This is a genomic window from Streptomyces sp. NPDC058051 (assembly GCF_042885475.1).
Classification (GTDB): Bacteria; Actinomycetota; Actinomycetes; order Streptomycetales; family Streptomycetaceae; genus Streptomyces.
The window spans coordinates 1-57,413 of record NZ_JBHVRW010000012.1 but is presented as its reverse complement, the minus strand read 5'-3'; the positions used below and the strand labels follow the sequence as shown (position 1 = coordinate 57,413).

Genomic DNA, 57,413 nt, shown 5'->3' with positions numbered 1-57,413 from the left:
ATCCCGTCCCGGGCGGCCTTGCCGTCGAAGGGACCATCCCCGCGGGCGCGGGGAGCAGCCTCTGACAATTCCCTTGGGGTTTTCTCGCGCGGGACCATCCCCGCGGGCGCGGGGAGCAGGCTCTGCGGCCTGCGGGTTTAGCGCGGGCGTGGGTCGTTCTGGAGTACTTTCATCGATTCCGGCAAATCGAATGAACAGTGCATTACCGGCATTCACGCCCTCTCGAAGCGGCGCCGCTTGGAGACCTTGCTCCAGCCCGGCTTCGGGCTCACGCTACCGCTTCGCGGTGCCGCCGCAGTGTTCGGTGGCGGATCAGCGCGGGGATGGTCCCAGCAGGTGGTACGCCGCGGCGACCGCGAACGCCTGCTCCCCGCACACGCGGGGATGGTCCCGTGATGTCCTTGCCGTCCTCGATGTTCGCGTTCCGTTCCTCGCGCCGCCCGGCTCAGCCCAGGCAGGCGTGCACCCCGCACCGCGCCCGTTCAGTCCGGCAGCAAGTGGTCCCGGCGTGAGAGCAGGAAGCGTTTGAAGGCGGCCACGGGTGGGGTGTCGGGGTGGCCGTCCAGCCAGGCGACGCCGATTTCGCGGGCCGCTCTCGGGGCCGTGACCGTCAGTTCGACGACGCCGGGCCGGGCCACCGCGGGCGGGGGCAGCAGGGCCACGCCCAGGCCGGCCGCGACCAGGCCGCGCAGGGTCTCCGCCTCCTCGCCCTCGAAGGCGACGCGTGGTTGGAAGCCCGCCTCCGCGCACAGGTCGTCCGTGATCCGGCGCAGGCCGTAGCCGGGTTCGAGGGTGACGAACTTTTCGTCGGCGGCCTCCGCCAGGCGGATGCGGCGGCGCGAGGCGAGGCGGTGGTCCTCGGGGACGACGAGGCGCAGCCGCTGTTCGTCGAGGCGGCGGGCGACCAGATCGGGTGCGTCGGGGACGGGTGAGGTGAGGCAGAGGTCGAGGCCGCCGGACCGGAGGCGTTCGATCATCGCTTCGCCGTAGTTCTGCACGAGCTGGAAGCGGACGCCTGGATGGTCGGCGCGGAAGGCCCGGATCAGGGCGGGTACGGTCTCGGAGCCCATCGTGTGCAGGAAGCCGAAGGCGACCTTGCCGGTGGCCGGGTCGGCGTCGGCCCGTACCGAGTCGGCGGCCTTCTCGACCTCGGCCAGGGCGCGCTCGGCGGAAGTGAGGAAGGTGCGGCCGGCGGGGGTCAGGGAGACGGTGCGGCCCTTGCGGGCGAACAGGGCTACTCCCAGGTCCTGTTCGAGCCTGACCATCGACCGCGAGAGCGTCGACTGCGGGACACCGAGCTCGTGCGCGGCGCGGGTGACGTGCTCGTGGCGGGCCACTGCCTCGAACTGCGCCAGCCGCGGTGCGAGGACGGCGCGAATGTCTTCTTCGTAACTACTCGGTGACAGCCGGGGCTGTGATCTGCGTTCATGCACCACGGGAACGATTATGACGGTTTCATGCATTGGACGCATGAAACCGCTCGTCCTACTTTTGAACCATGCCTCCTGCCAGTACCGGGGCGTCCACGCTCACCGTGGCCGCCTCGCCCCAGCCGTCCCCCGCCGCCGCTGTCGCTGTCGCCGCTGTCGCCACTACCGACCCCGCCGCGCCGGACCGCCTCGAACCCGGCCGCCCCGGCCGCCCCGGCTACCGCCGGATGAGCTTCGCGCTCTTCGCCGCCGGTGTCGCGACCTTCGCGCTCCTCTACTCCACCCAGGCCCTGCTGCCCGCCATCTCCGCCTCCCTCGGCGCCACGGCCGGACAGACCAGCTGGACGGTCTCCGCCGCGACGGGTGCGCTGGCCCTGTGCGTGCTGCCGATGAGCGCGCTCTCCGAGCGGTTCGGGCGGCGGCAGATGATGACCGCCTCACTGACGGTGGCCGTACTGATCGGGTTGCTGGTGCCGTTCGCGCCCTCGCTGAGCTGGCTGATCGCGCTGCGCGCCGTACAGGGCGCGGCACTGGCCGGACTGCCCGCGTCCGCGATGGCGTACCTGGCGGAGGAGGTACGGCCGAAGGCGCTCGTCGCCGCGATCGGACTGTTCGTGGCGGGCAACAGCATCGGCGGGATGAGCGGCCGTATCCTCACCGGCTGGATCGCCCAGCTGTGGGGCTGGCGTGCGGCGCTCGGCGCGGTCGGACTGCTGGCCGTGGGCTGCGCGGTCGTCTTCCACTTCATGGTCCCCAGGGCTCGGCACTTCACCCCGGGCTCGCTGAACCCGAAGGCCCTCGCCAGGACGGTGGGCGGGCACCTCGCGGATCCGCTGCTGCGCCGGCTGTACGCGATCGGCGCGCTGTTCATGACGGTGTTCGGCGCCGTGTACACGGTGATCGGTTACCGCCTGGTGGAGGCGCCGTTCAACCTTCCGCAGGGCGTCGTCGGCTCGATCTTCCTCGTCTATCTCGTCGGTACGGTCTCCTCCGCGGCGGCCGGCAAGCTGGTCGCCCGGCTCGGCCGGCGGGGCGCGCTGTACCTGGCCGTCTCCACCACGGCCGCCGGTCTGCTGCTCTCGCTCGCCGACCAGCTGGCCGCCGTGCTGCTCGGCCTGGTCCTGATCACGGCGGGTTTCTTCGCCGGGCACGCGGTCGCCTCCTCGTCCGTGAGCCGTACGGCGACGAAGGGCCGTGCCCAGGCGTCGGCGCTCTACCAGTCCGCGTACTACCTGGGCTCCAGTGTGGGCGGCACGCTCGGCGCGATCGCCTTCCACTCCGGAGGCTGGGCCGGAACGGTGTACCTGGGGCTGCTCGCGGTCCTCGGCGTCGTCTCGATCACGCTGTACGGCTCGCGGGCCGCACGAGCCGAGCAGCGCCGGCTGATGCCGGCGGTGTCCGTACAGAACTGAGGCGGCAGCCCGCATCGGTACGGGCTCCTGTACCGAACCGAGACACACGACGCACAACCATCCACTCCCCGACGCGCGTCTAGCAGGCGGAAGCACCTCACTGCGCGCGAAGGGGAGTTGGCGTACATGAGAGTCGCAGGGAACAAACGGGGCGCCCGGGCACGGCGTGCGCTCGTGCTGTCCGCCGCCGGTCTGACGGCGGTGCCCGCCCTCGTCCTGGGCACCGGTGGATCCGCGCAGGCGGCGTCCTGCACGACGTCCACGGGGCCGTACCAGAAGCAGGTCGAGAAGTATCTGCACCGGCCGGTGGACGGCAGGCAGTCGGCCGCCGACTGCAAGGCGATCCGGTCCTTCCAGCGGACCTACGGGGTGACACCGGACATCGGTTACGCGGGGCCGATCACCTGGCGCACGATGAAGACGCTCACGGCCCAGAAGGCGGCCGGAAAGACGCCGAACAAGGCGAAGAAGTGCCCCACCAACAAGGGGCGCATCGCGTGTGTGGACCTGACCCGGCAGCTGAGCTGGATCCAGGACGGCAGCAAGCTGAAGTTCGGTCCGGTGCCGGTACGGACCGGGCGGAACGGGTACGAGACCCGCACCGGGTCGAGCAAGGTCTACATGCGGCACATCAACCACTGGTCGACGCTCTACCACGTGCAGATGCCGTACTCCCAGTTCTTCGACGGCGGGCAGGCGTTCCACTCGGTGGGGGTGAAGATGTGGAACCCGCCGGGGTCGCACGGCTGCGTCAACATGCGGCCCGCCGACGCGAAGGCGTACTGGAATCTGCTGAAGAACGGCGACGACGTCTACGTGTACGGGCGCAAGCCGGGGACCTGACCAGCACCGCCGGGGTCCGGCCGGGCCCGCCGGGATCCGGTCGGCACCACCCCGGACCTGACCGTGATCCGGCCGGAACAGGGCCTGGATACGCACCCCTTCGGTACTTCCCGCCCCCGTTGTCAGTGGCCTGCTGTAGCTTCCGAAGTGCTGAAGTGAGTGGCGTCACAGCGCAACAGGGGTGGAGCGATGAGTGATCTGACAGCTGCGGCGGACATCGACAGCCGTCTGGAGGGACACCGGGTCGAGCTGACCGGTTACTGCTACCGGATGCTCGGCTCGGCCTTCGAGGCGGAGGACGCGGTCCAGGACACGCTGGTGCGCGCGTGGCGCAACTTCGAGAAGTTCGAGGGGCGTTCCTCGCTGCGGTCCTGGCTGTACCGGATCGCCACCAATGTCTGTCTGGACATGCTGAACGCGGGCAACAAGCGGGCCCGTCCGGTCGATCTGACGGGGCCGACGCCGCTCGCCCAGGCGGCGCTCAACCCGCTGTCGGAGAACACCTGGCTGGAACCGATGCCGGACGGGCGGATCCTGCCGTCGGTGTCCGATCCCGCGGAGGCCGCGGTGGCCCGGGAGTCGGTGCGGCTCGCGTTCATGGCCGCGCTGCAGCACCTGCCGCCCAAACAACGCGCCGTACTGATCCTGCGCGAGGTGCTGGCCTGGAAGGCGAGCGAGGTCGCCGAGCTCCTCGACACCTCGGTCGCCTCGGTCAACAGCGCCCTCCAGCGGGCTCGTGCGACCCTCGCGGAACACGAGGGGCTGACCGCCGACACGGCCGATCCGCTCGACGAGGAGCAGCGGCGGCTCCTCGACCGGTACGTCGCGGCCTTCGAGGGGTACGACATGACGGCGTTGACCGCGCTGCTCCATGAGGACGCCGTGATGACGATGCCGCCGTTCGACCTCTGGCTCCAGGGGCACGACGACATCACCGGCTTCATGCTGTCCATCGGCGCGGGCTGTGCGGGCTCGCGCCTGGTGGCGACGACGGCGAACGGCACCCCGGCGTTCGCCCACTACAAGCCGAATCCGGACGGGCCGGGGTTCGTGCCGTGGGCGGTGCAGATCATCGACATCTCCAACGGTTCCATCACCGGGATGCACTGCTTCCTGGACACACCCCGCTGGTTCCCGTTGTTCGGTCTCCCGGATCATCTCGACGCCGAGGCGGCGTGAGGCCCGGGGGACGCAAATGAGGCCCGGGGTACGGAGATGAGGTCCGGGGTACGGAGATGACGCCCGGCATACGCGCCGCCCGTCACCCCGCGTTCCCCACGGTCCCGCCTTCGGCCCCGTCCTCGGCCCCGGTTCCTCCGCCGCCCACGTCCACGTCCATGTCCGCGCACACGTCCACGTCCACGTCCACCGCATCGTCCAGCCCCACCAGGTCGAGCAGGTTCTTCAGCTCGGGTGGCACATGGCGCAGCCGCAGTCGTCTGCCGCCCGCACGGCGTGCGACGAGCCCCAGTCGCGCCACCGCCTCGACCAGGGCCAGATCCGCGCGCTCGACCCCGCCCACATCACAGTCCACCCCGGCGGCCGGATCCCGAAGAGCCCCGTCGGGGGCGTACAGCAGCGACTCCAGCTCGGCGCAGAGTCCCGGCACCGCGGCCTGCGTGACGCGGCCGGTGACGGCGAGAACGATCGGGGTCGTGGCTTCCACGTCAGGATGACCGGAGCCGCGGCCGAAACTCATCGCTGTGCGCCTCCGCGCCTCCGCACCCTCCCGCCCGCGACACGGTGCCCTGGCCCGGTGTACGGCGCCCCGCGCACATCCCGCACCCGCCCCGCCCCTCGCGGCGCACCGGCGAACTTCCGTCAACTCCGGTCAACTGTGCGGCTTCTGTAAACCTCTGCGGTCAATTCCCCCTCTAGGCAGGTGAACCGGCCGGCACCGGCACCCCATCGTCGGTACCGGCTGACCAGTGGCCCTCTCGAAGGGCCGCCTGATTCTCCAGGGGGAGAGTTGCGCAAACACGTGAGGAACGCGTGTGTATCGACCATCGCCGCGGCAGCCGCCGTGGCACTCGCGGCCGGGCTGACCACCCCGGCCCTGGCCCAGCCCGGCGCCGTCGCAGCGGCGGGCACCGAGCCGACGGCCCAGCACCGGCTGACGCTCATCACCGGCGACCGCGTCTCGGTGGACGCCAAGGGCAGGATCCTGGCCTTCCAGCCCGCCAAGGGGCGCGAGCACATACCCGTGCAGCGGCAGATACGTGACGGGCACACGCTGCTCGTCCCGGCCGACGCACACCGGCTGATCAGCTCCGGCAAGCTGGACCGCCGGCTGTTCGACGTCACCGAGCTGAACCGTGCGGAGAACCGCAGGGCCCGGGCGGCGGGCCTGAAGCTGATCGTCGCCTACCGGGGCGAGGGGGCCGCGTCCGCGAAGGCACAGGTCCGTGACGCGGGGGCCACCCGGGTCGACCGGACCCTGAAGTCGCTGAACGCCGAATCGGTGACCACGCCGGAGCGCGATGTCCAGGACGTCTGGCAGGCGCTCACCAGCAAGCCCTCACAGGGTGCGCAGCGCACGACGGCCGCCGGGATCGACCGGGTGTGGCTGAACGGCGTCCGCAGGGTGAGCCTCGACAAGAGCGTGCCGCAGATCGGCGCGCCGGCCGCCTGGAAGGCCGGGTACACCGGAAAGGGCGTCAAGATCGCCGTTCTGGACACCGGTGTGGACGCCACCCACCCCGATCTGCAGGGCCAGGTCATCGACGCGAAGAACTTCACCGCGTCGCCCGACACGAAGGACCGGTACGGGCACGGCACCCACGTGTCGTCGATCGCGGCCGGTACGGGCGCGAAGTCGGGCGGGAAGTTCAAGGGCGTGGCGCCGGACGCCAAGCTGATCGAGGGCAAGGTGCTCGACGACGACGGCTTCGGCGACGACGCCGGCATCCTGGCCGGCATGGAGTGGGCGGTCGCGCAGGGCGCCGACATCATCAACCTGAGCCTCGGCGGTGGCGACACCCCCGAGATCGACCCGCTCGAAGCGGCCGTCAACAAGCTGTCGGCCGACAAGGGCGTCCTGTTCGCCATCGCGGCGGGCAACGAGGGGGACGCCCCCGGTACGGTCGGCTCCCCGGGCAGCGCGGAGGCCGCGCTGACCGTCGGCGCGGTCGACGACAACGACGGGCTGGCCGACTTCTCCAGCCGCGGTCCGCGCATCGGCGACGGCGGCATCAAGCCCGATGTCACCGCCCCCGGTGTGGACATCACGGCGGCGGCCGCACCCGGCTCCGTCATCGACCAGGAGGTCGGCCAGAACCCGCCGGGCTATCTGACGATCTCCGGTACGTCGATGGCGACTCCGCATGTCGCGGGCGCCGCGGCGCTCCTCAAGCAGGAGCACCCGGAGTGGACGTACACCGAGCTCAAGGGGGCGCTCACGGGGTCCGCGAAGCCGGGCGCGTACACGCCGTTCGAGCAGGGCTCCGGCCGGATCGCCGTCGACCGGGCGATCGCCCAGACCGTCGTCGCGGACCCGGTCTCGGTGAGCTTCGGAGTGCAGCAGTGGCCGCACACCGATGACACCCCGGTCAGCAAGAAGCTGACGTACCGCAACCTCGGTGCGGCGGACGTCACCCTCGACCTCGCGGTCACGGCCACGGGTCCGAAGGGCAAGCCCGCCCCGGCCGGATTCTTCACGCTCGGCGCCGACCAGGTGACCGTTCCCGCGGGCGGCACGGCCGACGTGCCGCTGACCGTGGACACCAGGCTCGGTGGCACGGTCGACGGCTCCTACTCCGCGTACGTCGTCGGAACCGGCGGTGGCCAGACCGTCCGCACGGCCGCCGCGGTCGAGCGCGAGATCGAGTCGTACGACCTCACGGTCAAGGTCATCGGCCGGGACGGCAAGCCCGCCGAGTTCTACGAGTCCGACCTCTTCGGCATCTCCGGCGCGGCGAGCGACGTGTGGTTGTCACCGACGGGCCCCGGCGGCACGGCGAAGGTCCGTGTTCCCAAGGGCGGTTACGTGCTGAACTCCGCCGTCCACGTGGACCCGGAGGACAGCACCAAGGGCACCGACTGGATGACCCAGCCGAATCTGAACGTCACCAAGAACCTCACCGTGACGTTCGACGCGCGCAAGGCGAAGCCGGTGGCCCTCACCCTGCCCACTACGGGCGCGAAGGCCCAACTGGCGGCGCCCGACCTCCAGTTCGAGTTCAAGGACGGCGGTTACAGCTACGGCTGGTACCTCGATTCGTACCAGGGCTTCCGCACCCTGAACGTCGGCCCGAAGGTGACCGACGGCTCGCTCTCCCAGCACTGGATCGGCAGCTGGACCAAGGGGGCCTCGACCCGGTACGACATCGCGGTCGGCGGTCCGGTGACCCAGGCGGCGACCGGGTACAACAGGAAGTTCACCACCGGTCAGATGGCCAAGGTCCAGACCACCCTCGGCTCGTCCGTCAAGGGCAAGTCCGGCGGATTCGCGGCCTGGGGCTCGCTGCCCGGTTCGTTCGGCGGCTGGACGTCCTGGTCCAGCCAGAAGATCCCCGGCACCAACACCGCCTACGTCTCGACCGCCGACAAGGTGAAGTGGAACTTCGACTTCAGCCAGGAGGGGGCACTCGACGAGGACGGCTACCCGGCCTCCGACGCGCAGTACTCCCTCGGTGACCCGCAGACCCTCAAGGCGGGCAAGACCTACACGAAGAAGGTCAACACCGCGGTGTTCGGCCCCGCGGTCGGTCGCGACTACGGAATCTTCCGGGACGGCAACGACATCATCGGGTCGCTGCCGCTGGTGGCCGACGGCCGCGGCAACATCGGCTACTCCGCGTACAGTTCGGTCAAGACCGTCCTGTACCGCAACGGCGTCAAGCTCGCGCAGAACGCGGACCCGCTGGAGGGCGGCACCCCCATCGCCGTACCGTCCGCCGCAGCCGACTACCGGCTGACCACCTCGGTGCGGCGCAGCTCCAAGGTCTCCGCCGTCTCCACCCGGATCGATGCGAGCTGGACGTTCCGGTCCAAGAAGAGCGCGGCCCCGACCCTGCTGCCGGTCTCCACGGTCCGCTTCACGCCCAACGTGACGCCCGACGGCCGGGTGACGGCGGGCAGGACCGCCTCGGTGCCGGTGACGGTGCAGGGCGCAGCCGCCGGCAAGAACCTGAAGTCGCTGACGGTGTACGTCAGTTACGACGCCGGCAAGACCTGGAAGAAGTCCGCGGTCAAGGCGGGCAAGCTCTCCGTGAAGAACCCGGCCAAGGGCAAGTCCCTCTCCTACCGGGCCAATGTCACCGACAAGCAGGGCAACAAGTCGTCGGTGTCGATCTACAACGCCTACTTCGGCAAGTAGGCGGGCACCCCGAGGACGACCGCACGACGGCGGCCCGCCCGGACGGATCTCTCCGTCCGGGCGGGCCGCTCGCACACCGTCGGGACCGGCGCGGTGTTGCCTCTCAGCTGACCGGGAAGTCCCCGGTGTCCAGTTTCAGCGCGAACGGCTCGGGAAGCGTCAGCATCTCTCCGTACTCGACCGCTTCCAGAACCCGGTAGGTGCCGTCGGCGGGTTCCCCGTACAGGGTGGCGGTGGGGCGGCCGGAGTGCCAGGGATCGAGGAGCAGGAAGAGCTCGACACCGACCTTGGCGCATCCGTGTGCCTTGCCGATGCGGTCGTGGTTGGCGTTGTCCCTGGAGGTGATCTCGACGACGAGCCGGGCCTCCTCCGCCGGTACGCGGTTGCCCGGCCCGGTCGCCACGGCACGCGGCACGACGACGAGATCGGGGATGTAGAGCCCGGCCCGGCCCGGCACGGCGACGCCGAGGGTCTGGAAGATCTCCCAGTCCTCCGGGATCACGGTGTAGAGCCTGCGCTGCAGCAGAGCCGCAGTGAGATTGTGGTCCTTGGACGGCGGTGGCGACACGGTGACGATCCCCTCGATGATCTCCACCTTGCAGCCCTCGGGGGCGTCCGTCTCCTCCCAGATCCGGACGAGGTCGTCCCAGTCCTGGCCGTGGCCCGGCGCGGGATCGACGGTGAGTGCGCTCATGGCGGTCTCCTCTATCGGTACGTCACCGAGTCCAGCATGCCGAACGGGACCGGTGGCATTCCACCGATCCCGTTCACCCGGACGAGTAAACCGCAGGTCAGGCGATACGTTCCCGCACCACGGGGGTGGCCGTGAAGTCCGTACCGGCCGGGGCGATGTCGTACGCGGAGGGCAGGGCCTTCAGCGCGTAGTCGAACTTCTCCGGGGTGTCGGTGTGCAGCGTCAGCAGCGGCTGTCCGGCCGTGACCGTGTCACCCGGCTTGGCGTGCAGCTCGACGCCCGCGCCCGCCTGCACCGGGTCCTCCTTGCGGGCCCGGCCCGCGCCGAGGCGCCAGGCGGCGATGCCGATGTCGTACGCGTCCAGGCGGGTCAGTACACCGCTGGACGGGGCCGTGACCACGTGCTGCTCGCGGGCGACCGGAAGCGTGGCGTCCGGGTCGCCGCCCTGGGCGGAGATCATCCGGCGCCACACGTCCATGGCGGAACCGTCGGCGAGGGCCTTCTCCGGGTCGGCGTCCTTGAGCCCGGCGGCGTCCAGCATCTCGCGGGCGAGGGCCAGGGTGAGATCGATGACGTCCTTCGGCCCGGCGCCGGCCAGGACCTCGACCGACTCGCGCACCTCCAGGGCGTTGCCCGCGGTCAGGCCGAGCGGGGTGGACATGTCGGTGAGCAGCGCGACCGTACGCACGCCGCTGTCGGTGCCCAGGGCGACCATGGTGGAGGCCAGTTCGCGGGCGTCCTCGATGGTCTTCATGAAGGCGCCCGAGCCGACCTTGACGTCCAGGACGAGCGCCCCGGTGCCCTCGGCGATCTTCTTGGACATGATCGAGCTGGCGATCAGCGGGATGGCCTCGACGGTGCCGGTGACATCGCGGAGCGCGTACAGCTTCTTGTCGGCGGGGGCGAGACCGTCACCGGCGGCGCAGATGACCGCGCCGGTGGTGTCCAGGACGCCGAGCATCTCCTCGTTGGAGAGGTGCGCGCGCCAGCCGGGGATGGACTCCAGCTTGTCGAGCGTGCCGCCGGTGTGGCCGAGACCGCGTCCGCTGAGCTGCGGCACGGCCGCGCCGCAGGCGGCGACCAGCGGGGCGAGCGGCAGGGTGATCTTGTCGCCGACACCGCCGGTGGAGTGCTTGTCGGTGGTGGGCCGGGAGAGCGCCGCGAAGTCCATGCGCTCACCGGACGCGATCATCGCGGCGGTCCAGCGGGCGATCTCGGTGCGGTTCATGCCGTTCAGCAGGATCGCCATGGCCAGCGCGGACATCTGCTCGTCGGCGACCTCACCGTGGGTGTACGCGTCGATGACCCAGTCGATCTGCTCGGGGGTCAGCTCGCCTCGGTCCCGCTTGGTGCGGATGACGGAGATGGCGTCCATGTCCTGGGAGTCCTTCCGGCCGGTACGTTGCGTACGCAAGAGTCCCACATGACTCTACGCGCATAGAGGGTGGAGACGGGTGTGGCCCTCCCGGCGCACGGGAGGGCCACGGGGGTGCTACCTGAGGTGATCCGGTCCGAACGCCTGCGGCAGCATCTCGGCGAGCGTGCGCAGCCCGTCCGGCGTCTCCATGATCAGCTCCGGGCCGCCGAACTCGTACAGCAGCTGCCTGCACCTGCCGCACGGCACCAGGATCTCGCCCGCCCCGTCCACACAGGTGAAGTGGGTCAGCCGCCCGCCACCGGTGGCGTGGAGCTGGGAGACCAGGCCGCACTCGGCACACAGCCCGATGCCGTACGAGGCGTTCTCGACGTTGCAGCCGGACACCGTACGGCCGTCGTCGACCCGTGCCGCCGCGCCGACCGGGTAATGCGAGTAAGGGACGTACGCCCGGGCCATGACGGACCGTGCGGCGCTCCGCAGCTCCGCCCAGTCGAGCTCCGCGGCGGCCGTCACTTGCCCTGCCCCTTCCGGTAGCGCATGCCGTCCGCCTTCGGCATCCGCAGCCGTTGGGCGGAGAGCGAGAGGACGAGCAGCGTGACGATGTACGGGGTGGCGCTCACGAACTCGGTGGGCACCGTGTCCGTGGCGAGGTACCAGACCAGTACCGCCGCGGCGACGACCGCGCTGACCACGCCCTGGACGAAGCTCTTGCGGTAGAGCTTCCATGCCGCCAGCACGGCCAGCACGACCACGAGCAGCAGGAGCAGCGCGTGGACGGACTCGCCGCCGTTGCGCAGCTGGAGCGCGTCGGCGAAGCCGAACAGGCCGGCACCCATGGCGAGGCCGCCGGGCCGCCAGTTACCGAAGATCATCGCGGCGAGGCCGATGTACCCGCGGCCGCCGGTCTGGCCCTCGTTGTAGATGTGCGACGTGACGAGCGAGAGGAACGCGCCGCCGAGACCGGCCATGCCGCCGGAGACGATCACCGCGATGTACTTGTACCGGTAGACGTTCACACCCAGCGACTCTGCCGCAACCGGGTTCTCGCCGCACGAGCGCAGCCGCAGTCCGAACGAGGTCTTCCACAGCACGAAGAACGTGAGGGCGAAGAGGGCCACGGCCACGATCGTCAGCAGCGACACGTGGGTGATCAGGCCGCCGATGACACCGGCGACGTCGGAGACGAAGAACCAGTGGTGCTTCTCGATCGAGTGCAGCCAGTCGGAGACGCCCGGGACGGTCACCGAGGTGATCTCGTCGGCCGGCGGGGACTGCTTCGGGCTGCCGCCCTTGGCCGCCGCCTCGCCCTCGTTGAACCAGAGCTTGGCGAGGTAGGTGGTGAAGCCGAGCGCCAGGATGTTGATGGCGATACCGGAGATGATGTGGTCGACGCCGAAGGTGACGGTCGCGACGGCGTGCAGCAGCCCGCCGAGCATGCCGCCGACGATCCCGGCCAGGACGCCGAGCCACGGGTTGGTCTGCCAGCCGGCCCAGGCACCGAAGAACGTGCCCAGGATCATCATGCCTTCGAGGCCGATGTTGACCACGCCGGACCGTTCGGCCCAGAGGCCGCCGAGACCGGCGAGCCCGATCGGCACGGCCATCGCGAGCGCCGCGCTGATCTGTCCCGCCGAGGTGACGTCCTCGGCACCGGTGATGGCGCGCACGGCGGACAGTGCGAGCAGTGCGCCCGCGACGATCAGGAGTATGACGGGGAAGGAGAGGCGGGTGCGGCCGCTCTTGCCGCCGGAGACCTTGGGGGCCGCGGGGGGCGGGGTGGAAGTCGCCGTGACGGTCACGCCGACACCTCCTGCTGGTCGGAGTTACGGGCGGCCTGTGCGGCGAGTTCCGCGCCGACCTTGCTCTGCTGGCGCTTGAGTCCGTAGCGGCGGACGACTTCGTAGGCGATGACGACGCACAGGACGATGACGCCCTGGATCACGCCGACGATCTCCTTGTCGTAGCCCTCGAATTCGAGCTTGCCGGTGCCGCGCTCCAGGAAGCCCCAGAGCAGGGCGCCGAGGGCGATGCCGACGGGGTGGTTGCGGCCGAGGAGGGCGATGGCGATGCCGGTGAAGCCGATGCCGACGGGGAAGTCGCCGCTGTACTCGTAGCTGTCGTTGAGGAGGGTCGGCATGCCGACCAGACCGGCCACGGCGCCGGAGATCAGCATCGAGGTGACGACCATCTTCTTGACGTCGACGCCACTGGCCTCGGCCGCGGAGCCGGACTGCCCGACGGTCCGCAGGTCGAAACCGAACCGGGTGCGCGAGAGCGCGAACCAGTAGGCGACGCCCGCGACGACCGCGATCACGAGGAAGCCCCAGACGGGCGAGGGGGCGGTCGGGAACTCGAAGAAGTGCGAGGACTCCGGGAGCGGCTTGGTGGAGATCTTCGTGCCGGCCTCGTCGAGGTGACCGAGGCGGCCCTGCTGGAGCAGGTAGCCGATGATCGCCGTCGCGATGGCGTTCAGCATGATCGTCGAGACGACCTCGCTGACGCCCCGGGTGACCTTGAGGACGCCGGAGATTCCGGCCCACATCGCACCGACGATCATCGCGGTGAGGATGATCAGCGGGATCTGCAGGGCGCCGGGCAGGGTCAGCGCGCCGCCGACCGCGGCGGCGAAGAAGGCTGCGAGGCGGTACTGACCGTCGACGCCGATGTTGAAGAGGTTCATCCGGAAGCCGACGGCCACCGCGAGACCCGCGAGGTAGTACGTCGTCGCCTTGTTCAGGATGTAGACCTGGCTGTCCGACTTCATTCCGTAGTCGAACATGATGCCGAAGGCGCTGAACGGCTCCTTGCCGGTGGCGGCCAGCACGAGTGCGGTCACCAGGAAGGCGACCACGATCGCGAGTACGGGGGCCGCGATCCCCAGGAGCAGCCGCTCCTTGTCGATCTTCTTCATCGGTCCTCTCCCCCGTTCCGGGGGTCGGTGTCGGTGCTTCCGCTGCCGGCGTCGCTTTCGCCTTCGCCTTCGCCTTCGGTCTGGCTTCCGGCGTCGCTCCGGCTTTCGCCTCCGCTTTCGCCTCCGCCTTCGCTTGCGGTTTCGCTTTCGCCTTCGCTTGCGGCAGCCGAATCGTCCGGAGCTGCGGGCTCGTCGGGTGCCGGGGTCTCGTCGGGTGCCGGGGTCTCGTCGGGGGCGGCGGTCTCGTCCGGCGCCTCCAGGTGGCCGGTCGCCGCGCCCGTCATCGCCGAGCCGAGCTCCTCGGGGGTGATGGTCGCCGGATCGGCGTCCGCGACCAGTCGGCCGCGGTACATGACCCGCAGGGTGTCGGAGAGCCCGATCAGCTCGTCCAGGTCGGCGGAGATCAGCAGCACCGCCAGCCCTTCCCGGCGTGCCGCGCGGATCTGGTCCCAGATCTGCGCCTGGGCGCCGACGTCCACGCCCCGGGTCGGGTGCGCGGCGATGAGGAGCTTGGGGTTGTGGCTCATCTCGCGGCCGACGATCAGCTTCTGCTGGTTGCCGCCGGAGAGGGAGGCCGCGGTGACCTCGATACCGGGCGTGCGGACGTCGTACTCGCGCACGATGCGCTCGGTGTCGGCGCGGGCTCCCTTGAGGTCGAGGAACGCACCCTTGCTGTTGGGGCGTTCGGTGACGTGGCCGAGGATGCGGTTCTCCCAGAGCGGGGCCTCCAGCAGCAGTCCGTGCCGGTGGCGGTCCTCGGGGATGACAGCCATGCCGTCCTCGCGGCGCTTGCGGGTCGCCGTGCGGGAGATGTCGGCGCCGTCCAGGGTCAGCACACCGGCGTCGAGGTGGCGCATGCCCATGATCGCGTCGACCAGTTCGGACTGGCCGTTGCCCTCGACGCCCGCGATGCCGAGGACCTCGCCCTTGTGGATGGTGAAGTCGATGCCGTCGAGCACCGAGCGCACCACACCGTCCGGGTCCGTGGCGGTCAGCCGCAGCCCCTCGACGTTCAGCATCGGCACATCGGTGACCGTCGACTCGCGGGTCTCCGGCGACGGGAGCTCGCTGCCGACCATCAGCTCCGCGAGCTGCTTGGTCGTGGTGTGCTTCGGATCGGCGGTGCCCACCGTCGTACCGCGCCGGATGACGGTGATCTCGTCGGCGACCGACAGGACCTCGCCCAGCTTGTGCGAGATGAAGATGACGGTCAGGCCCTCGGACTTGAGCTCGCGCAGGTTGTCGAAGAGTGCGTCGACCTCCTGCGGCACGAGCACGGCGGTCGGCTCGTCGAGGATCAGGGTGCGGGCGCCGCGGTAGAGGACCTTGAGGATCTCCACGCGCTGCCGGTCGGCGACCCCGAGGTCCTCGACCACGGCGTCCGGGCGCACACCGAGACCGTAGGCGTCGGAGATCTCCTTGATCTTGGCGCGGGCCCGCTCGCCGATCCCGTACAGCTTCTCGGAGCCGAGGACGACGTTCTCCAGGACCGTGAGGTAGTCGGCGAGCATGAAGTGCTGGTGCACCATGCCGATGCCGCGGTCGATGGCGTCGCCGGGGTTGTGGAACGAGACCTGCTCGCCGTCCACCGCGATGGTGCCCTCGTCCGGCTTCTGCATGCCGTAGAGGATCTTCATCAGAGTGGACTTGCCCGCGCCGTTCTCGCCGACGAGAGCGTGGACGGTGCCGCGGCGCACGGTGATGTCGATGTCGTGGTTGGCCACGACTCCGGGGAACCGCTTGGTGATACCGCGGAGCTCCACGGCATGAGGACTGCTGGACGCGTTGATGGCGCACTCTCCTTGGCAGGAGCGGAGGGCGGAGACAGTGGGACGAGGGCGGGCGGAGGCTGGTGGGAGGAGACCGGCGGGAGGCGGAGGCTGTGGGACGGAGCCGGTGGGGGCGGAAAAAGGTACCGCGCCCCAGGGATGCTACGCGCGTAGCGCTGCTGAATCGTTGGCCACCCGGTCAGAGGGTGGCGGACCGTGTGCGGACGGCTACGGCGCACACGGAGGACGCGGTACGTGAATCGGGGCCCGCGCGAAGCCGAAGCGGCTCACCCGGGCCCCGATCGACCGACCGGATCAGAGGGTGGTCTTGACCGTGATGGTGCCGTCGACGATCTTCTTCTTCGCCTCGTCGAGCTGCGCCTGGATGTCCGTGAGGTGGTCACCCGTGGTGGTCAGGCTGACGCCGCCCTTGGCGAGGGAGTACGTCTGCGTGCCGGTCACCGGCTTGCCGTCCTTGACCGACTTGACCAGGTCGAAGACGCCCGTGTCGACGTTCTTGACGACGGAGGTCATGATCGTGTCCTTGTACTTCGCCAGCGACGCGTCGAGCGCCTGGTCGGAGTCGACGCCGATGGACCAGGCGCCCTTCTTGCCCGCGACGGCCTCGATCGAACCGGCACCGGAGCCGCCCGCGGCGGCGAAGATGACGTCCGCGCCCTTGTCGAGCATGCCCTTGGCGGCGGCCGAGCCCTTGTCGGGGCTGCCGAAGCCGGACAGGTCCGAGCCGGTGGACAGGTACTGGATCTGCACCTTGGCCTTCGGCTTGGTGTCCAGGACACCCTGCTGGAAGCCCGCGGCGAACTTCTTGATCAGCGGAAGGTCCACACCGCCGATGAAGCCGACCTGGCCGTCCTTCGACTTCAGCGCGGCGGCGACACCGGCGAGGTAGGAACCCTGCTCCTCGGTGAAGACGATGCTGTCGACGTTCTTCGCGTCGGCGACGGAGTCGACCAGACCGAAGCTGACCTTCGGGTACTTGGCCGCGATCTTGTCGACCGCGTCCTTGTACGCGAACCCGACCGCGACGACCGGGTTGTAGCCGCCCTCGGCGAGCGACTCAAGGCGCTGCTCGCGGTCGGCGGGGGTCTCACCGGTCTTGGCGGTGAGCTCCTTCGTGTCGGCACCGAACTCGGACTTGGCCTTGTCCAGACCGCGTGCGGCGGAGTCGTTGAACGAGTTGTCTCCACGGCCGCCCACGTCGTAGGCCATGCCGATCTTCATCTTGCCCTTGTCGGAGCTGGTGCTCTCGGTGGACGACTCGCCACACGCGGTGGCGGTGAGTGCGAGAGCCGCAGTGACAGCACACGCAGCAGTGATGGTGGATACCCGGCGCAAGGGAAGGCTCCTTCAAACCTGACCGAAGCGCCTCTTCCGGCGCTGGTTTCGCCGCGATCGTAACGCGCGTAGATGTCAGATAAAGACCTGTACGGAAGCCGTTATCGGATCGTCGCGAACGCGAGGCGACCTGCCCGGTTACGGATGGTTGCCATCAAGCAACGCGGAGGCAGTGAAGAGCTCCACGGCCACCGTGATGGCCTCCTCGTCGGCGTCGAAATCACCGCGATGCAGGTCGAGGCGGGCAGTGTCGCCGGGGGTGCGGACCCCGAGCCGGGCCATCGCTCCGGGGACGTGTTCCAGGTACCAGGAGAAGTCCTCGCCGCCGAGGCTCTGCTCGGTGTCCTCGATCGCATACGATCCGCGCCGGGCTGTCATCGCTCCGGCGAGCAGGTCGGTCGCGGCGGCGTCGTTCACGACGGGCGGCACGCCCCGGACGTAGTTGATCACCGTCTTGGCCCGGTACATCCCGGCCACCTCGTCGATCGCCGCGTGCACCAGGTCCGGCGCCTCGCGCCAGGCCGCCAGGTCCAGGCAGCGCACGGTGCCGGACAGCTCGGCGTGCTGCGGGATCACATTGCAGGCGTGCCCGGTCTCCAGCCGGCCCCAGGTGACGGCGAGCCCGGCGCGTGCGTCGACGCGGCGGGCCAGCAGCGCGGGCACCTCGGTGGCGACCTTGGCGGCGGCGGTGACCAGGTCGGTGGTCAGATGCGGCCGGGCGGTGTGCCCGCCGGGCCCGTCGAGTGCGACCTCCAGCCGGTCGCAGGCCGAGGTGATCGCCCCGACCCGCAGCCCGATCCGCCCCACGTCGACCTTCGGGTCGCAGTGCACCCCGATGATCCGCCCGACGCCCTCCAGCGCCCCGGACGCGATTGTGTCGGGCGCCCCGCCGGGCAGCACCTCCTCGGCCGGCTGGAAGATCAGCCGCACGGGGTTCGGCAGCAGCCCCTGCCGGTCCAGCTCGGCGAGCACGAGCCCGGCGCCGAGGACGGAGGTGGTGTGGATGTCGTGCCCGCAGGCGTGCGCCCGGTCGGGGACGGTGGAGCGGTACGGAACGCCCGCCTTGGTGTCCGGGATGGGCAGGGCGTCGATGTCCGCGCGCAGAGCGAGCATGGGCCGGGTGGAACCGTCCCGCGTCCCCACGTCGCACAGGAGTCCCGTCCCGGTGTCGAGCACCTGCGGCCGGAGCCCGGCCTTCTCCAGCCGCGCCTTGATGGCCGCGGTGGTCCGGAACTCCTGATTCCCGAGCTCGGGGTGCATGTGCAAGTCACGCCGGAAGGCGATCAGCTCGGCCCGGAGTGCTTCGGGCAGGCTGCCGGGGAGCGGTTCGGAGGTCGGCTCGGCGTCGGACTCGCGGGACATCAACTGGTTCACCTGGTGAAGGGTAAGCCCGTTCCCCCTTCAACTGACCATGAAACAAGAAAAGTTCAGCCACATAGACGAATAAATGACTGCGTCGTGGCGTGTGAGGAGGTGGCAGGGTGGGTAAACTCGCCCATTTTCCCCCACCTCGTCTACCGCCCCGTGGCGGACGGCACCCGCCGCCCGGAACCACGCGCCGCGGCCCCCTGCCCCGGCATCCTCCGGCGCACCGCCTCCAGCGCCACTCCGATGCACAGGGCCCCGACCGCCAGCAGGTCCAGGCTCACGGCCATGAGGACAGTGCCGGCCGTCACCAGCACCGGAACCCACGGCCGGACCACGTCCCGGCGGTGGACCGCGAGCAGGGTGACGAGGGCCAGCAGCCCGACCCAGAACAGCAGGGGCACGACGGTGTAGACGAGCGGCATCACGCCGGGGACGTCCTGCACCCGCTCGAACAGGTCGCTCATGGCCTGCTTGTCCGCGGCGACGAACCCGACCACGAGGTCGATCACCGCCTGCACCGCCACCGCCGCCGCCCCGGCCAGCCCGGTCCAGGCCGCGGCCCGGGCGGCGACCCGTCCCCCGCCGCGCCCCACGACGACTCTCCCGTCGCCCCGCCCCACGGCGGCTCTCGCGTCGCCCCGCGCCACGGCGGCTCTTCCGTCGTCCCGCGCCACGGCAAGCTGCTCCAGCCCCCGGAACACCGCCGCGAACACGACCACCCCGGCGAGGAACAGCAGATGCGCCACGGTCCACCACACGCCGGGCCCGTAGTCGCCGACGGCCCGCCCGATCAGCCGCACCACGCCGTACCCGGCCATGAGGGCGGGTCCGACGAGGAACGCCGCCCTGGACCGGGCGACCTGTCGTTCCGTCAACTCGACTGTATTCACAGGTTCATTACTCATGGATCGATGCTGACGCCGAGCCGTCCCTGCCCGCTATCGGGACTCACCCCCAGAAATCCCTGAAGGCCCGGTGTCCTCCGGGTCAGGGTCGGACAGTTCGTTCAGCGCGCTCCTCACCCGGACGCGGGCTCTTCTGCCGCCCGCAGCCGTTGCAAGGCGGGCGAACCCGTGGCCAGGCGGCCCCCTTACGCCTCCGTCACCGCCGTTGCCCGCCAGGGCGCCAGGCGTTGGACGTCGCGGGCCGTTTCCGTGACGCCGCTCAGGAAGCCCTGGGCGCGCGGGGATGCCGTGTCGCGGAGCCATTCCGGGGCGATGTCGCAGACCGCGACCGTGACCTCCGTGCCGGCCAGGGCGAGGGGGAGGGTGTGGACGACCGTGGAGGGGAAGCTCACGACCGTACGGCCGATCGGTCCGCGGCGGGCGATGAGTTCCAGGGGGAGGTCGGGGCGGACGATCTCCAGGCCGGTGGCGGCTTCCAGGGCGTGGAGCTTGTCGGTGGACTCGCGGCGGTGGGCGAAGTAGCGGGTCGCGTGGTGGGTGCGGGCCAGGGCCCCGACGGCCTCCAGGTACTGGGCCCGGTCGACCACACCGGTCTCCACGAGCGAGGTGCCGACCAGGTCCGCGCCCTTGGTGAGCGACGGCGGGCCGAAGCGGGAGCGGGTCCAGGCGAAGGTGTTGGGGGTGACGGTGACACCGGGCGGAGCCTCGACCGGCATGGCCGTGAAGACCTCGACCGTACGGGTGGCCGACGGGGTGAAGCGGCTGCGGGCACGGGCCGTGACCGGGGCCAGGACCAGTTCGCGCGGGCCCGAACTGCCCCTGCGGTGCCAGCGCACCAGGCGTTCGCCACGCGCCAGTTGGGCGACGAACTCCATGGTGGCCGTGCCGTCGTCGACCACCGTGAGGCGGCGGGCGCGCACCAGGGTGAGCAGGAGCTGCACGTAGCGGGAGAACGGGTCGCCGATGACGATCCGCTCCGCCCCGCGCAGCAGTCCGGCCAGGGAGCGCAGGGTCTTCAGAGGTGCGCCGGCGCCGCCGCGCGCCTCCTGCCAGCGGACGTTGACGCCCTCGTCGCGGGCCAGCTCCGCCATCCGGCGCAGTTGACCGCGCGACATCGGGTCGACCGGGGGGAGGACGACGACCGTGATGTCCGTGAGGACGTGGTCGTCGCCTCCCTCGGTGAAGGCCCACTCCAGGACGTTCAGGAGCTGGACCGGGCTCTCGACGAAGGCGAGGTTCACCGGTCGGCCCGTCAGACCGCGACCGGCTCGGCGGCCGGGGCCGCCTCGGTGCCCTCGGCGACGACGCCCGCGACCCGGCGGAGCTTCTTCATCGGGCCGAGCTCGGACTCGTACACCTTCTTGACGCCGTCACCGAGCGAGGCCTCGATGGTGCGGATGTCGCGGACGAGGCGGGTGAGGCCCTGCGGCTCGACGGAGGCGGCCTGGTCGGAGCCCCACATGGCGCGGTCGAGGGTGATGTGGCGCTCGACGAAGGAGGCACCGAGGGCGACGGCGGCCAGCGTCGTCTGAAGGCCGGTCTCGTGGCCGCTGTAGCCGATCGGGACGTTCGGGTACTCCTGCTGGAGGGTCTGGATGACCCGGAGGTTCAGCTCCTCGGCCTTGGCCGGGTACGTCGAAGTGGCGTGGCAGAGAAGGATGTTGTCCGATCCCAGGACCTCGACCGCGTGGCGGATCTGGCGCGGGGTCGACATGCCGGTGGAGAGGATGATCGTGCGGCCGGTCGCCCTCAGTGCACGCAGCAGTTCATCGTCGGTGAGGGAGGCCGAGGCCACCTTGTGCGCGGGGACGTCGAACTTCTCCAGGAAGGCGACCGCCTCGGTGTCCCACGGGGAGGCGAACCAGTCGATGCCGCGCTCGGCGCAGTGCGCGGAGATGGCCCGGTACTCGTCCTCGCCGAACTCGACGCGGTGGCGGTAGTCGATGTACGTCATCCGGCCCCAGGGGGTGTCGCGCTCGATGTCCCACTGGTCGCGCGGGGTGCAGATCTCCGGGGTGCGCTTCTGGAACTTGACGGCGTCGCAGCCCGCTTCGGCCGCCACGTCGATCAGCGCGAGGGCGTTGTCGAGGTCGCCGTTGTGGTTGATGCCGATCTCACCGGTGACGTAGACGGGCCGGTCCGGGCCCGCGGTGCGGGTGCCGAGGGTGCGCAGACGGGAGGTGCTCATGAGATGTGTTTCCTTAGCTCAAGGGGTGCTTGTCGGGTGCTCGGGGGTGCTTGTCGGGTGCTCGGCGGGCTTGGGGGGCCCGGTGGTCACTCGGAGGACGGTGCGGGAGAGGTGGTCGTGAGGGTGGGGCCGAGCAGCCAGGCCGCGATCTCGCGGATGGCGCCGAAGCCGCCGGGGGTGGTGGTGACGGCGCGCGCCGCGGCGCGTACCGAGTCGTGGGCGCTCGCGACGGCGACCGGCCAGCCGGCCAGTGCGAAGCACGGCAGGTCGTTGACGTCGTTGCCGACGTAGAGGACGCGTTCGGGGGCGATGGACTGTTCGTCGCACCACTGCTTGAGGGCCAGGTCCTTGCGGTCGATGCCGTGCAGGACCGGGATGCGGAGCTTGTGGGCGCGGGCCGCGACGACCGGGTTCTGCTCCGTGGAGAGGATCAGCAGCGGCAGTCCGGCCTTGCGCAGGGCCGCGATGCCCAGGCCGTCACCGCGGTGCACGGCGACGATCTCGCGTCCGTCGGCGTCGATCAGGACCCGGTCGTCGGTCTGCGTGCCGTCGAAGTCGAGGACGACGGCGTCGATGTCGTCCCGGGTGGGCAGCGGTGAGGGGTCCAGGAGCGGCGCGAGGGCGCGGGCGCGGGCCAGGTCGTGCGGGTCGTCGATCTCCAGGACGCGTGCGGGGTCGGTGCGCACCAGGGCGGTGTGGCCGAAGAAGCGGTGGCGGTGGGTGCGGAAGCCCGCCGCGTTCATGGCGTACGCGGCGCCGGTCTCCAGCAGGTCCTCGGGGCGGTCCTGGCGCATCTGCCGGACGGCCTTGTCGTGGTTGACGCCGTAGTTGTCCTCCTCCAGCGCACTGCCGTCGCGCCAGAGGAAGCCGTGGAAGGGCGCGACCGTGACCGCCGTGTCGGCGCCGTCGTGGGCGACCGCGGCGGCGACCCCGTCGATGTCCTCGCGTACGACGAAGGGGCTGGTGCACTGGACCAGCAGCACCACGTCGGCCGTCCGGTCGCGCATCGCCTCGTACGCGTCCAGGGCGTGCAGCACCGCGTCCTCGCTGCTGGCCTTGTCCCCGGCGATGGCCCGGGGCCGCTGGACGATGTGCACGCGGTCCGGGGTGCCCAGTGCGTCACCGGCGGCGCGGGCCGCGTCGGCGATGGCCGCGTCGTCCGTCGTCACGACGACGTCCGTGACCTCGCGGGCGGCCAGGCAGGCGCGTACGGCGCGGGCGACCAGCGGTACACCGCCGACCTGGGCGAGGTTCTTGGCCGGTACGCCCTTGGATCCGCCGCGGGCGGGGATCACGGCGAGCACGGTGGGCGGCGTCATCGCTGCTCCTGATGTCGGGGTCGATGTCGTGGTGGAGGGGGTGGGAGGTGCGGTGGTGGACGGGGTGGCGGATGCGGTGGTCACAGCTCGCCCATCCGTCGGATGACGGGGGCGACCCGCTGGACGCCCTGCCGGTACGCACCCCGCGCCGCCTCGCGTACGGCGTCGCGCACCGCTCCACGCAGCCCGCCGGTCTCGCGCGGCCGGTCCGTGCCCGGCAGCGGGTGGCCGTCGGGGGCCAGGTGGTGGCGGGCGAGGATGCCGGGGAGGTAGCCGGGGGCGGTGGCCGGTGTGTAGTACGGGGCGAGGTCGGGCAGCCGGCGGGCGGCGAGCAGGGCGTCGACGCGTGCGCGGGCGTGGTCGTAGGCCGTGGCGTACGTGCCGTCGGCGGCGACGCCCTGGCCGGCCAGCCACTCGCCGTCCGGCTCCGGGCGGTGGCCGCCGTCCAGGTGGTCCCAGGAGGTGAGCAGGCCGGAGCCGACGAAGTGGTGGTTGCCGAGGGCTTCGCGGACGCCGAGGTCGGTGAGGATCGCGGTCGGGACGCGCCGGTGCAGGGCCTCCAGCGCGGCGGTCGAGGACACGGTGACCAGCAGGTCGGTGCGGTCCAGGACCTCGCCCATGTGCCCGTACACCAGGCGGAAGTTGGGCGGCAGTCCGCCGGGCAGTCTCTCCGCGAGCCGCTGGTAGGGAAGCTCCTCGATGTGCGTGGTGTGCTCGCCGGGCTTGGAGCGCAGCTTCAGCAGCACCTCGCGGTCCGGGTGCAGCCTCGCGTGCTCGACGAGCCTGCGCAGCAGATACGTACGGTCGGCGCGGGAGGCCGGGACGGAGGGCTGGGCGGCGAAGACGACCGTGTCGCGGCCCGCCTCCGGGCGGTGCGGCTCGCCGCCGAGGAACGGCAGGGCGGCCTCCGTGACGGCCGAGGCATCGGCGCCCACTCCCTCGTACACCGCGCGGAAGCGCTGGGCGTCGTGGCGGGAGTTGGCGAGGACGATGTCCGCGCCGTGCCGCAGCAGGAGTCCGTCGGCGAGCTTCTCGTAGACGACACCGACGTAGCCGGTGACGACGACGGGCCTGATGGGCAGCCGCAGCGCGGCGAGGCCGTGCAGCATCGCCTGGACGGCTCCCCCGACGAGGGCGAGTACGACGACGTCGTATCCCTCGTCCCGCACCAGGTGCAGGAATTCGACCGCCGTCACCTCACGCACCCGGTCGGTGTCGATACCGACGTCGCCGACCTCGGCGAGCTGGCGCGGGGTCGGGGTGGCCCGGCCGCGCAGCAGGAGTCCGCTGATCTCGGCGCGCTGCGCCGACCCCGAGGAGGTGCCGGGGGCGAGGCGGCGCGCGGTGAGCGCGCCCCATTTCCACCGGGTGTCGGAGTCTGCGAGGACGGCCACCCGGAGGGCGGTCGTTTTATCGGTACGTGGGGGCACGTCCCAGAACTTAGGAAGGCATTCCGATTCGCGGCCCAACGTGACGGCAACAACTGGTTAACAGCCCACCGACGCTTGGCGAATCACCCTCGCGAAGACGATGAAATCACTCGCGATCCGGCCCGGTTCATCATTCCGACACGCGTCGTTCACCCGCCGTCCCTCTTGGGGCCAGGGCAAATGCCGGGCTCGCGCCTAGCGTGTGGCGGGTGGTTAAGCTCTCGGTCATCGTGCCGTTCTACAACGTGCAGACATACGCCCCCGACACCTTGAGAAGTCTGCGGGCCAACGCCCGCGACGACTTCGAATTCATCCTCGTCGACGACTGTTCGACCGACGGGACCGCGGACATACTGCGCCGCGCCGAGGACGAGATTCCGGGGGTGGTCGTCCGCAGACACGAGCAGAACGGCGGACTGGCCACCGCCCGTAACACCGGTCTGGACGCGGCGCGCGGCGAGTACCTCGCGTTCCTCGACGGCGACGACTGGCTCGCGCCCGGCCACTACGCCGAGCTCCTGGCCCGGACGGAGGCGCTGGGCTGCGACTTCGTCCGGACCGACCATGTCCAGGTCGAGGGCAGGAACCGTACGGTGCACCGGGTTCCGCACGGCAGGCGCGGCGAGGTGCTGGACCCGCGGGACGCGATCCTGCCCGCCGAGCGGACCACCTCGGTCGATTACCCGTACGCCTGGGCCGGGCTCTACCACCGGCGTCTGCTGGACCGCGGACTGCTGCGTTTCACGGACGGTCTGCGCACCGCGGAGGACCGTCCGTGGATCTGGCGGTTGCATCGCGAGGCCGAATCGTTCGCGGTGCTGGGACTTCTCGGAATCTTTTACCGGCGCGGAGTCGCCTCGTCGCTCACGCAGATCGGTGACGTGCGCCAGCTGGATTTCATTCGCTCGTTCGACCAGGTCATTCGGGAAACGGCCGAGGACCGCGATGCCCAGGCACTCCTGCCGAAAGCGGTCCGCACCTATTGCGCGATCATTTTCCATCACGTGAGCTCGATCGAAAGGTTCGAACCCTCGGTGGCCCGCACACTGAAGTCGATGAGTGGCGCCGCGCTCCGGCGGATGCCGCAGCAGGTGCTCGACGACGCCCTCGACTCGATGGACGTACAGCGCGCCACGCTGCTGCGCCGGCTGCGGCGCCGCCCGGCCGCCCCGGGTGCCAAGGAGGTGGCGGCCGCGTGAACGGCGTCCGGTCCCGCACCACGCAGATCTTCCTCGCCTCCACCCTGTACGGCACGGCCACGCTCGCCGCCGCACTCGACGCGGGGTGCTTCCCGGAGGCGGACCGCCGCATCCTGCTCGTCTCGAACAACGCGGCCGTCCCGGAGACGACACCCGGCGTCGACGCGATGCCGGGGTTCGGCGCCCTGCGGTCCCGTTTCGACGACGTGGTGTCGTGGAACGCCACGATCGCTCCTTTCCACCCCGGCGGATGGGAGCCGCGTCCCGACGACGTACCCCTGTGGGAGCGGCATCTGCGCCTGGCCTGGGGACTCGGCGACGACGACGTCGAGCTCGTGGTCGAGTCGATCCAGGTCAACCCCGCGACGGCCGTCACGCAGATCTTCACCGGCGCACCGGTCGATGTGTACGCGGACGGGCTGATGAGCTACGGACCCACCCGCAACAAGATCGATCCGCTGGTCGGTACGCGGGTCCGCCGGCTGCTCCATCTCGACCTGGTGCCGGGGCTGAAGCCGCTGCTGCTCACGGAGTTCGGGGTACGGCCGCAGATCGTGCCGACCGAGGTGTTCCTCAAGGTGCTCGACGAGCTGGGGGGCACGCCCGAGGTCCGGGACAGCGTGCCGTCCGTGGAGGAGTCCGCCCTGCTGCTGGGCCAGTACCTCTCCGCGCTCGGTCTGATCAGCGCGGCCGAGGAGGAGAACCTGCACCTGCGGATGATGCGCGGCGCGGTCGCCCTCGGCCACACCCGCATCGTCTTCAAGCCGCACCCCACGGCCCCGGCGCAGTGGTCGCGGGCGATGGGCGCGGAGGCCGAGAGGCTCGGCGCCGAACTGACGGTGCTGGACGCGGGAGTGCTCACCGCCCCGGTCCTCGCCGAGGTGCTCTACCGGCGGATGCGCCCCGCGCTGGTCGTCGGCTGCTTCTCGACGGCGCTGCTCACCGCTTCGGTGTTCTACGGGCTGCCGGTGGCCAGGGTCGGTACGGACATGCTGCTGGACCGGCTCTCCCCGTACGAGAACAGCAACCGTGTCCCGGTCACGCTCGTCGACGTGCTGGTGCCGGAGGTGACGGACCGGGCGGCGGTGGAGAGGGCGGCGGCACCGGATGCGGCGGACGTGGCGGATCTGACCGAGCTGATCACGGCGGTCGGTTTCGCGATGCAGCCGCGGATCCACCCGGGGCTGCGGCCGGCCGCCGAGCGGTATCTGTCCGCGCACCTGGACGCCAGGACGTGGCGGTACTTCAAGCGCAAGCGGCTGACGTCGCTGGCCCTGCCGGGGGCGGTACCGGCACAGCTCGCGTTCCTGCCGCGCAACGCGGTGGTGCGCAGGGTGGCGCGGTCGGTGCGGCGGCGCGTGGTGCGGCAGTAGTCGGCAGGGGCGGGCCGGTCGGCGGCCGGTGACGAAGGGGGGCGGGGCGCCGAACCGGCACCCCGCCCCCCTTGTCGCGTCGTCACACGTGCACGCCGCGCCACTCACCGCGCCACGCGCGTGCGCCCCGCCTCACGCGCCGCGTCGTCACCCGTGCACGCCGCCCAGGATCACCCGCAGGTCCGCGGCGTTCGCCTCGGTGGCCTTCCACAGCTCCTGCTGCCGGCCGTGCACGTCGGCGACCGTCGCCGCGTGGTCGTCCAGCAGTCCCGCCGCCCGCTCGGCGAGCCGGGCGCCGAGGTGCCGGTCGTGGACCGAGATCCCCCACTCCGGGCGGTCGATGTCGGCGAGGAAGTACGCCATCTTCGGGTGCGAGATCAGGCTGATGATCGGTGTGCCGCAGCCGAACGGGATCATGCCCGCGTGCCCGCGCATCCCGATGACCAGCTTGGTCCGGGCGTACGTGTCGCGGATCTCGTCGTTGCCGAAGTCGTACATCGGGATCACGGGCAGCGCGATGCCGTGCTCGCGCCGCAGGTCGAACGCGATCCGTTCGTCGTCCAGCGAGTGGGCCACGCACCGCACCTCGGCGCGCTTGCCGATCTCCTTGACCGCGGTGGCCATCTCGCCCAGGAAGTGCCCGTAGTCATGGCCGAAGCGGAGCCCGGACCGGTCGTACGCGGCGTTGATCAGGACGGTGTTCTCGCGCTCCGCCGGGTCTGTCCAGCCGTCCACCAGCTGCCTGGTCACGGTCGTGGGACAGGGCTGGAAGCGCACCTTGTCGTGGAGCGAGGCGGGCAGCAGCCGGCGGACCTTCTCGATCGAGCCGTGGTTGCGCAGCCCGAAGAACGAGGCCCGTTCGACGAGGGTGCGCAGGCTGGAGAGGAAACGGTCCCGGCCGTGCCCGTAGGCCTGGCCGTCGAAGGCGTTGAAGCCGACCGCGTACACCATGACGGGTACGTCGATCCGGTCGAGGAGCGCGTCCGGGACGTTCCACTGCCAGCCGCTGTTGCCGTTGGGCGCGGTGTCCGGGATGAAGAGGCCGCCGCCGCCGATGACGAGTCCGCGGCGCGCGTTGACCCGTTCCAGCGCGGCCTCGTCGAAGAGCCGGTGGGCGTGGATCGAGTGCCAGCGCTGCGGCCCGGTGTCCCGGCCGAAGGCCAGCCGCACGCTCTCGGGCAGCAGCTTGTCCCCGGCGTTGCCCTGCCGGTCCATGTAGAAGGCGACATGGGCGAGCTGGTCGGACGCGGGGCCCTCCACGGGCGCGGGCACGTCCGTGGTGCGCTGGTGCATCAGCCGGTTCGTGCGGTGGGTCGGGTCGACGGCGAGGCCCTGGAGCGCGTGCGCGGCGGCCCCTTCGTCGTCGCCGTGGATCCAGGCGATCTGCGCGAGGCGCCCGAAGGCGGTCGCCGCCCGGTTGGGTGCGGCGGTGGCGAGCAGGAGCCGGGCGCGGGCCTCCTCGTAGCGGGAGACGCTCATCAGGGCGTGGCCGAGCACCTCGTGCGGCCAGGCTTCGTCGACGGGTATCCGGACCCGGCCCAGCAGATCGGCCGCCTCCTGGTACTCGCCCGCCGCGATGTGGGCGGCGGCGACCTTGCGGGCCGTCTCCGGGGAGCCGGTGCGCAGCACGTGCGGGGTGCCGTAGTGGACCAGCAGATCGTGGTGCTTGGCGCCGGGGAGCGCCAGGTAGGCGGCGTGGAACTCGGCGTCGGGCAGCTCGAACCCGTGCCAGCGGTCCTCGGCCTCGCGGTAGCCGGACTCGCCGCCCTGCCAGGGCTTGTGCCGCCCGGTGAAGTGCAGGATCGCGGTGGTGTCGGGGACCGGGAGGTCGCCGGACAGGCGCCGCTTGACGAAGTTGTAGCGGGCGTCGAGCTGTACGAAGTCACCGTCGAGGACGGCGTTGAGGATGCCCTGGTCGTGCTTGTCGAGTTCGTACGTGCCCGCGCGCCCGACCTCGTCGAGCTTCGCGCAGAACGCGTCGCTCAGGTACTCGCGCTGGATCACCAGGAGCCCGCTGTTGAGCTTGTGCTGCCCGTAGAAGAACTGCGGTACGGCGCCCAGACCGTCGCGCATCGTCAGCAGTTCGTGGAGATCGCCGAGGACCACCATGTCGGTGTCGAGCGTGATCACGGTGTCGTAGTCGCGCACCCGGAACACGTCGAGGATGAAGTAGGCCTTGCGCACCAGGTAGTTGTCCTGGTCGCCCTTGGCATACGTGTCGTAGTGCCCGGCGTCGACGCGGCGGAAGTCGACGCGCGGGTGCAGCGCCCGGATCTGCGCGACGGAGGCGGGGCGCAGCCCGTCGTGCAGGACGAGGAAGTCCTCACAGACGTTCGGGTTGGAGAGGGCGAGGCTGCGCAGCAGGGCGAGGAAGCCGGGCAGGTAGTTCTCGTCGACGAAGCTCGCGAAGGCGACGCGGCGTTTGCCGGTGAGCGCGTTCGTGGGGGCGGGCGACCCGGGCACGGCCGTGGCGGGCACGGCCGTGGCGGGCAGGGGGGTGGCTGTCGTCATCGCAGTCGGATCCTCATGTCGGTGACGCTCTGGGCGCGTTCCATGACCCATGCCTTCTCGCTGGTGTACTCGTGCACGGAGGTGATGGGCATCCGCATCGCGCTGGGCAGGCGGTAGGCGCCGCTCTCGTAGAAGTCGAAGCCGATCAGGTCGAGCCGGCTGCTGACGTCCAGGTGGTCGAGGAGCCACAGCATGTTGAACCCGGTGGTGGGGATGGCCGGCCAGACGTCGGCGCCGACGCGTCCGATGTCCCGCAGCGGCCAGCGCAACGACTCGTCGCCCAGGTACTGCTGGGCGCCCGGGACGAGGCGGTTGCGCAGGGAGTACTTCCAGTCGCCGGAGATCCCGCCGAAGACCAGCCGGGTGTGCACCTTCTGGTCCCAGTTGAAGCCGTGCTTGTGGATGGTGGCGTGGATGTCGGTGCGCCGTCCGGTCGCCGCCGGGTCGATCCGGTACGAGTTGAACCGGACGACCAGGTCGTAGCCGTCGATCTCGGCACCCATGGAACTGTCGCCCACGCGGTTGGAGTTGGCGATGAGGCAGATCGACTTGCCGGCGATCCGGTTGCGGAACTCACCGACGGTGGTCCACTCGACGCCGCCGAAGGTGGGGTCCGGTACCGGGCCCCGCATGCGGCTTCTGCGCTGCTCGGCGTAGAGCGCGACGAGTCCGGTGAGCGCGGCCACGGCGCCCGGGTCCGTGCCGGCCGCCTCCAGGGCCAGGTCGAGGTACTGGGAGGTGGCGTCCTGGAGTTCCGTCACCGGGGCGCCGGTGCGCTCCTGCGCGAGCAGGGCGCCGATCAGCCGGGGCCCGGCCGCGGCCCAGTCGCCGCGCGCCTGGAGCGCCAGTCCCTCGGCCCAGGACTCGGTGACGGGCCGGGCGGCGAACTCCGCGGCGCCGGGGCAGTCGCGCTCCAGGCTCCGCAGCAGCTCCTCCTGCCGCTCCGCGCCGAGGCGCATGCCGACGACCTTGGCCGCCACGCCGAAGCCGTCGTCGTCGGTGAGCTCCAGATAGCGCTCGTACGCCTCGATGGCGGCGGCTTCCGCGCCCATCGCCTCCAGCGTCCTGGCCCGCAGCCGCCAGCCGGCCCGTGAACGTTTCCGCTGGGTCAGCACGGTGTCCGAGACGAGGACGGCGAGCTTGAACTCGTCCTCGTAACCGCACTCCAGAGCCTTGTTGCCGACCGCGAGCAGCGGGTCGAGCAGTTCGTCCGCGAGGGCCGCGGGGCCGGCCGGGGCCTTGGCGGGGCGCCGGATCAGCGCGAGTGGGGATCCGGCGGACGCGGGACCCGAGGGCTGTGCCGCGGCGTGCACGGCCAGCAGGTGCCGCAGCGCCTCCGCGAGTGCCGTACGCCGCCGGTCGAGCCCCGCCACCAGCTTGCCGCTGTGTGCGGCGCAGGCGCGCAGGCACACGTCCAGATCGGTCGGGGTGACGTGGGCGAGCTGCGACGAGGCACTGTCGGGCGGGGCCGCGTCACGTTGCCGTGGCCAACGGGTGCGGGCTTCTCTCATGGCGCTCCAAGCGTCTGGTGCCCGTGGGGGGAGGGGCGTGTCCGGGTGGGCGGTCACCGGAACGCACCGAGGAGGTGAGCCGCCCGGTCGAGGGGCGCGGAGCCCGGCGCGTGTGTTCGGTTCCACGACACGCTAGGAAAGCTGTACGGCCACCGGATGAACTCGCCCTGTCGGAAGGGGAAACTGCGCACTGCCCCCGCCGGTACACGCCCCGCCACGCCGGTACGCACCCCGCCCTGCCGGTACGCGCACCACCCCCGCCGGTACGCGCCCGGGCACGCCGGGCACCGCCCCCGCCGGTACGCGCTCGCTCAGCGCACCCCGTACCGCGCCTCGACGCCCGCGACGATCAGCCACAGACCGTCTTCGAAGCGTTCGTCGTAGCGGGTGAAGATCTCGGCCCCGGCCGCGGCGACGAGCGGGTACCGGGCCAGCCGCTGGGCGCGCTCGCCGATGTCGTAGCCGTCGCGCCGCTCGTCGGGCATCGGCTGGACGCCCTGCTCCTCGGTGACGAAGCCCATGGTGTACGCGTAGGCGGTGGTGCCCGCCCGGACGGCCTGCCGCAGCTCGAAGCCGGCGTCGACCATCGTCCGCAGATGGCCTTCGAGGCTGTCGGCATGGTCGGTGCCGGTGAATCGGGCGCCGCTGTAGACCTTGGCCCCGTCCCGGTAGCGCAGCAGAGCGGCGCGCAGGGCGCACTGGCTCGCGACGAGCTGGTCCTGCCAGCGCTCCGGCGGCGGGTCGGGCAGGTTCTCGTCGAGCATCCGGCGGTACATCACCGTGGCCATCTCGTCGAGGAGCTCCTGCTTGTCCTTGAAGTGCCAGTAGAGGGCCGGTGCCTTGACGTCCAGTTCCCTGGCGATGGCGCGCAGGGTGAGCCCGTCGAGGCCCACCTCGTTCAGCAGCCGGAGCGCGGTGTCGGCCACGCGCGCCCGGTCGATCTTCGTTGTACCCACCTTGACAATTTAACAGCGTTAAGCCCAGACTCCGGACATGGAACTTAACAGCGTTAAGGAAACTGATGTGCTGATCGTCGGGGCCGGCCCCTGCGGCCTGGCCCTCGGCTGCGATCTGGCCCGCCGCGGCGTGCGCGCCCTGGTCGTCGAGCGGGCGTCCGCCCTCTTTCCCGGTTCGCGCGGCAAGGGCATCCAGCCCCGCACCAGGGAGGTCTTCGACGACCTCGGGATCGGCGACGCGGTGCGCGAGCTGGGCGGCCCGGCCCCGGTGGGGCTGGTCTGGCAGGACGGGGAGCGGCTGCAGGAGCACGACCTGTTCCGCCGCGCGGCCCCGACGCCGGCCGAGCCGTACGGCGAGCCGTGGATGATGCCGCAGTGGCGGACCCAGGAGATCCTGCTGGCCCGGCTGCGCGAGCTGGGCGGCGATGTCGCCTTCTCCACCGCGCTGACCGGACTCGTCCAGGACACGGACGGTGTGACGGCCCATCTGGACGGCGGACCGGTCCGGGCCTCCTTCCTCGTCGCGGCGGACGGCGGCCGCAGCACGGTCCGGCGTGCGCTGGGGATCGCCATGACGGGCGAGTCCGTGGACCCGGCGCCGATGCTGGTCGCCGATGTGCGGGTGGCCGAGGACGTCCTGGACCGGCTCAACTGGCATCTGATGGGCGGCGAGGAGGGCTTCCTCACCCTCTGTCCGCTGCCCGGCACGGCGGACTTCCAGCTGGTCGCCCAGTTCAAGGAGGGGGAGCCCGACACGTCCCCCGACGGGGTGCGCGCGCTGGTCGCCGCCCGCACCCATCTGGCGGAGCGGGACGTCACCGAGGTCCTCTGGTCCTCCGACTTCCGGCCGCGCGCCGCCCTGGCCGACCGGTTCCGCGACGGCCGGGTCTTCCTGGCGGGCGACGCGGCGCACGTGCACTCCCCCGCGGGCGGCCAGGGCCTGAACACCAGCGTCCAGGACGCGTACAACCTGGGCTGGAAGCTCGGCCAGGTGCTGCGGCACGGTGCGCCCGCCGCCCTGCTCGACAGCTACGAGGCGGAACGCCGCCCCGTGGCGGCCGACATGCTCGGTCTGTCGACCCGCATCCATCAGGGCCGGCAGGAGCGCGGCGCGGCGGCCCAGCAGTTGGGCCTCGGCTACCGCGAGGGCCCGCTGTCGGCGGGCCGGGCCGGCACCCTGCACTCCGGCGACCGCGCCCCGGACGGACCGACGACCGGAGGCCGACGCCTCTTCGACGTCCTCCGCGGACCGCACTTCACGCTGCTGGCGGTCGGCACGGACGCCGAACCGCCGACCTTCGACGACGACCAGGTCCGCGTGCACCGCACGGCTGCCCACGAGGCGTACGGGAAGGGGCTGTTCCTCATCCGCCCCGACGGCTACGTCGGCTGGGCGGGCGAGGACACCTCGGGCCTGGCCGCGTACCTGGCCCCGCTCGGCGTCACGGCCGTCACACGCTGCTGAACGAGAGCTTCGCCGCGAACCCCAGGAAGAGCAGCCCGGCCGCCGATGTGGCCCCCGCCGACAGCCGCTTGCGGCGGCGGAACGCGGCGGACAGACGGGTGCCGCCGAATATCAGCGTCGACAGGTAGAGGAAGCTGGCGATCTGCAGCAGGGTGCCCAGCACCAGGAAGGACAGCGCCGGATAGGCGTACCCGGGGTCGACGAACTGCACGAAGAAGGAGATCAGGAACAGGATCGCCTTCGGGTTGAAGAGGCTGACCACCAGCGCCCGCCGGTACGGCCGTTCCATCGCCGCCTTCGTCCCGCCGCGGTCCGCGGTGTCGTCGGTCAGCTCGGAGATCTTCCGGTGCCGCGTGCGCCACATCACGGTCGCGGTCCGCAGCATGCCGACCGCCATCCAGGTGAGATAGCCCGCACCCGCGTACTTGACGACGGCGAAGAGCACCGGCGTGGTCTGCAACAGGGAGGCGGCACCGAGCGCGGACAGCGTCATCAGCACGGTGTCACCGGTCCACACACCGGCCGCCGCCACGTACCCGGTCCGCACACCGCGGCGGGCCGCGACGGAGAGCACGTACAGCGAATTCGGACCCGGCAGCAGGACGATCAGGACGAGGCCGGCGAGATAGGTCGGAAGATTGGTGACACCCAGCACGAGAGGGAGTGTCGCACATGGGTGCGACACTCCGGACGGGGTGTCTCGACAGGCGGTCCGACGGCAGCCGTCACCGCCTCAGACCTCGGCCGTCACCCCTTCTGACCTCGACCGTCGGCACCTCGGCCGCCCTCGACCTCCGCCGCCCTCGGCGGAGGTCGAGGAGGTGGTCCACGGAGGGCTCCGGTCGGACACCCCGGTCCCGCTCGTCGACCGAGTGGATCCCTCAGAACGTGTCCGACGGCACATAGGCCCCCCACACCTCCCGCAGCGCGTCGCACACCTCACCCACGGTCGCCCGCGCCTTGAGCGCGTCCTTCATCGGATACAGGACGTTCTCCGTCCCCCCGGCCGCCTTCTTCAGCCGGCCCAGCGCCTCGTCGACCGCGCCCCGGTCGCGCTCGGCCCGCAGCTTCGCCAGCCGGGCCGCCTGCTGGGCCTCGATCGCGGGGTCGACGCGCAGCGGCTCGTACGGCTCCTCCTCGTCGAGCCGGAAGCGGTTGACGCCGACCACGACGCGTTCGGCGCTGTCGGTCTCCTGGGCGACGCGGTAGGCGCTGCGCTCGATCGCGCTCTTCTGGAAGCCGTGCTCGATCGCGCTGACCGCCCCGCCCATGTCCTCGACCTTGCGCATCAGTTCCAGGGCGGCGGCCTCGACGGCATCGGTCATCGACTCGACGACGTACGAACCCGCGAACGGGTCGACGGTGGCCGTGACGTCCGTCTCGTACGCCAGAACCTGCTGCGTGCGCAGGGCCAGCCGGGCGGACTTGTCGGTCGGCAGGGCGATCGCCTCGTCGAAGGAGTTGGTGTGCAGCGACTGCGTACCACCGAGGACCGCGGCCAGGCCCTGGACGGCGACGCGTACCAGGTTGACCTCGGGCTGCTGTGCGGTGAGCTGGACGCCCGCGGTCTGGGTGTGGAAGCGCAGCATCAGCGACTTGGGGTTCTCCGCACCGAACTCCTCCTTCATCACCCGCGCCCAGATCCGGCGGGCGGCACGGAACTTGGCGACCTCTTCGAGGAGCGTCGTGCGGGCGACGAAGAAGAAGGAGAGGCGCGGGGCGAAGTCGTCGACATCCATGCCCGCGGCCACAGCGGTACGGACGTACTCGATGCCGTCCGCCAGGGTGAACGCGATCTCTTGCGCGGGAGAGGCACCGGCCTCAGCCATGTGGTAGCCGGAGATCGAGATGGTGTTCCACCTCGGGATCTCGGCCCGGCAGTACTTGAAGAGGTCGGCGACCAGCCGGAGCGAGGGCACGGGCGGAAAGATGTACGTGCCGCGTGCGATGTACTCCTTGAGCACGTCGTTCTGGACGGTACCGGTGAGCCTCTCCGCCACAACCCCCTGCTCCTCGCCGACCAACTGGTACATCAGGAGCAGAAGCGCGGCCGGGGCGTTGATCGTCATGGACGTGGAGACCTTGTCCAGCGGGATCCCGCCGAACAGGACCCGCATGTCGTCGATCGAGTCGATCGCCACCCCGACCTTCCCGACCTCGCCGGACGCGATCGCCGCGTCCGAGTCGTAGCCCATCTGGGTGGGCAGGTCGAAGGCAACGGAGAGGCCCGTCGTGCCGTGGGCGATCAGTTGCTTGTAACGGGCGTTGGATTCCGTGGCCGTGCCGAAGCCCGCGTACTGGCGCATCGTCCAGGGCCGGCCGGTGTACATCGTGGGGTAGACGCCGCGCGTGAAGGGGTACGCACCCGGCTCTCCCAGCTTGTCTTCGGGGTGCCACCCGTCCAGTGCGTCCGGCCCGTACACCGGCTCGATCGGCAGTCCCGACTCCGATTCGCGCGTCATCTGCTGCGCCTCCCGCTGAAGCTGACCGGCAAAGCCGCCCATCGGTGACAAAGGGGTCTCGTGACGGACCCCGGCGGCGGCCACCGGGCCACCGGAGGGGCGTGAGCCGGGATCCCGCTCACCGTTCTCCTCCGCGTCCCCGCCACCGCTCTCCCCATCATGCGCGGGCTTTGGCAACCGGGCAGAGCGGGAATCCGTCCCATGGGACACGGGAGAAAAGCCGGAGAAGCAGGGGGTCGCGATGACAGACAGCATCACCGGACACACGACACGGCGCGGGACACGAGCCGCGAAAGCGCGCGCGGCACGGGCCACGGCACGCCGCGGGACGCGGGGCTGGGCGGGGACCACGGCCACGGCGACGCTCGCCGTTCTCGCCATGACCGCGGCAACCGCGGCAACCGCGGGATGCAGGGTGCAGACGGCGGAAGGCGCGTCCGCCACCCCGTCGTCTCCGCCCCGGGCCACGGCGACCGACGACGCCAAGCCTCCGGCGTCGCAGCCGCCCTCACCCGACGCGTCGCCCTCGCCCGACCCGTCGCCCTCGTCCTCGCCCCCGAAGACCACCACGTCACCCACGCCGACGCAGGACCCGCAGGGCACGACCCTGATGGCGACCGGTTCGGAGGGCAAGCAGGTACGCGAGCTACAGGCCCGGCTGCGGCAGATCGGCCACTTCGACCGCTCCCCCACCGGCTACTACGGCACCGTCACGGTCGCGGCCGTCCAGTCCTTCCAGGGCAAGCGCGGCCTGTCCCGTACGGGCAGGACGGACACCCTCACCTGGCAGAAACTGCTCGGCATGACGCACGAGCCGACAGCCGCGGAGCTGAATCCGCCGACCACCCGGCCCGTCGCCAAACCGGACAAGCGCTGCATGACGGGCCGGGTGCTCTGCATCAGCAAGAACAGCCGGACGCTGTCGTGGATGATCGACGGCCGCGTCCTGTCGTCGATGGACGTCCGCTTCGGCTCCCAGTACACGCCGACCCGTGAGGGCACCTTCTCCGTGTACTGGAAGTCACGGCACCACGTGTCGACGATCTACCACACGGCCATGCCGTACGCGATGTTCTTCAGCGGCGGCCAAGCGGTGCACTACTCGGCGGACTTCGCGGCCCGGGGCTACAGCGGCGCCTCGCACGGCTGCGTCAACGTCCGCGACGAAGGAAAGATCGCTTCCCTCTTCGCCCAGGTGAAGACCGGCGACAAGGTCGTCGTCTACGGATAGGACGGTCCGCCAGGAAGGGAGAGAAGAGAAGGACAGACGGACCGGAGAAAAGAAGGGGGCGCGGACGGGACCGGGGGAACGTGTCCCGCCCGCGCCGATGCGCTGAGCCGCAGGTACGGGGGGAACCCCGGCTCTGTGCGCTGCCGATGACCAGTCGGCTCATTCTGTACTGCGTCACGGTGCCGAAAAACGTCACACCCTGGGGTGCGGGGCTCGGAAAGAACCGGCGCGCACGCCTCTCAGCCGGGTGATCCGGCGCCGCCCGTCCCGTCCGCCGTCGGCGAGGCGACCCAGGCCGAGGACGACGGGGAGGCCGACGGCGACGTGGTGAACCAGATCGGCGGGAGCGCGCCGCCCCCGTTCTCCTCGCTGTCGTCGTCGCCCTGCTCGTCGCTGCCGCCGTCGTCGCCATTGCTGTTGCCGTTGCCGTTGCCCGGGCTGTTCTGGCCGTTCGTGTCCTTGGCGATCACGCGGTCGCAGAACCGGTCCAGATTGCGGGCGCCCTTCGCCAGCGTTTCGAGGTACGTTCTGCGCTCGTCGTCCAGCTTGCCGTTGCGATAGTCGCGGCAGGCCTTGAGCGCCTTGGCGTACCAGTTGCCGGAGGTGCCGTCCGTGGCGCCGCTCGACGGGCCGTACTCGGTGCCGTTCGAGGATCCCCGCTCGGTGCTGTCCGGCGTGCGGTCGCCGACGCCCTCGCGGTCCGTCCCCTGCCCTGCTGTGTCACCGGCCCGGCCACCCGTGGGCGAGGAGGCACCGTCGTGCGGCGTGGCGGGCTCCGTCCGCGGGGCGGCGGGCCGCTCCGCGGACGGACTTTCGCCGCTGCCGTCGTCCGAGCCGAGCCCCTCGGGGGTCGCCGCGGCCGAGACGGATGTCGCCGGTACGGGCGCGTGCCCGCCGAACGGCCCCGGGAGCACGCCGGTGCTCGCGGCCACGGCCACCCCGCCGAGCGCGCAGCCCGCGAAGGAGGCGACCAGGCCGAAGCGGACAGGCCGGCTCCGTCTCCGGCTCAGGGAGCGGGTACGGACGGGGCCGGCGGAGGAAGAGGAGGAGGAACGGCTCGGGGCGAACCCGCCGGAGGCGGGCCGGATGTGCACAGGTTCGAGCACGTCGGCGGGCGCGGAGGTGAACGCATCCGCCGGCGCCGGTGTGAACGCATCCGTCGGCGCCGATGCCCGTACATCCGTCGGCGTCTGTTCGCCCGTCGTCCCGGCGTACCCGTTCCTCTGCTGATGCGCCGCCCCAGCCGTGGTGCGGGCGGCGTGCGTGGCGGCACGGAAGGCGGCCACCGCCGCCTCCTCGCCCGGCAGTTCGCCGGTGGCCGGGCGTGCGGCCCGCGCGACGGCGTCCAGCGCCGCCGCGAGTCCCTGCGCCTCCGTACACGGGTGACCGCCGACGGGATCGACCGGTTCACGGCGGAGCAACCTCTCCGCCGCGTCCTTGTCAAGCCATTCGTACTGCTCGTCGGCCATCACATGTCCTTCTGCGTCCACGGACGCGAATGCGTCACACCGGCCGGCGCCGCCAGACCGTTGTGGGAGGGGCGTTGGGCGGGCACGGCACGCAGTTCCGCCGTCCGGCCCGGCGCCCGGGTGCGAGAGCCTGACGGTTCCGCAGGATCGCCCGCGGGAACAACGTCCGCGGCGGTGTCGGCGCCGCCTTCGGCACGGCTGTCGCCACCCTCTCCGTCCCGGTCGCCGGCACCCTCGCCGTCCCGGTCGCCGGGGCGGCCGTCGGCACCGTCAGCACCGTCCGCGCCGTCCGCGCGCAGCAGCTCGGCCAGTCGCTTCAGTCCCCGGTGAGCCGCGGTGCGTACCGCACCCGGCCGCTTGCCCAGCGTCTGCGCCGCGCTCTTCGCGTCCAGGCCGACGACCACCCGCAGCACCACGGCCTCGGCCTGGTCCTGCGGCAACTGGGCGATGAGCGACATCGTGCGGCCGGTGGCCAGAGCCTCCATCGCCTCGCCTGCGGTGTCGGATTCGGCCGGCCTCTCCGTCAGCTCCGACTCGTCGCCGCCGATCGCGGGGCGCCTGCCGCGCATCCGCAGATGGTCCAGGGCGCGGTTACGGGCTATCCGCGCCGCCCAGCCGCGGAAGCGGTCGGCGTCCCCGCTGAACCGGTCGAGGTCGCGCGCTATCTGCAGCCAGGACTCGGACGCCACGTCCTCGGCATCCGGATCGCCCACCAATGTCCGTATGTAGCCCAGCAGCCTCGGCTGCACCGCGCGGTACACAGTACGGAAGGCGTCTTCGTCCCCGTCCTGCGCCGCGAGCACCGCGGCAGTGAGCTCCGCGTCGTCCCCCAGCACTCCCTCAACCTGTCCTGCAGTCGTGAATCGCAGCTGGTCATCACTGCCACGCCTCCCTGCGCGACTCCGCACGCTACGTCCTTGGCGGGGGTCGCGTCCATGACTTGTACAAGCTGCAACATTCACCCGACACGGGGCGGTGTGACAGAAATCGAAGCGACGGCGCTGAGAAGAGTACGGGGTCGTCCTACGGCCCCGCGGAAGACGACCGGGGCCTCTCCTGTGGGGGGTGGCGGCCCCGGTCGTCCTCATGCCCTGCAACGCTCTGACCAGGCACTTTCCTGGGCCCACAAGCCTTGCGTGACCAACCGCGTGACCAACGCGTTCGCGCATTCACCCGAGCTTGCCCAGGCCGATGCGCTGCGCGGTCCCCGAGGCGAGCTCCCGGGCCCCCTCCACTCGGCGCTTGCCGTACTGAGCCATCGTGTAGCCCGGTGAGTGGTGTCTCACGTTGGCCGAGACCTCGACGGGGTTCTCCCCCGCGTCCAGGTCGTTGGTGACCTTGCTGTGCCGCCAGTCATGGATGCGGAACCTCTCGGGGAGGTCCAGCCGTGCACCATCCGTCGTGAGTTCTCATGTCCAGTCGCCGACGAGGGCGAGGTGATCACAACATGTCCTTGGGGGTCGAGCTCGGTACCGGGCGGGACGCCTTCCCCCTTCGGTCCGGGCCCGCCGTGATGGATGTCCATCACGGCCCCGCCATCCGTACCGCAGGATGGAAGTCGCCTTCTCGGTGGTCAGAGGTGGTCGGTCAGATCGGGGCCCAGGCCGTTGTCGTCCGCATCCGGGGTGGAGATGCCGAAGCCGACGGCATGGCCGAAGTACGTCGGCTCACCCGGTTCGGGCTCCACGCCGAGAACGGAGGTGATCTCACGCAGCGCGTCCGCAAGCCGCGGCGCGTTTCGGTTGTAGACCTCGGGGTGTGGACGACCGGAGAAATCGAACCAGCTCCAGATGTCGTGGTAGACAGCCAGTTCGGCCCAGGCGCCGATGGAGTCGGGGGCTACCGACACTTCGACCAGCCGTGATTCCTTACGGAACACGCCCTGAGCATCAGCCCATGCACCTGTGCCCACGACGCGCAGATGGCTGGCACGAGCGCCCTCGAACGCGACGGGCCTGCTCCCCAACACCCTCCCGGGCAAATTCGGATCGCCGAGCGGCTCAGTCAGCAGCAATCTGCTACCGACTCCGATTCCGCCCGATCCGGGCGTATACCAGTTGTATTCGAGCCTGGTGGGAGTGAGCAGATCGAATCTCCTCAATACTTCGACCATTTTCTCTGCGATCTTCAACGCTGACTCAAGTCCAGGCGTGAAAATATCTTCGAGATCCCAGGACCATGAACCACAACTGCGCGGTGCGCACATCAAGGTCGACATGACATTCCTTACGGATAAATAGGGCCGTCGGGTGGGATGGTGATCGCGGCATCCTCGAATCGGAGTAAATACGTTCCACCGGTTTTTTCGGCTGCGCGGGCCACCGCCTCGAATACTGCAGGAGTGAGGCCGGACAGTGGCTGATGCACGTCAAGGATAGCCACGGAGTGAGTCATCTGATATCCAACCAGCTGATCCGCCGCACCTAGGGCTGATTTCTTGATCCGGTTGATGCTGTTGACGTCCTTGAGCTGGTAGCCGTAATCCATCGACCCGTCGGCATGTCGCGTGTAAACGTCGATGTCCCATGGATCCGTGGGCTCTCCGAATTCGAACCCTATGCGAGTGAATCCGCGGTTCTGGAGTTCGGTGGCGTGAGTCAGAGCCATGTATGCGGCAGGGACCATGCTGCCTTCCGGGTTACTTCTGGAGGGCCCCTTCTTACACATGTCCAAAATCTTTCTGTACTCTTCCGAGTTGCGTAGATGGCCCCGGTTGATGAGTTCAGCTACTCCTGCTCCGTAAGGGTCCTTGCGCAGTGAACGGATCACTCTCTGTTGGTCCTCGGCGCTCATCTTCATCCGATCGAGCTCGCCGAGCACCCCAGCTTCCTGCTCTCCCCTTATGGGGCCCGAGTGGGCCTGCGCGAAGTCGTCCGCTCTTGTTCCATATCGGGCGGGATCGATGCCTGGTACACCAGTTGAACCAGCGCCAACGGGCGGTACGTCCGAGCCTCCTGACGCACCGTCGACGTCGGTGCCCGGCATGTCCCCGAACTCGCACAGCCCGGGCACGCGGGCCGGTCCGTAGAAGCGGTCCGAAGCCAAGGCCCGGAGCGCCGGCCGCCTCCGCTTCGTCGAGCAGTGCGAGAGCCGACGTCCGGTCGCCGCCGGACGCTGCGGAGTACGCGGCGGTGAGCCTCACGACAGGGACCGCCCTGCACTTCGACCTGCGCCTCCCGTAACCCGCCGTTCGGATCAGCCGGACGCGGCGGACAGGATGACGTCCACGAGCCTGTCCGCCGCGTCCGGCCTGCCGTGCGTCCGCGCCCGCTCCGCCATCGCGCCCCGCCGCACAGGATCGGTCAGGAGCGGCCCCAACGCGTCCAGGAGCGTCGCTTCGGTGACTTCACCGAGAAGCGCCACAGCGGCACCGGCCTCCGCGAGGTGCCGGGCGTTGTGCGCTTGCTCGCCTCCGGCCGAAGACGCCAGCGGGATGAACACCGCCGGCTTCCCCAGCGCGGTGAGCTCGGCCAACGTCCCGGCCCCGCTCCGGGCGACCACGACGTCGGCCAGCGCCAGGACGTCGGGCAGCTCCGGGCCCATGAAGCCGGCGAGGTGGTACCGGCCCGCTGCCTCCGTCCGCAGGGCACCAGCGTGCTGCCTCAGCTCACGCTCGTTGGCGGGCCCGCACTGGTGGATGACGTTCGCCCGCTCCAGCAGCCACGGAAGCGCGTCCCGCACGACTCCGTTGATCTGCTGCGAGCCCTGCGCGCCGCCGGTGACGTACACCGTCGGCAACCGCCTGTCGAAGCTCCGGAGATCCAGGGCCTCCACGGCCTTGTCCGGGTGCCCGGTCAGCACCTCGGGCCGGATCGGGTTGCCGGTGACGACAGCCACGTCCCGGACGGCTTCAGGAAGCAGAGGCAGCGTCGATTCGGACGACACCGCGATCCGGGCCGCCGAGCCCGCGAGCTTCCGGTTGGCCAACCCCAAACGGACCGTCTGCTCGTGCAACACCAACGGGCGTCGGCACAGTCGGGCGCCCAGCCCGGCCGGGACTGCCACGTACCCGCCCGTCGCCAGCACCACGTCCGGCCGGAACTCCGAGATGATCTTCCGCGCTTGCGCGACACCGAGCGGCACGCGCGCCATGTCCCTCGCGTTCGCCGGGCTCAGCATCTTCAACGGATTGCCGGACCGACGGATCTTGCCCGTGGCCACCGTCGTGAACGCGATGCCTTCAGCGGGCGCGACCCGAGCCTCCAGACCCTCCGCGGTTCCGATCCAGAGCACGTCGAGCGTCCTGCCGTCCGACGCCAGCCGACGCTGGAGCGCACGGATCGCGGTCAGCGCGGGGTAGGTATGCCCGCCGGTGCCTCCGCCCGAGACGATGAGGCGGAAGACGTGAGGCAGGGAAGGGTTGGCCACTCGGCGCACCTTACCGGCGGCTCTACCGGGTCAGGATGATCCGGCCCTTTGCCTCGTACTTTCCGGTGGCTGCGCCGAGCAGGTAGTCGGCCACGTCCGCGCGGCTGATCTTCCCGCCGACCCGCCCGGTGCGGGTATCGGCGTCGATCGTCGTGCAGGTGGCGGTGTGCGGGCCGTTGGTGAGCATCACGGGCAGGACGATGGTGCAGTTCAGACCGCTGGCTACAAGCTTGTCGTCCGCCACGCCCTTGTCAGCCATCAGCTTGCCCATGAGCAGTTTGGACGCGGTCGCCTGGACGACGGACTGCTGCTGGGACGAGTTGCCTGCGCCGAGCGCGGACAGCCACACCAAGCGCTCGGCCTTGCTCTTGGCCATGGCAGGCAGGAGGGCGGCGGTGGTTCGGGTGGCCAGTGTGGACGTGAAGTCCTTTCCCGGACCGAGTGCGGAGATGACCACGTCGCTGCCGGCCACCGCACCCTCGATGTCACGGGCAACGGTGGCGTCTCCGGTGATCACGGTGACGCGGCTGTCGCCACGCTGAGGCAGGCGGGACGGGTCACGCACGAGGGCCGTGACGCTGTGGCCGCCTTTCAGGGCCTGGATGAGGACCTGCTGTCCGGTGGGGCCGGTCGCGCCGAGAAGGGTGATCTGCATGGACTCTTTCTCTCTTCGGAGTGCTCATAAGCAAGCCAGCCATAAGGTGAGCGCTGCCTCATCTTCTATAGTGAGCGCGCGTTCATCTTTCCGCAACCGGGCTGGTTCATGACGGCTACAGTCGAGTCAACGGAGCGAAGAGGTGGAGCCATGACCCAGGAGCGGACTTTGCGGGCGGATGCGGTACGCAACCGTGCCAAGATCCTGGAGAGTGCCCGTGAGCTGATCACCCGGCACGGTGCCGACGTGTCCACCGACGCGATCGCGCGGGCTGCCGGCGTCGCCGCCGGGACTCTGTACCGCCACTTCCCCAGCAAGTCCGACCTCATCAGCGCTGCGCTGCAGGGAAGTCTGGAACGTCTGGCCGACATCACCGAGGCCGCGTGGGTACGGGTGGAGCGGGGGCAGTCCTCAGCGATGGAGGAGTTCCGCGCGCTCGCTGCCACGTACGTCCACACGTCGGCCCAGGATCACGCCTTCCGCCTCACGGCAGACCGTCTGGCCGAGGACCACCGGTTCAGCGAGGAGCAGATGCAACGCGCCACCGACGCCGGCCGGCGCCTGGTCGAGCGGGCCCAGGACGACGGAGACATGCACCCGGACGTCACCATCGACGACATCTATCTGCTGCTGCACTCCGCCCCTGTCGATGCGACTCTCGCGACCCGCACCCGCTGGCTCGCCCTCATGCTCGCGGGCTTCGACGCGGAGCGGCGGGAGTGGCCGGACGTGAGCGGGCATCCAGGTACATGAAGGCCGGGCGTCCGTCCGGCATGCGGCCGGACTGCACGGTGGCCGTGCCTCGCATCAGCGTCTGTGACAACAGCTTCCGGGCCCGGTGACACCACCCCCGGGTCATGTCGTCGACAGGGGCAGCGGTCATGCCGGGCCCGGAGGCCGGCGGCCCCGTTGCAGGACCGCGAAGAACATGAACGTGACAGTTCCTCTGCGGCCCGGTATGGGTGGTCGGTCGGCGCGGAGGCGTTTCGTTGACTATGTCCAGTCCGGCAGCGCGGCCTCGCTGTAGCGGGAGCCGGCCGCTCCGTGCGGCAGGATTTCCTCGATGCGCCTGAGGTCCTGGGGGGTGAGGGCGACCTGCGCGGCGGCCACGTTCTCCTCCAGACGCCGCGGGCTGCGGGTGCCCGGGATGGGCACGATGTCGTCCCCCTGCGCGAGCAGCCAGGCCAGGGCCAGTTGGGTGACCGTGCCGCCCTTGCTCGCTGCCAGGGTGGTCAGTTCGCGGACTGCGGCGAGGTTCTTCTCGTAGTTGCCGGGCTGCCAGCGGTCGTCCGCGCTGCGCATGTCGTCGGAGGGGTATGCGGCGGCCGGCTTGACGGCGTCGGTGAGGAAGCCGCGGCCGAGGGGCGAGTAGGGCACGAAGCCGATGCCGAGTTCCCGGACCACCGGCAGGACCGCGGCCTCCACGGCGCGCTCGAACACCGAGTACTCGGTCTGCAGCACCGATACCGGATGCACCGCGTGGGCCCGCCGGATGGTTTCGGGGCCGGCTTCGCTCAGTCCGAAGTAGCGCACCTTGCCTTCGGTGATCAGCTCTCCGACCGTGCCGGCCACATCCTCGATAGGGACTCCCGGGTCCACGCGGTGCTGGTAGAGCACGTCGATGTGGTCGGTGCCGAGGTGACGGAGACTGTCCTCGGTGACCTCGCGGATGTGCTCGGGACGGCTGTCGAAGGCCCTTCCGATCCTGGCCGGGTCGCTGAGGTCGAAGCCGAACTTGGTGGCGATCACGATGTCGTCCCGGAAGCCCTTCACGGCGCGGCCGAGGAGTTGCTCGTTGCTGCCGGTACCCATGCCGTACAGCTCAGCGGTGTCGAAGAGGGTGACGCCGAGTTCGTAGGCGCGGTGGATCGTGGCGGTGCTGCTCCGCTCGTCCGGGGCCCCGTAGGCGATGGTCATGCCCATGGTGCCCAGGCCGAGCGCCCCGGCCTGCAGCCCCTGGCCGCCCAGAATCCGGCGGGGGAGGTTCGTCGTGTGCTGTGTCATGCGCTCAACGCTAGGGATTCGGCACCCCGGGAGCATGGGGCACCGGTCACGTAAGATTGCCTGATCGTCTCAGCAGAGGAGTGCGCCGTGCTGGAGCGGTTTGCGGCGGCCATCGACAGGCACCGTGCGGGACCGGGCCCGGACAGCAGGATTCCGCGGTTGTCCCTTGCCGCGGCGGACGAGCCCATCGAGCCCACCGGGCTGCTGTACGAGCCGATGATCTGTTTCGTCGCCGACGGGGCGAAGCGCACCACCTCGGGAGATCTGAGCCAGGTCGTACGCGCCGGCAATATGCTCCTCACCACTGTCGACCTGCCGGTAGCCGTCGACCTGGAGAAGGTGCCCTACCGGTCTGCCGTCATGCAGCTCGACGGCCGGGTGCTCGCCGATCTGCTCATCGAGCTGGACGAGACCGGCCCGGCGGCCACCTCAGCGGCACCAGGACAGGTCAGTGCACCCATGACACCGGAGCTCGTCGACGCGGTCACCCGCTGGGTCGAACTCCTCGACACCCCTGAGGACATCCGCCCTCTCGCTCCACGCATCGAGAGCGAGGTCCTCTACCGGCTGCTGCGCAGTTCGCTCGGCCCCATCCTGCGCCAGTGGTCCCTGGCCGACTCGGCCACGAGCCGGGTGCGTGAGGTGGCCCGATGGATCTGCGACCGGTACGCAGAGCCGCTCAGCATCGACGCGATCGCCGCCGTCGCGCATATGAGCCCGGCCGGCCTGCACCGGCACTTCAAAGCAGCGACGGGCATGAGCCCGCTCAAGTACCAGAAGCGTCTGCGGTTGCAGGTGGCCCGGCAGCGCCTGGTCGCGGGCGATGCCACCGCCTCGCAGATCGCGCAGGCGGTCGGATATCTGAGCGCCACCCAGTTCAACCGCGAGTACCGCAGCGCCTACGGCCTCCCGCCCGGACAGGACGCAGCCCGGCTCCGCGCCCGACTCACCGACACCGGCACCGTCGCACCCCAGGGGCAATAGATCCGCCGACGGCCTCGACGAGACCGAACGTCCCGGCAGCCGCCGTCTCCCGCGACTGCCCTCCGCGTCCCGCTCAGCCCGCCGCGTCGATCCGCGCCGCCAGCGCACGGAACTGATCCCAGCTCAGCGCCGGTCTGCCCGGGTTCCACAGCTTCTGGGCCGTGGCCCGCAACGGCATCCGGATGCCCTGGGCCACCTGCTGCGGAGTCTGTGCGTTCGGCAGGTCGCCCCATACGGCGAAGCGGCCCCCCAGGATCTGTCCGGAGTAGCGCGACGGAACCGGCTGGGTGCCGCGCAGGACGAGCGGGGTCCACTGCTCGTAGATGCGTTGGCCCGTCGGGTAGACGAAGTTGTTGGGCTGGCCGAGCACGTAATAGAGGAACGCGTCGTTGAGGTTCACCACGGGCCGCCCCTCGCTCAGGTACTCCTCCGGCGGCCGGGCCCCGATCTCCTTGCCCGTCCAGTACTCGACCTCGATGCCCTTGTCGGCGTGGACGACTCCGTCACGGAAGAAGCCGTCGTTCCATGCCTTGGGCTGCTTGCCGCGCGGGCGCACCACCGCGGCGCGGTCGTTGAGCCAGCCGGTGGCGAGGTCCTTGACGCCGGCCTTCGCTCCGAACTTCTTCTCCGCGGCGCGTTGCAGCTGCGGGTACGAGGCGGCCGGATCCCGGGCCGTCAGGGCGAGGTACTCGTCGGCGCCGAGATGCCAGTACCGGCCGCGGAACAGCCCGGTGAACTCGACGAGCAGTTCGTCGATGAGCTTCGCCGACCCCGGGTCGGAGATGTCGAGCGATCCGGACGAGCGGACACCCGACACATTGCGCAGCTGGAGGTCGGGGTGGGCGCGCAGGACCGCGCCCAGATGGCCCGGGGAGTCGAGCTCGGGGACGACCTCGATGTGCAGCCGGGTCGCGAGGTCGACGATCTGCCGCACCTGTGCCTTGGTGAGGTGCTGCGGCGACACCACTTCGGGGTGGGTGTCGGACTGGATACGGAACGCCTGGTCGTCGGAGAAGTGCAGGCCGAGCTGGTTGAGCTTGAGGTCGGCCATCTCGCGCAGCCGGTCCTCGATCCAGGCGACGGTGTAGAACTTGCGCGCGATGTCGAGGTTGAGGCCGCGCTGCGGCCGGTCGGGGCGGTCGCGCACCTCACCCTCGGGCATGTGGCCGTCGGCGCGCACCGACTGTTTCAGGGTGCGGGTTCCGTAGAAGACACCGGCCTGGTCGGGGCCGCTGATCGTGACCCGTCCGTCGCGCGTGGCGAGGGTGTACGACTCGGGGGTGCCCTTGCCCGGGGTGAGGACCAGTTCCACGTCGCCCGCGCGGGCGGGGACGGCACCCCGGTAGCGGACCTTCAGTTCCCCGGCGAGCAGCTGCCCTTCGTCCGCGAGCGCCCCGCTGCCCGGGGCGATGACGACTCCGGCGTCGGCGCCGGGTCGCCAGCCGGGTCCGCGGGCGGCGACGTGCTCACGGACGGCGGGAATGGTGCGGGGCGGAGCGGAGAGCGGGTAGCTCCGGGTCGGCGAGGGGGTGACGGAGGCTCGCAACGGGGTGCGGGATCCCGCCTCTCCCGCCGGTCCGCTGTCGGAGCTCTCCGGCCAGACGACGACGGCGATCGTCGCGGCGGCCGCCGCGGTGAGGACCGCACAGGTCACGAGAGCGCCACGTGAGGGCGACATCGGTCAGAAACCTCCGGAAGGGGAAATGAGGCGGAAGTGAGGGGATAGCCGGTCATTCTCCTTGGAAAACGGTCGATCAGACGGAATACGCCCCATCAGGTGTTCCGAAACTCTCCCGTCCGGGTGAAGTTCGCGCATCCGTCGGACGACAGTTGCCCGGCCTCGATAGTTTTGAGGCACATTCGTCTCTCCCTTCACCCTCTTCACCCTGCATCCACCTGGTCTCATCAGTCCCGCCCGGTTCCAGGTGCACCGATGCCGCCAGTCGAGTTGCTTCGAGGAGCCCACGCTGTCCAGGTCCAGCGAGTCCCACGCCGGCCTTCCCGACCGACCGCGGCGACCGGACGTCCCGACGGCCGTCCCCGTCCAGAGTTCCGGCCCGGCTCCGACCCGCACCGCCGCCCTCGACCGCTTCAACACCGCACCGTCCGCCGAGGCCGAGGCCGCCCTGCTGGACTGCTGCGGCAGCCGCCGCTGGGCGGTGCGGGTGGCCGCCCATCGCCCGTACCCCGACCTGGACGCGCTGTTGGCCGCCGCCGATGAAGCGGGCTACGACCTGCCCCCGGCGGATCTCGCCGAGGCGCTGGCCGCGGAGGTCTCCCCGGGGCTGCACCACGCCGCGCCGCACTCCGCGCATCTCGCGCTGCGGGCCGCGCACGCGGCGTACGAATGCCGCTTCGGCCATGTCTTCGTGATCTGCCTGGACGGGTACGAGCCCGCCGAACAGCCGGACCAGGTGCTCGCGGGGATCCGGGCCAGGCTGGGCCACGACCCCGACCAGGAGCGGGTGGTCACGGCGGACGAGATGCGACGACTCGCCCGGGGCCGCCTCATCGCGCTGGTCTCGGGTTCATAACAGAACGGGGCCGGTCAGCGCGGGTGACCGGCCCCTTACTAGCCCGTCCGTGGCTGTTTGATTGCCACTTTGATCACACCAGAGGCCCCCGGGCGAGCGAACCGACAAAGCGTCGCTACGATGGCCAGGGCCGGTGGACCGTACCCGGCCGGGTCAGACCGACAGTCAAGCCGGCCGGCCCCAATCCCCGCTCCCGGAGGGTTCTTCCGTGCCGGCTGGAACGCTGTACCGCGGCCGGGAAGGCATGTGGTCCTGGGTGGCTCATCGAGTCACCGGTGTCCTCATTTTCTTCTTCCTGTTCGTACACGTCCTGGACACCGCGCTCGTCCGCGTCTCCCCCGAGGCGTACGACGATGTCGTAGCCACGTACAAGACGCCGATCGTCGCGCTCCTCGAATACGGCCTGGTGGCCGCCATCCTCTTCCACGCGCTGAACGGTCTCCGCATCGTCGCCGTGGACTTCTGGGCCAAGGGCCCGCGCTACCAGAAGCAGATGCTCTGGTCCGTCGTGGGTATCTGGGTCGTGCTGATGGTCGGGGCCCTGTACCCCGTCCTCGGTCACGCCGTACGCGAAGTCTTCGGGAGCTGAGGCCAATGTCCACCGAGTCCTCCGCCGCGATCGGCTCCGTCGAGGGCGTCAGCCTCTACGACGCGGACCACCCGGCCCCGGTCATCGAGCCGCCGCGCAAGCGGACCGAGAAGACCCCCAAGGGTTCGCGCACCAACTTCGAGATGTACGCCTGGCTCTTCATGCGCCTGTCGGGCATCGTCCTGGTCGTCCTCGTCATCGGCCACCTGCTGATTCAGCTGGTGCTGGACGGCGGCGTCTCCAAGATCGGCTTCGCCTTCGTCGCGGGCCGCTGGGCCTCGCCGTTCTGGCAGCTCTGGGACCTGGGAATGCTGTGGCTGGCCATGCTGCACGGCGCCAACGGTCTCCGTACGGTCATCAACGACTACGCCGAGCGGGACAACACCCGCTTCTGGCTGAAGATGCTGCTGTACACCGCCACGGTCTTCACCGTCCTGCTGGGCACGCTGGTGATCTTCACCTTCGACCCGAACATCCGCTAGGCGCCGGGCCAGAGGGACCAGAGGAAATCATGCAGATCCACAAGTACGACACCGTCATCGTCGGCGCCGGCGGCGCCGGAATGCGTGCGGCCATCGAGTCCACGAAGCGCAGCCGTACCGCCGTGCTCACGAAGCTCTACCCGACCCGCTCCCACACGGGCGCCGCGCAGGGTGGCATGGCCGCCGCGCTCGCCAACGTGGAGGAGGACAACTGGGAGTGGCACACCTTCGACACGATCAAGGGCGGCGACTACCTGGTCGACCAGGACGCCGCCGAGATCCTGGCGAAGGAGGCCATCGACTCCGTCCTCGACCTGGAGAAGATGGGCCTGCCGTTCAACCGCACGCCCGAGGGCCGCATCGACCAGCGGCGCTTCGGCGGCCACAGCCGCAACCACGGCGAGGCCCCGGTCCGCCGGTCCTGCTACGCCTCGGACCGCACCGGCCACATGATCCTCCAGACGCTGTACCAGAACTGCGTCAAGGAGGGCGTGGAGTTCTTCAACGAGTTCTACGTCCTGGACCTCCTGCTCCAGGACGTGGACGGGGTCAAGAAGTCCGCGGGCGTCGTCGCGTACGAGCTGGCGACCGGCGAGATCCACGTCTTCCAGGCGAAGGCGATCATCTTCGCCTCCGGCGGCACCGGCAAGTTCTTCAAGGTGACGTCGAACGCGCACACCCTGACCGGTGACGGCCAGGCCGCCGCCTGGCGCCGGGGCCTGCCGCTGGAGGACATGGAGTTCTTCCAGTTCCACCCGACGGGCATCTGGCGCATGGGCATCCTGCTGACGGAGGGCGCCCGTGGTGAGGGCGGCATCCTCCGCAACAAGGACGGCGAGCGCTTCATGGAGAAGTACGCGCCCGTCATGAAGGACCTCGCGTCCCGTGACGTCGTGTCCCGCTCCATCTACACGGAGATCCGTGAGGGCCGCGGCTGCGGCCCCGAGGGCGACCACGTCTACCTCGACCTCACGCACCTGCCGCCGGAGCAGCTGGACGCCAAGCTCCCCGACATCACCGAGTTCGCGCGCACGTACCTCGGCATCGAGCCCTACACGGACCCGATCCCGATCCAGCCGACCGCGCACTACGCCATGGGCGGCATCCCGACCAACGTCGAGGGCGAGGTACTGGCCGACAACACCACCGTCGTCCCGGGCCTGTACGCCGCCGGCGAGGTCGCGTGCGTCTCCGTGCACGGCGCCAACCGGCTGGGCACCAACTCGCTGCTCGACATCAACGTCTTCGGACGCCGTTCGGGCATCGGCGCCGCCGAGTACGCGGCGAAGCACGACTTCGTCGCGCTTCCCGAGAACCCGGCGCAGATGGTCGAGGAGCAGATCGAGCGGCTGCGCAACTCGACGGGCTCCGAGCGCGTCGCGGCGATCCGCCTGGAGCTCCAGGAGTGCATGGACGCCAACGTGATGGTGTTCCGCACCGAGCAGACCATCAAGACGGCCGTCGACAAGATCGCCGAGCTGCGCAAGCGCTACCTCAGCGTGTCCGTCCAGGACAAGGGAAAGCGGTTCAACACGGACCTCCTGGAGGCCATCGAGCTGGGCAACCTGCTCGACCTGGCCGAGGTCATGGCGACCTCCGCGCTGGCCCGCAAGGAGTCCCGCGGCGGTCACTACCGCGAGGACTACCCGAACCGCGACGACGTCAACTTCATGCGCCACACCATGGCGTACCGCGAGGTCTCGGCCGACGGCACCGAGTCGATCCGGCTCGACTACAAGCCGGTCGTCCAGACCCGCTACCAGCCGATGGAGCGTAAGTACTGATGGCAACCCCGACTCTGGACAAGGTGGAGGCGGAGTCCGCCGCCTCCCCGTACATCACGGTCAACCTCCGGATCCGCCGCTTCAACCCCGAGGTCTCCGACGAGGCCCAGTGGCAGGACTTCCAGATCGAGATCGACCCGAAGGAGCGTGTGCTCGACGCCCTTCACAAGATCAAGTGGGAGATCGACGGCACGCTGACGTTCCGCCGCTCCTGCGCCCACGGCATCTGCGGCTCCGACGCGATGCGGATCAACGGCAAGAACAGGCTCGCCTGCAAGACGCTGATCAAGGACATCAACCCGGAGAAGCCGATCACGGTCGAGGCGATCAAGGGCCTCACGGTCCTCAAGGACCTCGTGGTCGACATGGACCCGTTCTTCCAGGCGTACCGCGATGTCATGCCCTTCCTCATCACCAAGGGGAACGAGCCGACGCGTGAGCGTCTGCAGTCCGCCGAGGACCGCGCGCGGTTCGACGACACCACGAAGTGCATTCTCTGCGCCGCGTGCACGTCCTCGTGCCCGGTGTTCTGGAACGACGGCCAGTACTTCGGCCCGGCGGCGATCGTCAACGCGCACCGCTTCATCTTCGACTCGCGCGACGAGGGCGGCGAGCAGCGCCTGGAGATCCTCAACGACCGTGACGGTGTGTGGCGTTGCCGCACCACCTTCAACTGCACGGACGCCTGCCCGCGTGGCATCGAGGTCACCAAGGCGATCCAGGAGGTCAAGCGGGCGCTGATCACGCGCCGCTTCTGACCGCCCCAGGCACACCCGTCGCATCCGAGGTCCCGTTTTCCGCACGAACACTGCGGGAAGCGGGGCCTCTTGCTGCGCCGTCCGGGTCTTGACGGTACGGTCATGCGGAACCGGACACCGGTTCGCCGTCTCCGGCGCAGCAAGGCGCGGAGCGCGAAAGCTTGATCGAAAGCGGGGAACGTTGAGCGATCCGAATCCGTACGCGGACGACTCATACAAGTGGGGGACTCCCCAGCAGCCGGGCAATCCGCCCACCGTCCCGGACGGCCAGGGCACTCCGGCCTACGGCTACCCGCAGCAACTGCCGGAGGCAGCGGCCCAGCAGGCCCCGGGATACGGCTACCCTCCGGAGCAGGCGGGCCAGCCGACCATGCCCGGATACGGCTATCCGCAGCAGCCCGGCCTGCCGCCCGGCACCGCGGGTTCTGCCCCGATGCTGACGCTCGGCGACATCACCGTCATGAGCGACCAGATCGTGACTCCGGCCGGCACCATGCCCCTCAAGGGCGCGGTGTGGACGGCCACGGACCTGTCACGCACCGAGGAGAAGATCCCGACCGTCGCGATCGTGCTCGCGATCGTCTTCGCGCTGCTCTGCCTGATCGGTCTGCTCTTCCTCCTGATGAAGGAGAAGAAGACGACCGGCTTCATCCAGGTCTCGGTGACCAGCGGTGGCAGGCACCACTCGACGATGATCCCGGCCACCGGTCCGGAGACGTTCCAGATGGTGATGGCACAGCTCAACACGGCCCGTTCGATGAGCATCTGACGGACCACCCACGATGGCCGGTCTCCGGCACACCGTCGCCGTCGTCGCGCTGGACCGTGACCGGCTGCACGCGTACGCCGGGACGATGGCCGTGCGGCTGCGCAGCCCGGAGCGGCCGGGGGCGCCCGGCGACGGCGCGGCCGGCCGATCACCTCGTCGCGGATCCCGATGACTCCGGGCCGGCGCCCGGTGCCCCGGCCGAGTCCCGGGGCCCGGCCGAAGGGATCGGCTGAGGCGGTCCGTGCCCCGGACGCGGGCGGCCGGGTGCCGGAAGCGGGCGAGTGCCGGACGCGGGCGGCCGGGTGCCGGAAGCGGGCGAGTGCCGGGGGCTCAGACCCACCCGGCGCCGCCCCGGTCCTCGGCGACCACCATGATGCGCCGCAACATGTCGTTGAGCAGCGTGCGTTCGTGCTTGTCGAGGACGCCGAGCAGCCGGTACTCCTCGTGCCCGAGGACGTCCATCGCACCCAGCCAGGTCCCGCGTCCCTCGTCCGTGAGCTCCACATCGACCCGTCGGCGGTCGGTGACGGAGGGCCTGCGGCGGACGAAACCGCGTCGTTCGAGCGCGTCCAGCCGGCCGGTGACGGAGGCGGGAGCGAGATCGAGGTCGGCGGCGAGCTCGGAGGGGGTCGCCTTTCCGCCGCGTCCGGCCAGCTTGTGGAGCGTGTCGAACTCCTGGCGGTCCAGGTCGAAGTCGACCAGGGACTGTTCGCGCACCCGGCGCAGATGGACGGAGAGCTTCTTCATCCGGGTCACCGCGCCCTCGACCTCGGGATCGAGGTCGGGAAGGACGGGCTTCCAGCGCTCCACGTGTCCGTCGGTCCAGTCGCGTCGTCGCTCCATGGGCACAGGGTACGCCCGGCCTCCCGCTTCACTTCGGGCCAGATACTTCGTTGACGAATAATTCGGTACCGAAATAGATTGCGCGCATGCCGCACCCCTTGCGCACGCGCGCCTTCCGCCTGCTCTTCATCGGACGCACCCTCTCCCTCCTCGGCGACGCCGCCATCCCCACCGCCCTCTCCCTGGCCGTCTACCTGGCCACCGGTTCGACCGGCGCACTCGCCCTGGTCCTGGGCTGCGCGATGGTCCCCAAGCTGCTCCTGCTGCCACTGGGCGGCGTCGTGGGCGACCGCTTCAACGCCCGTACCGTCGCGCTCACCACCGATCTCGTGCGGTGCGCGACGCAGCTCTTCGTCGGCGCGGAGCTGCTCGGCGACTCCCCCGCGCTCTGGGAGATCGCCCTCGCCGAGGCGATCGGGGGCGCCGCCGGGGCGTTCGCGATGCCGACCATGTCACCACTGGTCCGCGGCACCGTGACGGAGTCGGGGCTGCTGCGCGCCAACTCACTGATGGCGGTGGTCAGGAGTGCGACCCGGCTGGGCGGCCCGGCCCTCGCCGGGGCCCTGATCCTCACCGCGGGACCGGGCTGGGCGTTCGTGCTGGACGGCGCGACCTTCGCGGTCAGCGCCGCACTGCTGTCCGCCCTGCACGTCCGGCACGTCCCCATCCCCCGTCGCTCGGTGCTCACGGACCTCAAGGAGGGCTGGACCGAGGTCAGGAGCCGCGACTGGTACTGGACGAGCCTGGTCGCCCACGCCGTCTGGAACGGCGCGGCAGCCGTCCTGATGACCGTGGGTCCGGCACTCTTCGTCCGGGAGCTCGGCGGCAAGGGCGCCTGGGTCGCCCTCCTCCAGACCGGCGCGGTCGGCCTGCTCCTCGGCTCCCTGCTGGCCGGCCGGGCCCGCCCCCGCCGCCCGGTCCTGACCGCCAACCTGGGCCTCGCCACGTACGCCCTCCCGCTCGGCCTTCTCGCCGTCCACGCGCCCGTCGCCCTGACCATCGCCACGTACGGCGTCGCCCAGGCCGGCCTCGGCTTCCTCAATCCGGTCTGGGAGACGGCGGTCCAGGCCGCCGTACCCGAGCACGCCCTGGCCCGCGTGACCTCCTACGACTGGCTGCTCTCCCTCGGCGCGACACCGCTCGGCTACGCCGCGGCCCCGCTCGCCGCCTCGGCGTGGGGCGCCGAAGTCCCCCTGGCCGTCGCCGCGGTGGCGGTCGGCGGAGCCTGTCTGGCGACGGCGTTCGTGCCGGGCGTACGGCGCTTCGGGGAGCCCGGCAAACAACGAAGCGCCGCCGCAGCATCGGCTTGAACATGTTCAATTACAGGTCTACAGTCCATGACAACAGAATTTGAACGCGTTCAAGGGAGGGTGGGGCATGGACCTCACTGTGCTCGCGTACGTCATCTACCTGCTCATCAGCGTGGCGCTCACCATCTGGGTCGCGCGCACGCTCAGCCGCAACGGCAGGGTCTTCCTCGCCGACGTGCTGCACGGGAACGAGAAACTCGCCGATGCCGTCAACCACCTGCTGGTGGTCGGCTTCTACCTGGTCAATCTGGGCTTCGTCACCCTCTACCTGAGGAGCGACGAGGCGGTCACCGACGCCCGCGGACTGTTCGAGGCACTGTCGGTGAAGCTCGGTGTCGTCCTGCTCGTGCTCGGTGTGATGCACCTGGGCAACGTCTACGTGCTCAACAGGATCCGCCGTCGCGGGATGATGGAGCGCGAGCAGACCCCGCCCGTACCGCCGCAGGGCTGGACGGGTCCGGGCAACGGTCCGTGGGCCGCACCGGCCACCGGCGCCTGAGCGCGCCGTGACGACCGCGACGACCGGGCAAGAGCTCTCCGTCCAGCGCCTCACGGTGCTGTACGACGCGCGGTGCCTGCTCTGCGTCCATCTCAGCCGGTGGCTGATGAAGCAGCGTCAGCTCGTCCCGCTCGACCTCGTTCCGGCGGACTCCGACGAGGCGCGCCGCCGCTTCCCCGGGCTCGACCACGCCGGAACGCTCGACGAGATCACCGTGATCGGCGACCGGGGACAGCTCTACCGGGGCACCGACGCCTGGATCGTCTGCCTCTGGGCGCTCACCGAACACCGGCCCAGGTCCCACTGGCTGGCCACCCCGGCGGGCCGACCGGTCGCCCGGGCCACCGTGCTCGCCGCCGCGAAGTACCGGTCGCTGACCGCGAAACCCTGCGGCGACGGATCCGGGGACGGTGCCTGCACGGTCCCCGGATCCGGGGGCTGACCGAGGCGGATACCCTCGGGGCTGTGGTGAAGGAAGCGAAGGACGCGAAGGAAGCCCCGGACGTGAAGGAAGCCAAGGCTCCCAAGAGCGAGCAGACCCGCACGCTCATTCTCGAAACCGCGCTCCGGCTCTTCCAGGAACGCGGCTACGACAAGACGACGATGCGGGCCATCGCCCAGGAGGCCGGAGTCTCCGTCGGGAACGCCTACTACTACTTCACGAACAAGGAACACCTCGTCCAGGGCTTCTACGACCGGCTCGCCGCCGAGCACGAAGCGGCGGTGCGGCCCGTCCTGGACGGTGACAAGGACCTCGCGGTGCGGATGCGCGGGGTCCTGCTCACGTGGCTGGACGTGGCGGAGCCGTACCACCGCTTCGCTGCCCAGTTCTTCAAGAACGCCGCCGACCCGGAGAGCCCGCTCAGCCCCTTCTCGCCCGAGTCGGTCGCCGCACGCGAGGCGGCGATCTCCATCCACCGGCGGTGCCTGGCCGGCTCCGACGCCAAGACGGACCCCGAACTGGCGCGGCAGCTACCCGAGTTGATGTGGCTCATGCAGATGGGCCTGGTGCTGTACTGGGTGTACGACCGGACGGAGCACACCGAACGCAGCCGCCGCCTGGTCGAGCGCTCCGCCCCGATCGGCGCCCGCGCCATCGCGCTCTCCCGGTTCCGGGCGCTGCGTCCGCTGGTGCGGCAGATCCACGGGGTGCTGGAGGAGTTCCTGCCCGGCGCCGTGAAGCGCCAGGACTGAGCGTGTCGTTCATGGCCCGGTAGGTGCCGGCCGGCTCGCGGACGAGCCCCGGGCAGAAGGGGGCGGGCCCGCCCCCCCCCGGCCCGGCCGGGCCCCCCCCCCACCCCAGGCCCCCCCCGCCCGCAACCCCCCAACACGCCCGC

General features: G+C 70.4%; 49 protein-coding genes and 1 pseudogene. 21 read left to right on the top strand and 29 right to left on the bottom strand.

The window, feature by feature from the left end:
• Positions 1 to 482: 482 nt before the first annotated feature.
• The gene (locus tag ACFVUT_RS20160) at positions 483 to 1,436 is read right to left on the bottom strand and encodes a LysR family transcriptional regulator (protein WP_389651221.1); all 954 of its coding nucleotides are present in this window, start codon (positions 1,434 to 1,436) and stop codon (positions 483 to 485) included.
• Between the two features lie 62 nt (positions 1,437 to 1,498).
• Between ACFVUT_RS20160 and ACFVUT_RS20155 the strand changes: the two genes are divergently transcribed.
• The 3 genes from ACFVUT_RS20155 to ACFVUT_RS20145 all read left to right on the top strand — a co-directional run bounded on the left by ACFVUT_RS20155 (position 1,499) and on the right by ACFVUT_RS20145 (position 4,864).
• Positions 1,499 to 2,842: an MFS transporter gene (locus ACFVUT_RS20155; protein WP_389651218.1), complete on the top strand. Its 1,344-nt coding sequence runs from the start codon at positions 1,499 to 1,501 to the stop codon at positions 2,840 to 2,842.
• 126 nt (positions 2,843 to 2,968) lie between these two features.
• On the top strand, positions 2,969 to 3,685 hold the full coding sequence (locus ACFVUT_RS20150) for a L,D-transpeptidase family protein (RefSeq protein WP_389651215.1): 717 nt from the start codon (positions 2,969 to 2,971) through the stop codon (positions 3,683 to 3,685).
• A 189-nt stretch (positions 3,686 to 3,874) separates the two neighbouring features.
• A complete protein-coding gene (locus ACFVUT_RS20145) occupies positions 3,875 to 4,864 on the top strand; it encodes a sigma-70 family RNA polymerase sigma factor (protein WP_389651212.1) in 990 nt (329 codons plus the stop codon).
• A gap of 82 nt (positions 4,865 to 4,946) precedes the next feature.
• On the opposite strand, the gene ACFVUT_RS20140 is transcribed toward ACFVUT_RS20145, so the two are convergent.
• The gene (locus ACFVUT_RS20140) at positions 4,947 to 5,384 is read right to left on the bottom strand and encodes an STAS domain-containing protein (RefSeq protein WP_389651209.1); all 438 of its coding nucleotides are present in this window, start codon (positions 5,382 to 5,384) and stop codon (positions 4,947 to 4,949) included.
• 282 nt (positions 5,385 to 5,666) lie between these two features.
• Between ACFVUT_RS20140 and ACFVUT_RS20135 the strand changes: the two genes are divergently transcribed.
• Positions 5,667 to 9,002 (top strand): S8 family serine peptidase, encoded by a 3,336-nt coding sequence (locus ACFVUT_RS20135; protein WP_389651206.1) that lies wholly within the window; start codon positions 5,667 to 5,669, stop codon positions 9,000 to 9,002.
• 103 nt (positions 9,003 to 9,105) lie between these two features.
• Here the strand turns inward: ACFVUT_RS20135 and ACFVUT_RS20130 are convergent, their stop codons facing one another.
• From ACFVUT_RS20130 to ACFVUT_RS20070, 13 genes and pseudogenes are all read right to left on the bottom strand, one after another.
• Positions 9,106 to 9,696 carry a Uma2 family endonuclease gene (locus ACFVUT_RS20130; protein WP_389651203.1) on the bottom strand — a complete coding sequence of 197 codons (591 nt, stop codon included), beginning with the start codon at positions 9,694 to 9,696 and terminating at the stop codon, positions 9,106 to 9,108.
• 97 nt (positions 9,697 to 9,793) lie between these two features.
• Entirely contained in the window at positions 9,794 to 11,071 is a 1,278-nt protein-coding gene (locus ACFVUT_RS20125) for a thymidine phosphorylase (RefSeq protein ID WP_389651200.1), read from the bottom strand.
• Positions 11,072 to 11,188: 117 nt separating this feature from the next.
• The gene (locus ACFVUT_RS20120) at positions 11,189 to 11,587 is read right to left on the bottom strand and encodes a cytidine deaminase (RefSeq protein WP_389651197.1); all 399 of its coding nucleotides are present in this window, start codon (positions 11,585 to 11,587) and stop codon (positions 11,189 to 11,191) included.
• Complete coding sequence (locus ACFVUT_RS20115) at positions 11,584 to 12,873, bottom strand: ABC transporter permease (RefSeq protein WP_389651194.1); 1,290 nt, start codon at positions 12,871 to 12,873, stop codon at positions 11,584 to 11,586. The genes ACFVUT_RS20120 and ACFVUT_RS20115 overlap by 4 nt, the downstream gene beginning before the upstream one ends.
• Complete coding sequence (locus ACFVUT_RS20110; RefSeq protein ID WP_389651191.1) at positions 12,870 to 13,985, bottom strand: ABC transporter permease; 1,116 nt, start codon at positions 13,983 to 13,985, stop codon at positions 12,870 to 12,872. Before ACFVUT_RS20110 ends, ACFVUT_RS20115 begins: the two co-directional genes overlap by 4 nt.
• Before the next feature lie 236 nt (positions 13,986 to 14,221).
• Positions 14,222 to 15,748, bottom strand: a pseudogene (locus tag ACFVUT_RS20105) (ABC transporter ATP-binding protein); the annotation flags it as partial.
• 321 nt (positions 15,749 to 16,069) lie between these two features.
• Positions 16,070 to 17,110 (bottom strand): BMP family protein, encoded by a 1,041-nt coding sequence (locus ACFVUT_RS20100; protein WP_389651188.1) that lies wholly within the window; start codon positions 17,108 to 17,110, stop codon positions 16,070 to 16,072.
• Positions 17,111 to 17,248: 138 nt separating this feature from the next.
• On the bottom strand, positions 17,249 to 18,472 hold the full coding sequence (locus tag ACFVUT_RS20095) for an amidohydrolase (protein ID WP_389651677.1): 1,224 nt from the start codon (positions 18,470 to 18,472) through the stop codon (positions 17,249 to 17,251).
• Positions 18,473 to 18,624: 152 nt separating this feature from the next.
• Complete coding sequence (locus ACFVUT_RS20090; protein ID WP_389651185.1) at positions 18,625 to 19,383, bottom strand: hypothetical protein; 759 nt, start codon at positions 19,381 to 19,383, stop codon at positions 18,625 to 18,627.
• 185 nt (positions 19,384 to 19,568) lie between these two features.
• A complete protein-coding gene (locus tag ACFVUT_RS20085) occupies positions 19,569 to 20,624 on the bottom strand; it encodes a hypothetical protein (RefSeq protein ID WP_389651182.1) in 1,056 nt (351 codons plus the stop codon).
• Positions 20,625 to 20,635: 11 nt separating this feature from the next.
• On the bottom strand, positions 20,636 to 21,571 hold the full coding sequence (locus tag ACFVUT_RS20080; RefSeq protein WP_389651179.1) for an N-acetylneuraminate synthase family protein: 936 nt from the start codon (positions 21,569 to 21,571) through the stop codon (positions 20,636 to 20,638).
• An 86-nt stretch (positions 21,572 to 21,657) separates the two neighbouring features.
• Entirely contained in the window at positions 21,658 to 22,890 is a 1,233-nt protein-coding gene (locus tag ACFVUT_RS20075; RefSeq protein WP_389651176.1) for a cytidylyltransferase domain-containing protein, read from the bottom strand.
• Between the two features lie 80 nt (positions 22,891 to 22,970).
• On the bottom strand, positions 22,971 to 24,320 hold the full coding sequence (locus tag ACFVUT_RS20070; RefSeq protein ID WP_389651173.1) for a DUF6716 putative glycosyltransferase: 1,350 nt from the start codon (positions 24,318 to 24,320) through the stop codon (positions 22,971 to 22,973).
• Positions 24,321 to 24,529: 209 nt separating this feature from the next.
• Here ACFVUT_RS20070 and ACFVUT_RS20065 point away from each other — a divergent pair, with 209 nt between their 5' ends.
• The gene (locus ACFVUT_RS20065; protein ID WP_389651170.1) at positions 24,530 to 25,519 is read left to right on the top strand and encodes a glycosyltransferase family 2 protein; all 990 of its coding nucleotides are present in this window, start codon (positions 24,530 to 24,532) and stop codon (positions 25,517 to 25,519) included.
• A complete protein-coding gene (locus ACFVUT_RS20060) occupies positions 25,516 to 26,892 on the top strand; it encodes a polysialyltransferase family glycosyltransferase (protein WP_389651167.1) in 1,377 nt (458 codons plus the stop codon). Before ACFVUT_RS20065 ends, ACFVUT_RS20060 begins: the two co-directional genes overlap by 4 nt.
• Positions 26,893 to 27,039: 147 nt before the next feature.
• On the opposite strand, the gene ACFVUT_RS20055 is transcribed toward ACFVUT_RS20060, so the two are convergent.
• The 3 genes from ACFVUT_RS20055 to ACFVUT_RS20045 form a co-directional block, all read right to left on the bottom strand.
• Complete coding sequence (locus tag ACFVUT_RS20055) at positions 27,040 to 29,403, bottom strand: glycosyltransferase (RefSeq protein ID WP_389651164.1); 2,364 nt, start codon at positions 29,401 to 29,403, stop codon at positions 27,040 to 27,042.
• Complete coding sequence (locus ACFVUT_RS20050; RefSeq protein ID WP_389651161.1) at positions 29,400 to 30,914, bottom strand: hypothetical protein; 1,515 nt, start codon at positions 30,912 to 30,914, stop codon at positions 29,400 to 29,402. The genes ACFVUT_RS20055 and ACFVUT_RS20050 overlap by 4 nt, the downstream gene beginning before the upstream one ends.
• 311 nt (positions 30,915 to 31,225) lie before the next feature.
• Positions 31,226 to 31,870: a TetR/AcrR family transcriptional regulator C-terminal domain-containing protein gene (locus ACFVUT_RS20045; RefSeq protein WP_389651158.1), complete on the bottom strand. Its 645-nt coding sequence runs from the start codon at positions 31,868 to 31,870 to the stop codon at positions 31,226 to 31,228.
• 37 nt (positions 31,871 to 31,907) lie between these two features.
• Here ACFVUT_RS20045 and ACFVUT_RS20040 point away from each other — a divergent pair, with 37 nt between their 5' ends.
• Positions 31,908 to 33,335: an FAD-dependent monooxygenase gene (locus ACFVUT_RS20040; protein WP_389651155.1), complete on the top strand. Its 1,428-nt coding sequence runs from the start codon at positions 31,908 to 31,910 to the stop codon at positions 33,333 to 33,335.
• Here the strand turns inward: ACFVUT_RS20040 and leuE are convergent.
• Positions 33,322 to 33,990, bottom strand: a complete 669-nt coding sequence (gene leuE / locus ACFVUT_RS20035) for a leucine efflux protein LeuE (RefSeq protein ID WP_389651152.1) — start codon at positions 33,988 to 33,990, stop codon at positions 33,322 to 33,324. The genes ACFVUT_RS20040 and leuE overlap by 14 nt on opposite strands.
• Before the next feature lie 226 nt (positions 33,991 to 34,216).
• Positions 34,217 to 35,797 carry a methylmalonyl-CoA mutase gene (locus ACFVUT_RS20030; RefSeq protein ID WP_389651149.1) on the bottom strand — a complete coding sequence of 527 codons (1,581 nt, stop codon included), beginning with the start codon at positions 35,795 to 35,797 and terminating at the stop codon, positions 34,217 to 34,219.
• A 241-nt stretch (positions 35,798 to 36,038) separates the two neighbouring features.
• Here ACFVUT_RS20030 and ACFVUT_RS20025 point away from each other — a divergent pair, with 241 nt between their 5' ends.
• Complete coding sequence (locus ACFVUT_RS20025; protein WP_389651147.1) at positions 36,039 to 37,028, top strand: L,D-transpeptidase family protein; 990 nt, start codon at positions 36,039 to 36,041, stop codon at positions 37,026 to 37,028.
• Between the two features lie 239 nt (positions 37,029 to 37,267).
• On the opposite strand, the gene ACFVUT_RS20020 is transcribed toward ACFVUT_RS20025, so the two are convergent.
• The 6 genes from ACFVUT_RS20020 to ACFVUT_RS19995 form a co-directional block, all read right to left on the bottom strand.
• Positions 37,268 to 38,497, bottom strand: coding sequence for a hypothetical protein (locus ACFVUT_RS20020; protein WP_389651144.1), 1,230 nt, complete (start codon positions 38,495 to 38,497; stop codon positions 37,268 to 37,270).
• A complete protein-coding gene (locus ACFVUT_RS20015; protein ID WP_389651142.1) occupies positions 38,497 to 39,333 on the bottom strand; it encodes an RNA polymerase sigma factor in 837 nt (278 codons plus the stop codon). The genes ACFVUT_RS20020 and ACFVUT_RS20015 overlap by 1 nt, the downstream gene beginning before the upstream one ends.
• Before the next feature lie 737 nt (positions 39,334 to 40,070).
• Complete coding sequence (locus tag ACFVUT_RS20010) at positions 40,071 to 40,715, bottom strand: hypothetical protein (RefSeq protein ID WP_389651138.1); 645 nt, start codon at positions 40,713 to 40,715, stop codon at positions 40,071 to 40,073.
• 8 nt (positions 40,716 to 40,723) lie between these two features.
• Positions 40,724 to 41,317, bottom strand: coding sequence for a hypothetical protein (locus ACFVUT_RS20005; protein ID WP_389651135.1), 594 nt, complete (start codon positions 41,315 to 41,317; stop codon positions 40,724 to 40,726).
• Positions 41,318 to 41,692: 375 nt separating this feature from the next.
• A complete protein-coding gene (locus tag ACFVUT_RS20000; protein ID WP_389651132.1) occupies positions 41,693 to 42,865 on the bottom strand; it encodes a glycosyltransferase in 1,173 nt (390 codons plus the stop codon).
• Between the two features lie 22 nt (positions 42,866 to 42,887).
• The gene (locus ACFVUT_RS19995) at positions 42,888 to 43,520 is read right to left on the bottom strand and encodes an NAD(P)-dependent oxidoreductase (RefSeq protein WP_389651129.1); all 633 of its coding nucleotides are present in this window, start codon (positions 43,518 to 43,520) and stop codon (positions 42,888 to 42,890) included.
• A gap of 150 nt (positions 43,521 to 43,670) precedes the next feature.
• Here ACFVUT_RS19995 and ACFVUT_RS19990 point away from each other — a divergent pair, with 150 nt between their 5' ends.
• On the top strand, positions 43,671 to 44,273 hold the full coding sequence (locus ACFVUT_RS19990; RefSeq protein WP_389651126.1) for a TetR/AcrR family transcriptional regulator: 603 nt from the start codon (positions 43,671 to 43,673) through the stop codon (positions 44,271 to 44,273).
• A gap of 240 nt (positions 44,274 to 44,513) precedes the next feature.
• On the opposite strand, the gene ACFVUT_RS19985 is transcribed toward ACFVUT_RS19990, so the two are convergent.
• Positions 44,514 to 45,524, bottom strand: coding sequence for an aldo/keto reductase (locus ACFVUT_RS19985; RefSeq protein WP_389651123.1), 1,011 nt, complete (start codon positions 45,522 to 45,524; stop codon positions 44,514 to 44,516).
• An 87-nt stretch (positions 45,525 to 45,611) separates the two neighbouring features.
• Between ACFVUT_RS19985 and ACFVUT_RS19980 the strand changes: the two genes are divergently transcribed.
• Positions 45,612 to 46,508 carry an AraC family transcriptional regulator N-terminal domain-containing protein gene (locus tag ACFVUT_RS19980; RefSeq protein WP_389651120.1) on the top strand — a complete coding sequence of 299 codons (897 nt, stop codon included), beginning with the start codon at positions 45,612 to 45,614 and terminating at the stop codon, positions 46,506 to 46,508.
• Positions 46,509 to 46,581: 73 nt separating this feature from the next.
• Here the strand turns inward: ACFVUT_RS19980 and ACFVUT_RS19975 are convergent, their stop codons facing one another.
• Positions 46,582 to 48,186 (bottom strand): glycoside hydrolase family 20 protein, encoded by a 1,605-nt coding sequence (locus tag ACFVUT_RS19975; protein ID WP_389651117.1) that lies wholly within the window; start codon positions 48,184 to 48,186, stop codon positions 46,582 to 46,584.
• 247 nt (positions 48,187 to 48,433) lie between these two features.
• On the opposite strand from ACFVUT_RS19975, the gene ACFVUT_RS19970 reads away from it, so the two are divergent.
• The 7 genes from ACFVUT_RS19970 to ACFVUT_RS19940 all read left to right on the top strand — a co-directional run bounded on the left by ACFVUT_RS19970 (position 48,434) and on the right by ACFVUT_RS19940 (position 53,596).
• A complete protein-coding gene (locus tag ACFVUT_RS19970) occupies positions 48,434 to 49,042 on the top strand; it encodes a 2-oxo-4-hydroxy-4-carboxy-5-ureidoimidazoline decarboxylase (protein ID WP_389651114.1) in 609 nt (202 codons plus the stop codon).
• Positions 49,043 to 49,250: 208 nt separating this feature from the next.
• Positions 49,251 to 49,631, top strand: a complete 381-nt coding sequence (gene sdhC, locus ACFVUT_RS19965) for a succinate dehydrogenase, cytochrome b556 subunit (RefSeq protein WP_072486591.1) — start codon at positions 49,251 to 49,253, stop codon at positions 49,629 to 49,631.
• A 5-nt stretch (positions 49,632 to 49,636) separates the two neighbouring features.
• Positions 49,637 to 50,113: a succinate dehydrogenase hydrophobic membrane anchor subunit gene (locus ACFVUT_RS19960; protein WP_389651109.1), complete on the top strand. Its 477-nt coding sequence runs from the start codon at positions 49,637 to 49,639 to the stop codon at positions 50,111 to 50,113.
• A gap of 29 nt (positions 50,114 to 50,142) precedes the next feature.
• Complete coding sequence (gene sdhA, locus ACFVUT_RS19955) at positions 50,143 to 51,897, top strand: succinate dehydrogenase flavoprotein subunit (RefSeq protein ID WP_389651107.1); 1,755 nt, start codon at positions 50,143 to 50,145, stop codon at positions 51,895 to 51,897.
• Entirely contained in the window at positions 51,897 to 52,655 is a 759-nt protein-coding gene (locus ACFVUT_RS19950) for a succinate dehydrogenase iron-sulfur subunit (RefSeq protein ID WP_389651104.1), read from the top strand. The genes sdhA and ACFVUT_RS19950 overlap by 1 nt, the downstream gene beginning before the upstream one ends.
• Positions 52,656 to 52,836: 181 nt before the next feature.
• On the top strand, positions 52,837 to 53,424 hold the full coding sequence (locus ACFVUT_RS19945; protein ID WP_389651102.1) for a hypothetical protein: 588 nt from the start codon (positions 52,837 to 52,839) through the stop codon (positions 53,422 to 53,424).
• Between the two features lie 13 nt (positions 53,425 to 53,437).
• Positions 53,438 to 53,596 carry a hypothetical protein gene (locus tag ACFVUT_RS19940; protein WP_389651099.1) on the top strand — a complete coding sequence of 53 codons (159 nt, stop codon included), beginning with the start codon at positions 53,438 to 53,440 and terminating at the stop codon, positions 53,594 to 53,596.
• 158 nt (positions 53,597 to 53,754) lie between these two features.
• On the opposite strand, the gene ACFVUT_RS19935 is transcribed toward ACFVUT_RS19940, so the two are convergent.
• Positions 53,755 to 54,267, bottom strand: coding sequence for a MarR family winged helix-turn-helix transcriptional regulator (locus tag ACFVUT_RS19935; protein ID WP_389651096.1), 513 nt, complete (start codon positions 54,265 to 54,267; stop codon positions 53,755 to 53,757).
• Positions 54,268 to 54,353: 86 nt separating this feature from the next.
• Here ACFVUT_RS19935 and ACFVUT_RS19930 point away from each other — a divergent pair, with 86 nt between their 5' ends.
• The 4 genes from ACFVUT_RS19930 to ACFVUT_RS19915 all read left to right on the top strand — a co-directional run bounded on the left by ACFVUT_RS19930 (position 54,354) and on the right by ACFVUT_RS19915 (position 57,270).
• Positions 54,354 to 55,577: an MFS transporter gene (locus ACFVUT_RS19930; protein WP_389651093.1), complete on the top strand. Its 1,224-nt coding sequence runs from the start codon at positions 54,354 to 54,356 to the stop codon at positions 55,575 to 55,577.
• A gap of 67 nt (positions 55,578 to 55,644) precedes the next feature.
• Positions 55,645 to 56,076, top strand: coding sequence for a hypothetical protein (locus ACFVUT_RS19925; RefSeq protein WP_389651090.1), 432 nt, complete (start codon positions 55,645 to 55,647; stop codon positions 56,074 to 56,076).
• Between the two features lie 7 nt (positions 56,077 to 56,083).
• A complete protein-coding gene (locus tag ACFVUT_RS19920) occupies positions 56,084 to 56,518 on the top strand; it encodes a thiol-disulfide oxidoreductase DCC family protein (protein WP_389651087.1) in 435 nt (144 codons plus the stop codon).
• 23 nt (positions 56,519 to 56,541) lie between these two features.
• The gene (locus tag ACFVUT_RS19915) at positions 56,542 to 57,270 is read left to right on the top strand and encodes a TetR family transcriptional regulator (protein ID WP_389651084.1); all 729 of its coding nucleotides are present in this window, start codon (positions 56,542 to 56,544) and stop codon (positions 57,268 to 57,270) included.
• The last annotated feature ends 143 nt before the right edge of the window (positions 57,271 to 57,413 follow it).

Bases quoted from the DNA above. Each gene is read 5' to 3' on its own strand.
- ACFVUT_RS20150 (WP_389651215.1), top strand. From the start codon at position 2,969: ATGAGAGTCGCAGGGAACAAACGGGGCGCCCGGGCACGGCGTGCGCTC.
- ACFVUT_RS20130 (WP_389651203.1), bottom strand. From the start codon at position 9,696: ATGAGCGCACTCACCGTCGATCCCGCGCCGGGCCACGGCCAGGACTGG.
- ACFVUT_RS19950 (WP_389651104.1), top strand. From the start codon at position 51,897: ATGGCAACCCCGACTCTGGACAAGGTGGAGGCGGAGTCCGCCGCCTCC.
- ACFVUT_RS20125 (WP_389651200.1), bottom strand. From the start codon at position 11,071: ATGGACGCCATCTCCGTCATCCGCACCAAGCGGGACCGAGGCGAGCTG.
- ACFVUT_RS20075 (WP_389651176.1), bottom strand. From the start codon at position 22,890: ATGACGCCGCCCACCGTGCTCGCCGTGATCCCCGCCCGCGGCGGATCC.
- ACFVUT_RS20090 (WP_389651185.1), bottom strand. From the start codon at position 19,383: ATGAGTAATGAACCTGTGAATACAGTCGAGTTGACGGAACGACAGGTC.
- ACFVUT_RS20140 (WP_389651209.1), bottom strand. From the start codon at position 5,384: ATGAGTTTCGGCCGCGGCTCCGGTCATCCTGACGTGGAAGCCACGACC.
- ACFVUT_RS19990 (WP_389651126.1), top strand. From the start codon at position 43,671: ATGACCCAGGAGCGGACTTTGCGGGCGGATGCGGTACGCAACCGTGCC.
- ACFVUT_RS19930 (WP_389651093.1), top strand. From the start codon at position 54,354: ATGCCGCACCCCTTGCGCACGCGCGCCTTCCGCCTGCTCTTCATCGGA.
- ACFVUT_RS19925 (WP_389651090.1), top strand. From the start codon at position 55,645: ATGGACCTCACTGTGCTCGCGTACGTCATCTACCTGCTCATCAGCGTG.
- ACFVUT_RS19935 (WP_389651096.1), bottom strand. From the start codon at position 54,267: ATGGAGCGACGACGCGACTGGACCGACGGACACGTGGAGCGCTGGAAG.
- ACFVUT_RS20110 (WP_389651191.1), bottom strand. From the start codon at position 13,985: ATGAAGAAGATCGACAAGGAGCGGCTGCTCCTGGGGATCGCGGCCCCC.
- ACFVUT_RS20025 (WP_389651147.1), top strand. From the start codon at position 36,039: ATGACAGACAGCATCACCGGACACACGACACGGCGCGGGACACGAGCC.
- ACFVUT_RS20080 (WP_389651179.1), bottom strand. From the start codon at position 21,571: ATGAGCACCTCCCGTCTGCGCACCCTCGGCACCCGCACCGCGGGCCCG.
- sdhA (WP_389651107.1), top strand. From the start codon at position 50,143: ATGCAGATCCACAAGTACGACACCGTCATCGTCGGCGCCGGCGGCGCC.
- ACFVUT_RS19975 (WP_389651117.1), bottom strand. From the start codon at position 48,186: ATGTCGCCCTCACGTGGCGCTCTCGTGACCTGTGCGGTCCTCACCGCG.
- ACFVUT_RS19940 (WP_389651099.1), top strand. From the start codon at position 53,438: ATGGCCGGTCTCCGGCACACCGTCGCCGTCGTCGCGCTGGACCGTGAC.
- ACFVUT_RS19985 (WP_389651123.1), bottom strand. From the start codon at position 45,524: ATGACACAGCACACGACGAACCTCCCCCGCCGGATTCTGGGCGGCCAG.
- ACFVUT_RS20020 (WP_389651144.1), bottom strand. From the start codon at position 38,497: ATGGCCGACGAGCAGTACGAATGGCTTGACAAGGACGCGGCGGAGAGG.
- ACFVUT_RS20040 (WP_389651155.1), top strand. From the start codon at position 31,908: ATGGAACTTAACAGCGTTAAGGAAACTGATGTGCTGATCGTCGGGGCC.
- ACFVUT_RS19960 (WP_389651109.1), top strand. From the start codon at position 49,637: ATGTCCACCGAGTCCTCCGCCGCGATCGGCTCCGTCGAGGGCGTCAGC.
- ACFVUT_RS20095 (WP_389651677.1), bottom strand. From the start codon at position 18,472: ATGTCCCGCGAGTCCGACGCCGAGCCGACCTCCGAACCGCTCCCCGGC.
- ACFVUT_RS20055 (WP_389651164.1), bottom strand. From the start codon at position 29,403: ATGACGACAGCCACCCCCCTGCCCGCCACGGCCGTGCCCGCCACGGCC.
- ACFVUT_RS20010 (WP_389651138.1), bottom strand. From the start codon at position 40,715: ATGTCGACCTTGATGTGCGCACCGCGCAGTTGTGGTTCATGGTCCTGG.
- ACFVUT_RS20145 (WP_389651212.1), top strand. From the start codon at position 3,875: ATGAGTGATCTGACAGCTGCGGCGGACATCGACAGCCGTCTGGAGGGA.
- ACFVUT_RS20155 (WP_389651218.1), top strand. From the start codon at position 1,499: ATGCCTCCTGCCAGTACCGGGGCGTCCACGCTCACCGTGGCCGCCTCG.
- ACFVUT_RS19995 (WP_389651129.1), bottom strand. From the start codon at position 43,520: ATGCAGATCACCCTTCTCGGCGCGACCGGCCCCACCGGACAGCAGGTC.
- ACFVUT_RS20030 (WP_389651149.1), bottom strand. From the start codon at position 35,797: ATGACGCGCGAATCGGAGTCGGGACTGCCGATCGAGCCGGTGTACGGG.
- ACFVUT_RS20050 (WP_389651161.1), bottom strand. From the start codon at position 30,914: ATGAGAGAAGCCCGCACCCGTTGGCCACGGCAACGTGACGCGGCCCCG.